The 56,585-nt window shown below is 63.9% G+C and carries 55 protein-coding genes, 1 tRNA gene and 2 pseudogenes; 28 read left to right on the top strand and 30 right to left on the bottom strand.

The window, feature by feature from the left end; all coding sequences use genetic code 11:
* The first annotated feature begins 6 nt into the window (after positions 1–6).
* Entirely contained in the window at positions 7–651 is a 645-nt protein-coding gene (gene nth, locus HDG32_RS08925) for an endonuclease III (RefSeq protein ID WP_184021540.1), read from the top strand.
* A 145-nt stretch (positions 652–796) separates the two neighbouring features.
* The gene (locus tag HDG32_RS08920) at positions 797–1,231 is read left to right on the top strand and encodes a DUF1841 family protein (protein WP_184065643.1); all 435 of its coding nucleotides are present in this window, start codon (positions 797–799) and stop codon (positions 1,229–1,231) included.
* A 126-nt stretch (positions 1,232–1,357) separates the two neighbouring features.
* On the opposite strand, the gene HDG32_RS08915 is transcribed toward HDG32_RS08920, so the two are convergent.
* Positions 1,358–1,738 (bottom strand): c-type cytochrome, encoded by a 381-nt coding sequence (locus HDG32_RS08915; RefSeq protein WP_184065640.1) that lies wholly within the window; start codon positions 1,736–1,738, stop codon positions 1,358–1,360.
* Between the two features lie 46 nt (positions 1,739–1,784).
* Complete coding sequence (locus HDG32_RS08910) at positions 1,785–2,153, bottom strand: c-type cytochrome (protein ID WP_184021535.1); 369 nt, start codon at positions 2,151–2,153, stop codon at positions 1,785–1,787.
* 316 nt (positions 2,154–2,469) lie between these two features.
* Between HDG32_RS08910 and HDG32_RS08905 the strand changes: the two genes are divergently transcribed.
* The 5 genes and pseudogenes from HDG32_RS08905 (at position 2,470) to HDG32_RS08885 (ending at position 6,804) form a co-directional block, all read left to right on the top strand.
* The gene (locus HDG32_RS08905) at positions 2,470–3,312 is read left to right on the top strand and encodes a MoxR family ATPase (protein ID WP_184065638.1); all 843 of its coding nucleotides are present in this window, start codon (positions 2,470–2,472) and stop codon (positions 3,310–3,312) included.
* Positions 3,313–3,340: 28 nt separating this feature from the next.
* Positions 3,341–4,516: a VWA domain-containing protein gene (locus tag HDG32_RS08900; protein ID WP_184065635.1), complete on the top strand. Its 1,176-nt coding sequence runs from the start codon at positions 3,341–3,343 to the stop codon at positions 4,514–4,516.
* Between the two features lie 17 nt (positions 4,517–4,533).
* Positions 4,534–4,962: pseudogene (locus tag HDG32_RS08895) on the top strand (benzoate/H(+) symporter BenE family transporter); the annotation flags it as partial.
* Positions 4,963–5,176: 214 nt separating this feature from the next.
* Entirely contained in the window at positions 5,177–6,130 is a 954-nt protein-coding gene (tal, locus tag HDG32_RS08890; RefSeq protein ID WP_184065632.1) for a transaldolase, read from the top strand.
* A 254-nt stretch (positions 6,131–6,384) separates the two neighbouring features.
* Positions 6,385–6,804 (top strand): VOC family protein, encoded by a 420-nt coding sequence (locus HDG32_RS08885; protein ID WP_090805641.1) that lies wholly within the window; start codon positions 6,385–6,387, stop codon positions 6,802–6,804.
* Between the two features lie 312 nt (positions 6,805–7,116).
* On the opposite strand, the gene HDG32_RS08880 is transcribed toward HDG32_RS08885, so the two are convergent.
* From HDG32_RS08880 to HDG32_RS08865, 4 genes are all read right to left on the bottom strand, one after another.
* The gene (locus HDG32_RS08880; RefSeq protein WP_184065629.1) at positions 7,117–8,241 is read right to left on the bottom strand and encodes an FUSC family protein; all 1,125 of its coding nucleotides are present in this window, start codon (positions 8,239–8,241) and stop codon (positions 7,117–7,119) included.
* A 128-nt stretch (positions 8,242–8,369) separates the two neighbouring features.
* Positions 8,370–9,920: a monocarboxylate uptake permease MctP gene (mctP, locus tag HDG32_RS08875; RefSeq protein WP_184065626.1), complete on the bottom strand. Its 1,551-nt coding sequence runs from the start codon at positions 9,918–9,920 to the stop codon at positions 8,370–8,372.
* Positions 9,917–10,159 carry a DUF3311 domain-containing protein gene (locus HDG32_RS08870; RefSeq protein WP_184059463.1) on the bottom strand — a complete coding sequence of 81 codons (243 nt, stop codon included), beginning with the start codon at positions 10,157–10,159 and terminating at the stop codon, positions 9,917–9,919. Before HDG32_RS08870 ends, mctP begins: the two co-directional genes overlap by 4 nt.
* Before the next feature lie 298 nt (positions 10,160–10,457).
* Positions 10,458–11,393, bottom strand: coding sequence for a spermidine synthase (locus tag HDG32_RS08865; RefSeq protein WP_184065623.1), 936 nt, complete (start codon positions 11,391–11,393; stop codon positions 10,458–10,460).
* A gap of 235 nt (positions 11,394–11,628) precedes the next feature.
* Between HDG32_RS08865 and HDG32_RS08860 the strand changes: the two are divergent.
* Positions 11,629–11,924 (top strand): annotated as a pseudogene (locus HDG32_RS08860) (flagellar motor protein MotB); the annotation flags it as partial.
* 90 nt (positions 11,925–12,014) lie between these two features.
* Here HDG32_RS08860 and HDG32_RS08855 read toward each other — a convergent pair.
* Positions 12,015–14,255 carry an NADP-dependent isocitrate dehydrogenase gene (locus HDG32_RS08855; RefSeq protein WP_184065620.1) on the bottom strand — a complete coding sequence of 747 codons (2,241 nt, stop codon included), beginning with the start codon at positions 14,253–14,255 and terminating at the stop codon, positions 12,015–12,017.
* 255 nt (positions 14,256–14,510) lie between these two features.
* Between HDG32_RS08855 and HDG32_RS08850 the strand changes: the two genes are divergently transcribed.
* A complete protein-coding gene (locus HDG32_RS08850) occupies positions 14,511–15,329 on the top strand; it encodes a Sir2 family NAD-dependent protein deacetylase (RefSeq protein ID WP_184065617.1) in 819 nt (272 codons plus the stop codon).
* Positions 15,330–15,435: 106 nt separating this feature from the next.
* Here the strand turns inward: HDG32_RS08850 and HDG32_RS08845 are convergent, their stop codons facing one another.
* On the bottom strand, positions 15,436–15,705 hold the full coding sequence (locus HDG32_RS08845; protein WP_260336412.1) for a contact-dependent growth inhibition system immunity protein: 270 nt from the start codon (positions 15,703–15,705) through the stop codon (positions 15,436–15,438).
* Between the two features lie 273 nt (positions 15,706–15,978).
* Between HDG32_RS08845 and HDG32_RS08840 the strand changes: the two genes are divergently transcribed.
* The 5 genes from HDG32_RS08840 (at position 15,979) to HDG32_RS08820 (ending at position 19,426) form a co-directional block, all read left to right on the top strand.
* Complete coding sequence (locus HDG32_RS08840; RefSeq protein ID WP_184065614.1) at positions 15,979–16,806, top strand: RNase A-like domain-containing protein; 828 nt, start codon at positions 15,979–15,981, stop codon at positions 16,804–16,806.
* 11 nt (positions 16,807–16,817) lie between these two features.
* On the top strand, positions 16,818–17,111 hold the full coding sequence (locus HDG32_RS08835) for a contact-dependent growth inhibition system immunity protein (protein WP_184065611.1): 294 nt from the start codon (positions 16,818–16,820) through the stop codon (positions 17,109–17,111).
* A 519-nt stretch (positions 17,112–17,630) separates the two neighbouring features.
* Positions 17,631–18,458, top strand: coding sequence for an AraC family transcriptional regulator (locus HDG32_RS08830; protein ID WP_184065766.1), 828 nt, complete (start codon positions 17,631–17,633; stop codon positions 18,456–18,458).
* Positions 18,459–18,539: 81 nt separating this feature from the next.
* Positions 18,540–18,941, top strand: coding sequence for a cupin domain-containing protein (locus tag HDG32_RS08825; protein WP_184065608.1), 402 nt, complete (start codon positions 18,540–18,542; stop codon positions 18,939–18,941).
* On the top strand, positions 18,932–19,426 hold the full coding sequence (locus HDG32_RS08820) for a GNAT family N-acetyltransferase (RefSeq protein WP_260336411.1): 495 nt from the start codon (positions 18,932–18,934) through the stop codon (positions 19,424–19,426). Before HDG32_RS08825 ends, HDG32_RS08820 begins: the two co-directional genes overlap by 10 nt.
* Before the next feature lie 25 nt (positions 19,427–19,451).
* Here the strand turns inward: HDG32_RS08820 and HDG32_RS08815 are convergent, their stop codons facing one another.
* The 4 genes from HDG32_RS08815 to HDG32_RS08800 form a co-directional block, all read right to left on the bottom strand.
* A complete protein-coding gene (locus HDG32_RS08815; RefSeq protein ID WP_184065605.1) occupies positions 19,452–19,943 on the bottom strand; it encodes a DNA-deoxyinosine glycosylase in 492 nt (163 codons plus the stop codon).
* The gene (locus HDG32_RS08810) at positions 19,943–20,659 is read right to left on the bottom strand and encodes a chorismate lyase (protein ID WP_184065602.1); all 717 of its coding nucleotides are present in this window, start codon (positions 20,657–20,659) and stop codon (positions 19,943–19,945) included. Before HDG32_RS08810 ends, HDG32_RS08815 begins: the two co-directional genes overlap by 1 nt.
* Before the next feature lie 187 nt (positions 20,660–20,846).
* Positions 20,847–22,745, bottom strand: a complete 1,899-nt coding sequence (gene htpG, locus HDG32_RS08805) for a molecular chaperone HtpG (RefSeq protein ID WP_184065599.1) — start codon at positions 22,743–22,745, stop codon at positions 20,847–20,849.
* Positions 22,746–22,879: 134 nt separating this feature from the next.
* Positions 22,880–24,337 (bottom strand): PLP-dependent aminotransferase family protein, encoded by a 1,458-nt coding sequence (locus HDG32_RS08800; protein WP_184065596.1) that lies wholly within the window; start codon positions 24,335–24,337, stop codon positions 22,880–22,882.
* 231 nt (positions 24,338–24,568) lie between these two features.
* Here HDG32_RS08800 and HDG32_RS08795 point away from each other — a divergent pair, with 231 nt between their 5' ends.
* From HDG32_RS08795 to HDG32_RS08770, 6 genes are all read left to right on the top strand, one after another.
* Positions 24,569–25,261, top strand: a complete 693-nt coding sequence (locus HDG32_RS08795) for a VOC family protein (RefSeq protein WP_184065760.1) — start codon at positions 24,569–24,571, stop codon at positions 25,259–25,261.
* A 119-nt stretch (positions 25,262–25,380) separates the two neighbouring features.
* Positions 25,381–26,577: a PLP-dependent aminotransferase family protein gene (locus HDG32_RS08790; protein WP_184065593.1), complete on the top strand. Its 1,197-nt coding sequence runs from the start codon at positions 25,381–25,383 to the stop codon at positions 26,575–26,577.
* A 103-nt stretch (positions 26,578–26,680) separates the two neighbouring features.
* Complete coding sequence (locus tag HDG32_RS08785; RefSeq protein WP_184065590.1) at positions 26,681–27,145, top strand: RidA family protein; 465 nt, start codon at positions 26,681–26,683, stop codon at positions 27,143–27,145.
* 195 nt (positions 27,146–27,340) lie between these two features.
* Positions 27,341–28,240, top strand: a complete 900-nt coding sequence (locus tag HDG32_RS08780; RefSeq protein WP_184065587.1) for a PhzF family phenazine biosynthesis protein — start codon at positions 27,341–27,343, stop codon at positions 28,238–28,240.
* A 472-nt stretch (positions 28,241–28,712) separates the two neighbouring features.
* Positions 28,713–31,073, top strand: coding sequence for an EAL domain-containing protein (locus tag HDG32_RS08775; protein WP_184065585.1), 2,361 nt, complete (start codon positions 28,713–28,715; stop codon positions 31,071–31,073).
* A 38-nt stretch (positions 31,074–31,111) separates the two neighbouring features.
* Positions 31,112–32,320: a chromate transporter gene (locus HDG32_RS08770; RefSeq protein ID WP_184065582.1), complete on the top strand. Its 1,209-nt coding sequence runs from the start codon at positions 31,112–31,114 to the stop codon at positions 32,318–32,320.
* 56 nt (positions 32,321–32,376) lie between these two features.
* On the opposite strand, the gene HDG32_RS08765 is transcribed toward HDG32_RS08770, so the two are convergent.
* The 5 genes from HDG32_RS08765 to HDG32_RS37000 form a co-directional block, all read right to left on the bottom strand.
* Positions 32,377–32,835, bottom strand: coding sequence for a CopD family protein (locus HDG32_RS08765; protein WP_184045759.1), 459 nt, complete (start codon positions 32,833–32,835; stop codon positions 32,377–32,379).
* 289 nt (positions 32,836–33,124) lie between these two features.
* Entirely contained in the window at positions 33,125–35,446 is a 2,322-nt protein-coding gene (gene parC, locus HDG32_RS08760; RefSeq protein ID WP_184065579.1) for a DNA topoisomerase IV subunit A, read from the bottom strand.
* Positions 35,447–35,506: 60 nt separating this feature from the next.
* Positions 35,507–37,492, bottom strand: coding sequence for a DNA topoisomerase IV subunit B (locus tag HDG32_RS08755; protein ID WP_184065576.1), 1,986 nt, complete (start codon positions 37,490–37,492; stop codon positions 35,507–35,509).
* 433 nt (positions 37,493–37,925) lie between these two features.
* A complete protein-coding gene (locus tag HDG32_RS08750; RefSeq protein ID WP_184065757.1) occupies positions 37,926–39,860 on the bottom strand; it encodes an ATP-binding cassette domain-containing protein in 1,935 nt (644 codons plus the stop codon).
* Between the two features lie 171 nt (positions 39,861–40,031).
* On the bottom strand, positions 40,032–40,379 hold the full coding sequence (locus tag HDG32_RS37000; protein ID WP_311539624.1) for a DUF4399 domain-containing protein: 348 nt from the start codon (positions 40,377–40,379) through the stop codon (positions 40,032–40,034).
* Positions 40,380–40,593: 214 nt separating this feature from the next.
* Here HDG32_RS37000 and HDG32_RS08740 point away from each other — a divergent pair, with 214 nt between their 5' ends.
* On the top strand, positions 40,594–40,785 hold the full coding sequence (locus HDG32_RS08740; RefSeq protein WP_184009557.1) for a rubredoxin: 192 nt from the start codon (positions 40,594–40,596) through the stop codon (positions 40,783–40,785).
* A 236-nt stretch (positions 40,786–41,021) separates the two neighbouring features.
* A tRNA-Arg gene (locus tag HDG32_RS08735) sits at positions 41,022–41,096 on the top strand.
* A gap of 337 nt (positions 41,097–41,433) precedes the next feature.
* On the opposite strand, the gene HDG32_RS08730 is transcribed toward HDG32_RS08735, so the two are convergent.
* From HDG32_RS08730 to HDG32_RS08720, 3 genes are read right to left on the bottom strand one after another with little or no spacing between them, the layout of a single operon-like run.
* Positions 41,434–41,634: a hypothetical protein gene (locus tag HDG32_RS08730; RefSeq protein ID WP_184065573.1), complete on the bottom strand. Its 201-nt coding sequence runs from the start codon at positions 41,632–41,634 to the stop codon at positions 41,434–41,436.
* A complete protein-coding gene (locus HDG32_RS08725; protein WP_184065570.1) occupies positions 41,631–42,113 on the bottom strand; it encodes a hypothetical protein in 483 nt (160 codons plus the stop codon). The genes HDG32_RS08730 and HDG32_RS08725 overlap by 4 nt, the downstream gene beginning before the upstream one ends.
* Positions 42,106–42,873 (bottom strand): hypothetical protein, encoded by a 768-nt coding sequence (locus HDG32_RS08720; protein ID WP_184065567.1) that lies wholly within the window; start codon positions 42,871–42,873, stop codon positions 42,106–42,108. Before HDG32_RS08720 ends, HDG32_RS08725 begins: the two co-directional genes overlap by 8 nt.
* Before the next feature lie 421 nt (positions 42,874–43,294).
* Between HDG32_RS08720 and HDG32_RS08715 the strand changes: the two genes are divergently transcribed.
* Entirely contained in the window at positions 43,295–44,233 is a 939-nt protein-coding gene (locus HDG32_RS08715; RefSeq protein ID WP_184065564.1) for a class I SAM-dependent methyltransferase, read from the top strand.
* Between the two features lie 24 nt (positions 44,234–44,257).
* Here HDG32_RS08715 and HDG32_RS08710 read toward each other — a convergent pair whose 3' ends face one another.
* The 5 genes from HDG32_RS08710 to HDG32_RS08690 form a co-directional block, all read right to left on the bottom strand.
* Positions 44,258–45,097, bottom strand: coding sequence for a hypothetical protein (locus HDG32_RS08710; RefSeq protein WP_184065561.1), 840 nt, complete (start codon positions 45,095–45,097; stop codon positions 44,258–44,260).
* Positions 45,098–45,177: 80 nt separating this feature from the next.
* A complete protein-coding gene (locus tag HDG32_RS08705) occupies positions 45,178–45,582 on the bottom strand; it encodes an acyltransferase family protein (protein WP_260336410.1) in 405 nt (134 codons plus the stop codon).
* 7 nt (positions 45,583–45,589) lie between these two features.
* On the bottom strand, positions 45,590–46,297 hold the full coding sequence (locus HDG32_RS08700; protein WP_184065556.1) for a glutathione binding-like protein: 708 nt from the start codon (positions 46,295–46,297) through the stop codon (positions 45,590–45,592).
* Between the two features lie 129 nt (positions 46,298–46,426).
* Complete coding sequence (locus HDG32_RS08695) at positions 46,427–46,648, bottom strand: hypothetical protein (protein ID WP_184021431.1); 222 nt, start codon at positions 46,646–46,648, stop codon at positions 46,427–46,429.
* A gap of 229 nt (positions 46,649–46,877) precedes the next feature.
* Positions 46,878–47,069, bottom strand: coding sequence for a CsbD family protein (locus tag HDG32_RS08690; RefSeq protein ID WP_184065553.1), 192 nt, complete (start codon positions 47,067–47,069; stop codon positions 46,878–46,880).
* Between the two features lie 203 nt (positions 47,070–47,272).
* Here HDG32_RS08690 and HDG32_RS08685 point away from each other — a divergent pair, with 203 nt between their 5' ends.
* From HDG32_RS08685 to HDG32_RS08665, 5 genes are all read left to right on the top strand, one after another.
* On the top strand, positions 47,273–47,599 hold the full coding sequence (locus HDG32_RS08685; protein ID WP_184065550.1) for a hypothetical protein: 327 nt from the start codon (positions 47,273–47,275) through the stop codon (positions 47,597–47,599).
* Between the two features lie 301 nt (positions 47,600–47,900).
* Entirely contained in the window at positions 47,901–49,193 is a 1,293-nt protein-coding gene (gene dcm, locus HDG32_RS08680) for a DNA (cytosine-5-)-methyltransferase (protein ID WP_184065547.1), read from the top strand.
* 30 nt (positions 49,194–49,223) lie between these two features.
* Positions 49,224–49,670, top strand: coding sequence for a very short patch repair endonuclease (locus tag HDG32_RS08675; protein WP_184065544.1), 447 nt, complete (start codon positions 49,224–49,226; stop codon positions 49,668–49,670).
* Between the two features lie 240 nt (positions 49,671–49,910).
* Entirely contained in the window at positions 49,911–50,414 is a 504-nt protein-coding gene (locus HDG32_RS08670; protein ID WP_018419796.1) for a YbhB/YbcL family Raf kinase inhibitor-like protein, read from the top strand.
* 117 nt (positions 50,415–50,531) lie between these two features.
* Complete coding sequence (locus HDG32_RS08665) at positions 50,532–51,950, top strand: MFS transporter (RefSeq protein WP_184065541.1); 1,419 nt, start codon at positions 50,532–50,534, stop codon at positions 51,948–51,950.
* 153 nt (positions 51,951–52,103) lie between these two features.
* Here the strand turns inward: HDG32_RS08665 and otsA are convergent, their stop codons facing one another.
* The 5 genes from otsA to HDG32_RS08640 all read right to left on the bottom strand — a co-directional run bounded on the left by otsA (position 52,104) and on the right by HDG32_RS08640 (position 56,490).
* Positions 52,104–53,531, bottom strand: coding sequence for an alpha,alpha-trehalose-phosphate synthase (UDP-forming) (gene otsA, locus HDG32_RS08660; protein WP_184065538.1), 1,428 nt, complete (start codon positions 53,529–53,531; stop codon positions 52,104–52,106).
* Positions 53,532–53,764: 233 nt separating this feature from the next.
* Positions 53,765–53,977 carry a hypothetical protein gene (locus HDG32_RS08655; protein WP_026225665.1) on the bottom strand — a complete coding sequence of 71 codons (213 nt, stop codon included), beginning with the start codon at positions 53,975–53,977 and terminating at the stop codon, positions 53,765–53,767.
* Positions 53,978–54,177: 200 nt separating this feature from the next.
* Positions 54,178–54,447, bottom strand: coding sequence for a hypothetical protein (locus HDG32_RS08650; RefSeq protein WP_184065536.1), 270 nt, complete (start codon positions 54,445–54,447; stop codon positions 54,178–54,180).
* A gap of 121 nt (positions 54,448–54,568) precedes the next feature.
* Positions 54,569–55,969, bottom strand: coding sequence for a sigma-54 dependent transcriptional regulator (locus tag HDG32_RS08645; protein WP_184065533.1), 1,401 nt, complete (start codon positions 55,967–55,969; stop codon positions 54,569–54,571).
* A 269-nt stretch (positions 55,970–56,238) separates the two neighbouring features.
* Entirely contained in the window at positions 56,239–56,490 is a 252-nt protein-coding gene (locus HDG32_RS08640; RefSeq protein ID WP_184021408.1) for a hypothetical protein, read from the bottom strand.
* Between the last annotated feature and the right edge of the window lie 95 nt (positions 56,491–56,585).

Genomic DNA, 56,585 nt, shown 5'->3' with positions numbered 1-56,585 from the left:
CTCCGCATGAACGCGAACAAACGCCGCGCGATCTACGAAACGCTTCAGAGCCTCAATCCGCATCCCACCACCGAGCTCGAGTACACGACGCCGTTCGAATTGCTGATCGCGGTGCTGTTGTCGGCGCAGGCGACCGACGTGTCGGTCAACAAGGCGATGCGCAGGATGTTTCCGGTCGCGAACACGCCGCAGAAGGTGTTCGACCTCGGCGAGGAAGGTGTCGCGAGCTATATCAGGACGATCGGTCTATATCGCACGAAGGCGAAGAACGTGATCGCGACCTGCCGCATTCTGCTCGACCGGTATGGCGGCGAGGTGCCCGAGGATCGCGAGGCACTCGAGGGGCTGCCCGGTGTCGGCCGCAAAACGGCCAACGTGATCCTGAACACCGCATTCGGCCATCCGACCATCGCGGTCGACACGCACATTTTCCGCGTCGCCAACCGCACCGGCCTCGCGCCCGGCAAGGACGTGCGCGCGGTCGAAGCGGCACTCGAAAAATTCACGCCCGCCGAATTCAGGCAGGATGCGCACCACTGGCTGATCCTGCATGGACGCTACGTGTGCAAGGCGCGCCGCCCCGAATGCTGGCATTGCGCGATCGAGCCGCTGTGCGAGTTCCGGCCGAAGACCCCGCCACCCGATCTATAAGGCCGGCCCAGTTCGAGACCCGAGGCCGTGCAGCGCGCCTGCAGCCCACGCGGCGGCCGCGTAAAATAGTGTCTTACGGTGCAGCGCGCACTGCGGACCCGCACCGTCGCGCTCCGCGCCTCCACTCCCACGCACCGGTTCCACGATGTTCAATCCCAGCCGCGACGAAGTTCGCCTCTTTTTCACCGACACCTGGCGCAAACAGCGCCAGGGCGAGATTTTGACGCCGCTCGAGGCGATCGCCGCCGACTGGATCGTCGAGCATCCCGAATATCACGCCGATCTCGCCGACGGTCTCGCCGCCCAGGCGCAGGACTATTCGCCGGAGCGCGGCCAGACCAATCCGTTCCTGCACCTGTCGATGCACCTGGCGATCTCCGAGCAGTTGTCGATCGATCAGCCGCCCGGCATTCGAGCCGCGCATGAGCGGCTCGCCGCGCGCCTCGGCTCGACGCACGAGGCGCAGCACGCGATCATGGACTGCCTCGGCGAAACCATCTGGGAAGCGCAGCGCACCGGCACGCCGCCGGACACGGACGCGTATCTGCAGCGCATCGAACGGCGCGCGACGCGCGACTGAGGCGACTGGAAACTCCGGCGCGGCACGACGCCAGCACGCCGAGGTACGACGCCCTCAAAGCAAAACACCCCGCCAAGGCGGGGTGTTTTGCTTTTGAAGCTTCGGCGCGAAACCGGCGCCCGACGCTTACTTCTTCTGCACGAGGTCGCCTGGCAGCGATTCGATGTAAGCGGCGATGTCCTTCATGTCGCCTAGCGACAGGCTCTGCACCTGTGCCTGCATGATCGCGTTGTTGCGGCCGAGGTTTGGATTGCCAGTACCCATCTGGTACTGACGCAGCGCCCAGTAGACATAGTCGGCGTACTGACCGGCCAGCTTCGGATACTCCGGGCTCACCGGCTTGTTCAGGTTGGGGCCGTGGCAGGCCGCGCAGTTGTGGCTGTCGGCGAGCACCTTACCCTTGCCGGCGTCGGCCGCGTGGGCTGCGTTCGCCGCGGCCAGACCGATGACCGCCGCCGCGCCGACCGCCTTGAATACCGTGTGGAGTGCCTGTTGGGGCTTGATCATGAAATCTCCTATCCCGCGAATTGGATGTGCTGGTGACCGACGCCGATCACTTGTCGGGATTGTTTTTCGAAGCGGCAGTTTGCGCTGCGTAGTACGCGGCGACATCGGCAATGTCCTGATCCGACAGCGTCACCGCGATCGCGTGCATCGTGGCGAAATGGCGGTCGCCCTTCTTGTAGGCGCGCAGCGCGTTTTCGAGGTACGCCTGATTCTGGCCACCGAGCTTCGGCACGCGGAAAACCTCTGGATAAGCCGTGCGGTACTCAGGGATGCCGTGGCAGCCGATACACATCGCGACCTTGTCCTGGCCCGCCTTGGCGTTGCCTACGACATCCGCTGCCTGCGCATTGGCCGCATACCCCGCGAGCACCGACAGCGCTACGATCACGACGTGTTTGCCGACGAATTTATTCATAGATGTAACCTGGCTTGAGGGGAAACGGGTGCCTACAAAGGCAGCGGTCCGCGCCGTTCTTCTTGTAGGGTAGCCGCGCAGGCCAAAAAAATCGGGCTCATTGTACCGCGACGCCGCGCCGAACGTCCACCAGACACGGGGGCCGCGCAACGCCCGCCGGGACGGGCCCCACGCCATGCCCACGGCGGCTTCGCAACGACGCCACAGCGGCACCGCCGCCGCGTCACTGCGCGGCTGACACCATACGTCAGCCGGTTTCAGGCCAACAGGCCTTCTGACTTATACTGGGTTTTTTCCCGCACAAGAGCATCTCGTCATGCGTTTCGAAGGCTCATCGCAGTACGTCGCCACCGACGACCTCAAGCTCGCGGTCAACGCCGCGATGACGCTCAAGCGTCCGCTGCTGATCAAGGGCGAACCCGGCACCGGCAAGACCATGCTCGCCGAGGAAGTCGCCGCCGCGCTCGGCATGCCGCTCTTGCAATGGCACATCAAGTCGACCACCAAGGCACAGCAGGGGCTGTACGAATACGACGCGGTGTCGCGTCTGCGCGATTCGCAGCTCGGCGACGAGCGCGTGAAGGACATCCGCAACTACATCGTCAAGGGCGTGCTGTGGCAGGCGTTCGAATCGGACGAGCAGAGCGTGCTGCTGATCGACGAGATCGACAAAGCCGACATCGAATTCCCGAACGACCTGCTGCGCGAACTCGACCGCATGGAGTTCTACGTGTACGAGACGCGCGAGCTGGTGCGCGCCAGACATCGCCCGCTCGTGATCATCACGTCGAACAACGAGAAGGAGTTGCCCGACGCGTTCCTGCGCCGCTGCTTCTTCCACTACATCAGGTTTCCGGATGCGACGACAATGCAGCAGATCGTCGACGTGCATTACCCCGGCATCAGGAAGGATCTGCTCGCCGCGGCGCTGCAGAGCTTCTTCGAGCTGCGCAACGTCGCGGGGCTGAAGAAGAAGCCGTCCACCTCCGAACTGCTCGACTGGCTCAAGCTGCTGCTCGCCGAAGACATTCCGCCCGAAGCACTGCGCTCGGCCGATCAGAAGCAGATCGTGCCGCCCCTGCACGGCGCGCTGCTGAAGAACGAACAGGACGTGAGCCTGTTCGAGCGGCTGCTGTTCATGAACCGCAACAACCGTTGAGCGGGCGCCGCGCCGCAGGACATCCAGCATGCTGATCGACTTTTTCTACTCGCTGCGCGCCGCCCGCCTGCCGGTCTCGGTGAAGGAATACCTGACACTGCTCGAAGCGCTGAAGGCCAACGTGATCGCGCCGTCGCTCGACGAGTTCTACTACCTCTCGCGCATCACGCTCGTGAAGGACGAGCAGTACTTCGACAAGTTCGACCAGGCGTTCGGCGCCTTTTTCAACGGTGTCGCGGCGACCTCCGAGCTCGCGTTCGACATTCCGCCCGACTGGCTGAAGAAGAAGCTGCAACGCGATCTGTCGCCCGAGGAAAAGGCGCAGATCGAGGCCATGGGCGGCATCGACAAGTTGATGGAGCGCCTGAAGGAACTGTTCGACGAGCAGAAGGAGCGCCACGAGGGCGGCAACAAGTGGATCGGGACGGGCGGCACGTCGCCGTTCGGTCACGGCGGCTATAACCCCGAAGGCGTGCGCATCGGCGGCGACGCGGCCGGCAATCGCACGGCCGTCAAGGTATGGGAAGCGCGCGCGTATCGCGACTACGACGACCAGGTCGAAATCGGCACGCGCAACATCAAGGTCGCGCTGCGACGGTTGCGCCGGTTCGCCCGCGAAGGCGCGGCGGAAGAACTCGACCTGCCCGACACGATCCGCAGCACCGCCGCGAACGCCGGCTGGCTCGATCTGAAGATGGTGCCCGAGCGGCACAACAACGTGAAGGTGCTGATGCTGCTCGACGTCGGCGGCTCGATGGACGATCACGTGAAGCGCACCGAGGAGCTGTTCTCCGCCGCGAAGGCCGAGTTCAAGCACCTCGAGTTCTACTACTTCCACAACTGCGTGTACGACTTCCTGTGGAAGCACAACCGCCGCCGCCACGCCGAGCGCACACCGACGTGGGACGTGCTGCACAAGTTCACGCCCGACTACAAGCTGATCTTCGTCGGCGACGCGACGATGAGCCCGTACGAAGTGTTGCAGCCCGGCGGCTCGGTCGAGTACAACAACGCCGAGGCCGGCGCGGTGTGGTTGCGCCGGCTCGCCGATCACTTCCCGCACTTCGCGTGGCTGAACCCGGAGCCGGAAGCGCTGTGGCCGTACCGGCAGTCGGTCAGCGCGATCCGCGAAGTGCTGGGCCACCGCATGTATCCGCTGACGCTCGCGGGCCTCGAGACGGCCATGCGGGTGCTGAGCAAGTAACGCCCGCCGTTCCAGAATCCACCGCGACGACCGGCGTCGCGTCGCTGCTACTCGCGCCGTTTGGCTCGCACGGCATCAATCTTGCCGCGATCACGGCGGCGATCTGCACCGGCCCCGAAGCGCACGAAAACCCCGCCAGGCGCTACACAGCGGCCGTATGGGGCGGCATTTTCTATCTGCTCGCGGGCGTGTTTGGCGCGACGATCGCCGCGCTGTTCGCGGCGTTCCCGAAGGAGTTGGTCGTGTCGGTCGCGGCGCTCGCGCTGTTCGGCTCGATCATGAGCGGGCTCGCCAACGCGATGCAGGACACGAGGCAGCGCGAGGCGGCGCTCGTCACGTTCATGGTGACCGCCTCGGGACTCACGCTGCTGTCGATCGGCTCGGCGTTCTGGGGGCTCGTCGCCGGCGTGGTGACGCAAGTCGTGCTGAACGCGCGGCGCGCGTGAACGGATATCCCCGCCCGGCTGTCCATACGCGGTGTTCATACCGTCCTCGGCGATCCGCCATAGAATAGATGTATCCGGCAGCGTTTCCCAAGCCATCGTGGGACGCGCTGCGGCTTGACCCGCGGCCGCCGGCGCCGGCTGATTCCTCCTGCCGGCGCGGCGGCGTCCTCATTTCTCCTGAACCATGGCGCACACGCGCCCTGAAGGCCCGAACATGACAACCGCACTCGACCAACTCAAGCAATACACCACCGTGGTGGCCGACACCGGCGACTTCCAGCAGCTTGCGCAGTACAAGCCGCGCGATGCGACCACCAATCCGTCGCTGATTCTGAAGGCCGTGCAGAAAGACGACTACCGGCCGCTGCTCGAAAAGACCGTGAAGGCGCATGCGTCGAAGCCGCCCGGCGCGATCATCGACCAGTTGCTGATCGCCTTCGGCACCGAAATCCTGAAGATCATCCCGGGGCGGGTGTCGACCGAAGTCGACGCGCGCCTGTCGTTCGACGTCGAAGGCTCGATCGCGAAAGGCCGCGAGCTGATCGCGCTGTACAAGGAACACGGCATCGAGCGCGACCGCGTGCTGATCAAGCTCGCGTCGACGTGGGAAGGCGTGCGCGCGGCCGAGGCGCTGCAGAAGGAAGGCATCCACTGCAACATGACGCTGCTGTTTTCGCTCGTGCAGGCCGCCGCCGCCGCGGAAGCCGGCGCGCAGCTGGTCTCGCCGTTCGTCGGCCGCATCTACGACTGGTACAAGAAGAACGCCGGCAGCGCGTGGGACGAAGCGAAAGACGGCGGCGCCAACGATCCGGGCGTCAAGTCGGTACGCCGCATCTACGCGTACTACAAGAAGTTCGGCTACAAGACCGAGGTGATGGGCGCGAGCTTCCGCACCACCTCGCAGATTCTGGAACTGGCCGGCTGCGATCTGTTGACGATCAGCCCCGACCTGCTGCAGAAACTGCACGAGAGCACCGACAAGGTCGAACGCAAGCTGTCGCCGGAGACATCGCACGACGCGGACATCGAGCGCGTGCCGGTCGACGAGAAGTCGTTCCGCTTCCTCCTCAACGACGAAGCGATGGCGACCGAGAAGCTCTCCGAAGGCATCCGCACGTTCGCCGCGGACGCGGTGAAGCTGGAAAAGCTGATCGACACGCTGCGCTGAGGCGCCGGAGGCGGCGGGCCTGGCTGGCTGAGTGACGCTCACGCTCGCCGCGCGGCTCCGCGCGAATGCAATCGTTGACAGGCGGCGCTGGACCTCACGGTTCAGCGCCGCTTTTCGTTTACGCTGCGTCGCCACCGGCGACATAGCGTCACAATCGACGCGCCGCCACCGACTACAATCGACTCCACGCCTCTGCCCACCGCCGCTGGCGAGGAACGACGGCGCCCGCCCAACGCCTGACCATGGAGACGATCATGTACGTTCAGCCCTATGTGTTCTTCAACGGCCGCTGCCAGGAAGCGCTCGATTACTACACCGACAAGCTCGGCGCCCAGGTGACCTTCAAGATGCTGTTCAAGGAAGCGCCGCCGGACGCGCACAATCCGCCACGCCCCGAACTCGCCGACAAGATCATGCACGCGAGCGTGCAGCTGGGCTCCAGCACGTGGATGGCTTCCGACGGCAACTGCGATCCGGCGGCCGGCCCGTTCAACGGCTTCAGTCTGTCGCTGACCGTCGATGACGGCGCGTCGGCGGAAAAATGCTTCAACGCGCTCGCCGATGGCGGCCAGGTCGTGATGCCGTTCCAGCAAACGTTCTGGAGCAAGGGCTTCGGAATGGTAGTGGACCGCTTCGGCATGATGTGGATGGTCACGCTGCCGCCGCAGGTTTGAGGCTTAGGGCAGGCCAGCGCTAGGGTCTGTTTACATATGGAACGCACGTGCGAATGCCCGCTATCGGCCGCAGGGCAAGGAGTAAGGAGCGCTGCGTGGCCGCGCCACGTGAGCGACGCGCGACGCCGCCATGCGGCCGATAGCGGGCATTCCCCTGGAATGAAATCCAGGCAATGGGGTTGCCGCGAGAAGGGCCGCTCGCTGCGTCATGCTCCTTGCGAATACGTCGAGTATTCGCGGCGTCGCAGTCCTTGCGAGCGGCCCTTCTCGCGGCAACGCACGTGCGTTCCATATGTAAACAGACCCTAGCACCTACCTACCACGCGTCGCCCGCTCGTGCCGCTCGATGTTCCAGTTCGGCTCGGTCTCCAGCAATAGCGCGCGCAACCGGTCTACCTGCTCCGCGAGCCGCTGACCGAGCCAGTACGGCCCTTGCCAGTCGGGCGGCAACGCGGTGGCCACGTCGCCGTGCCCCTTCGCGGGCGGCGCCGCAGCCGGAATGCCAAAGCGCGACGGACGGCCAAAACGCAGCCCGCGCGCGGTGGACAACAGGATCGCCCGCACGGCGCGCACCTCGGCGCCGCAATGCGCTGCATAGGCGGTGCGCGCGGCGGCATCGGCGTTCATCAGCGGCCCCGTGGCAAGCAGTTCCAGCGAGCTGAGCACCGAGCGATGCAGCCGCTGGATCTCCTCGAGCCTCGACTGCGGCACGTCGATTTCCTTCGCGACCGACGGCATCAGCGAGCGCAGTTGCACGAGCCGCTTGTTGATCCGCAGGAAGCGCTTGATCTGCTCCTCCTCGGTGATCGTTTCGCCGTCGAGCAGCCGCGCGTAGATGCCCGCGCATTCGCGCAGATTGGCGGCGAGGCCGTAGCGCCACGAATACGTAGCGTGCAGCGGAAACGCGAACGAAAACGCCAGCGCGATGACGATACCGATCAGCACGTTCAGCGTGCGCCACAGGCCGACGTCGATCAGATTGTCGCCGTGGCCCGCGACGATGCACATCGTGATGGCGGTCAACAGCCCGATATAGCCGGACGAGCCAATCGCGAACCACGCGCAGATCGACGCGACGATCGCCATCAGCACATAGGTGAGCGGCAGCGAGCCGATGAAGTTTTGCTGCACGATCAGCACGAGCCCGATCGATGCGCCGAGCAGCGTGCCGGCCGCGCGTTCGGCCGCTTTCTTGCGGATATTGCCGTGATGCTGCAAGCCGCCGATCACGATCAGCAACGTCACCGACGACCAGATGCCGTGCGGAATATCGATGCCGGTCGTCGCGAGAATCGACACCAGCATCGCGAGGCCGACGCGCAGGCTATGCAGTACCTTCGCGTGCCGGTAGCGGTAATACGGCGACGTGACCGCGCGCACCATCCGGCTGAGTGCCGCGCGGCGGGAGATCACGGTGGGAGTATCTGCAGCAGCCATGGCGGCGCGCGGCGAACGCGTGAAAGGACGGTTCCGCTATCCTGCCCTGGAGTGCCCCGCAAACACAAACGCCCGCCAACTTCCTTCGGCGGGCGTTGCGTGTTTCAGAACGTGATTTGCAGCTGGAATCAGCCTTCGACGATGTCCAGGTAGTCCTCCGGACGCGTACGGTCCTCGGCGCGCTGCATGCCCACCGCGCGCACGACCAGGCTCACGACGACCGACACCACGAGGTTCACGACCAGCGACCACACGGCCGCATAGCCCGGAATCGCCATGCCGAACAGATGGATCGTGAAGATCGAGCTCGCGAGGTTCAACGAAATCGCCATCCACGTGCCGGTCGCGATACCTGCCGCCCAGCCGAGCAACAGACCCCGGTAGTCGAGCACGCGCGTGTAGAGACCCAGCACGATCGCCGGCAGCGTCTGGATGATCCAGATCCCGCCGAGCAGTTGCAACTGGATCGCGTACGTGAGCGGCAGACCGAGAATGAACGCCACCGCGCCGACCTTGACGATCAGCGACACCAGCTTCGCAACGTTGGTCTCCTGCTCGTGCGTCATGTTGCGGTTGACGAACTCCTTGTGCACGTTGCGCGTGTACAGATTCGCCGCCGCGATCGACATGATCGCCGCCGGCACCAGCGCGCCGATACCGATCGCCGCGAACGCGACGCCGACGAACCACGACGGGAAGAAGTGCAGGAACAGCGCCGGCACTGCGAAGTTCGGGCCGAAGGCCTTGAAGTACGGCGCGAACTCCGGCATGTCCTTCACGCCGGCCGCGAGCGCCATGAAGCCGAGCAGCGCGAGCAGGCCGAGCACCAGCGAATACGCCGGCAGCAACGCCATGTTGCGGCGGATCGTGTTGCTCGACTTCGACGACAGCACCGCGGTGATCGAGTGCGGATACAGGAACAGCGCGAGCGCCGAACCCACCGCGAGCGTCGCGTACGCGCTATAGCCGTTCAGGCTCGACACGTCCGGCGACTTCAGCAGCAGCTTGGCCGGCGGGACCGCGCCGAAGATATGGCCGAAGCCGCCCAGCTGCGGCGGAATCACGATGATCGCGGCGAAGATCGTCACGTAGATCAGGATGTCCTTGACGACCGCGATCATGGCCGGCGCGCGCAGGCCCGACGTGTACGTGTAGGCCGCGAGGATCGCGAATGCGATGATCAGCGGCAGATCGCCGACGAAGCCGGTCGTGTCGAAACCGAGCGCACCGATCACCACTTCGATACCGACCAGTTGCAGCGCGATGTACGGCATCGTCGCGACGATGCCGGTCACCGCGACGGCGAGCGCGAGCATGCGGCTGCCGTAGCGGGCCGACACGAAGTCCGCCGAGGTCACGTAGCCGTGCCGCTTCGCGACGCTCCACAGCTTCGGGAACACGACGAACGCGAACGGATAGATCAGGATCGTGTACGGCAGCGCGAAGAAGCCCGTTGCGCCCGCACCGAACACGAGCGCCGGCACCGCGATGAACGTGTAGGCGGTGTACAGGTCGCCGCCGAGCAGGAACCACGTGACGATCGTGCCGAAGCGCCGGCCGCCGAGACCCCACTCTTCGATATGCGCGAGATCGCCGCGCCGCCAGTGGGCCGCGACGAAGCCGAGAATCGTGACGCCGATGAAAAACAGAACGAAGACGAAAGTTGCAATGGGGTTCATCGTTGCGCGCCCCCGTTCGTGCGACCCGTATAGCGGGACCTGGTCTTCGAATAGACGAACGCGGTGATGACCGCGCTGATCAGCACCCACAGCAGCTGATACCAGTAGAAGAACGGGAAATCGAACAGCTGCGGCTCGATCCGGTTGTAGGACGGCACCCAGATCATCGCGATCCACGGTAGCAGCAATAGCCAGAGCCAGTGCTTGCTGGCTTTCTTCACGTCGGCGTCGTGAGCCATGACGTCTCCTGTTTCCTATTTAGAATTTATCTGCCCGCGGTCGACGGGAGGTGGAACTCAGCGGGTGGTCGTCCCGCGGTCAGCCACGGGCTCCCCGAAAGCTTCGAAAGAGTATAGGAGTGGCGAACTCCCGGTCAAGCAGGGACGACCCGAGGCGCGTCGGCGTCCAACAACGCGACGGAAGCGCCAACGATGCAGGCTGGATGACGTTGCGGCGTAGACGTGAAAAAAATACCGGAAGCAAAGCGGCCGTGCCGACCGATACGCCGGTACGGCCGCTTCATTCTCCGTGCGCTGATCAGATCGCAAACGATGCGCCCGTCTGCCCCGTCGATTCGCGCAGGCCCTTGATCCATTTGCGCGCCGGCAAGCCGAGCTCGGCTTCGATCAGCTTCGCGCGCGCCTCTAGCGCGGTGAACGGCACGTCGAGCGCGGGGCCCGAGAAGGCGATCGCGATACGGTTGCCGTCGTGCACTTCGGGCAGCGCGACGACGCGACCGTCGAAGGCTTCGTTCAGACGCTTCATGTTGCGCACGAAGCTAGGATGATCGCCGAACAGATTCACCGTGACGATGCCCGCGTCGGTCAGACACGCACGTGCCGCACGGTAAAAGCCGACGCTGTCGAGTACTGGGCCGCGCGCGGTCGCGTCGTAGACGTCGATCTGCAGCGCGCCGATGGTGCCGTGGTTCGCGCTCTCGTTGACGAAGTCCCACGCGTCGCTTTCATGCACGCTCAGACGCGCGTCGTCGGGCGGCAGTTCGAACATCGTGCGCGCGGCCACGACGACCGCCGGATTCAGTTCGACGGCCTCGACCTTCGCGCTCTTCAGGAAGCGGTGCGCGAACTTGGTCAGCGACGCGGCGCCGAGCCCGAGCTGCACGATGCGCTTCGGCGTTTCGAGGAATAGCAGCCAGGCCATCATCTGCTGCGCGTATTCGAGTTCGATGTGATTGGGCTTGCGCAGACGCATCGCGCCTTGCACCCATTCCGTGCCGAAATGCAGGTAGCGCACGCCGCCCTCTTCGGAGAACGTCACCGGTGCGAAGCGCGGCTTGCGCGGCGCTTCGATTTGCGGCGCGTCGTGTGCGTCGTGCTCGACGGTGCCGTTCGCGTTGCGCGTGGATTTGGGCGCCTTTTTGTGGGCCATTTTCTGTTTACCGCCGATGGCTTGGGCGTCGCGGTTGCGGAAAGCGCGCGCCTCGGCCGAAGCGCGCTTGATCAGATTCGTCATGTAGGGATGTCGCGCGACAGGCGCAATATTTTTGGTCGAACGAGAGCATAGCATTCGCTGCGACTCGCTCATTCAAATCGACCGCTCACAAACTGCTTTCAACGAACTCTCAACACGCCCACGACGAAGCCGAATTTAGTTCGGTATCCTCGAAGAACCATAAATTTTTGCGGCCGCTGGGTCGCGACCAACCTGCGCCATTACGCCACGCGCAAACGATGACAAGAAGGTCGTCGATTCGTTCGATATACTCAATCAGATCGCGCAGGGACTGCCAAAGGATGCGACGGGGAATGTGCTCGTCGAGGGGCATACCGACAGTGTGCCGATTTCGACCGCGAAGTATGCGTCCAACTGGGAGCGGTCGTCGGCTCGCGCAGGGGCCGTGGTCAGGTATCTGGTCGAGCGCGGGATCGAGCCGCATCGGCTGGCCGCGATCGGACGGGCGGACAATTTTCCGCTGGTCGCCGGCAATGACGCGGCGGCAAAAGAGCGGCCAACCGGCGGGTCGCGATCGTCGTGCAGTATTGAACGCGTTCGCCGGTAGCATTGGCCGCCCTTCCCTGCTACGAGCCGCCCGCCGGCGGCTCGTCTTCACATCACCTCACTTCACGCATCACGTCATTCGACGCGTACCGCCCCGAGCGCCTCGTTCAGCGTGCGGCTCGGCCGCATCACCTCTTCGAGCTTGTTGAAGTCCGGCTTGTAATAGCCGCCGATGTCCGCCGGCGCGCCCTGCACCGACGCGAGCTCCGCCACGATCACCTGCTCGTTGGCGGTCAGCTGCGTCGCGAGCGGCGCGAACTGCGCGGCGAGCGCGGCGTCGTCCGTTTGCGCGGCCAGCTCCTGCGCCCAGTACATCGCCAGATAGAACTGGCTGCCGCGATTGTCGAGCTCGCCCGTCTTCGGGCTCGGGCTGCGATTGTTGTCGAGCAGCTTGCCGGTTGCGGTGTCGAGCGTCTTCGCGAGGATCTTCGCCCGGTTGTTGCCGGTCTTGATGCCCAGTTCTTCGAGCGACGCCGCGAGCGCGAGGAACTCGCCGAGCGAGTCCCAACGCAGATGGTTCTCTTCGACGAGCTGCTTCACGTGCTTCGGCGCCGAACCACCCGCGCCGGTCTCGTACATGCCGCCGCCCGCCATCAACGGCACGATCGACAGCATCTTCGCGCTCGTGCCCAGCTCCATGATCGGGAACAGGTCGGTCAGATAATCGCGCAGGATGTTACCGGTGACCGAGATCGTATCGAGCCCGCGCACGACGCGCTCGAGCGTGTAACGCATCGCGCGCACCTGCGACATGATCTGGATGTCGAGGCCCGTGGTGTCGTAATCCTTCAGGTAGGCCTCGACCTTCCTGATCAGCTCCGCTTCGTGCGGGCGATACGGGTCGAGCCAGAACACCGCGGGCATGCCCGAATTGCGCACGCGCGTGACCGCGAGCTTGACCCAATCGCGGATCGCCGCGTCCTTCACCTCGCACATGCGCCAGATGTCGCCCTGCTCGACGTTCTGCGTGAGCAGCACCTCGCCGCTGGCTAGATCGACGATGCGCGCCTCGCCGTCTTCCGGCACTTCGAAGGTCTTGTCGTGCGAGCCGTATTCTTCCGCCTTCTGCGCCATCAGGCCGACGTTCGGCACGGTGCCCATCGTGACCGGATCGAACGCGCCGTTGGTCTTGCAGAAGTTGATAATCTCCTGGTAGATGCGCGCGAACGTGCTCTCCGGGATCACCGCCTTGGTGTCTTTCGGACGACCGTCGGCGCCCCACATCTTACCGCCGAGGCGAATCATCGCCGGCATCGACGCATCGACGATCACGTCGTTCGGCGCATGCAGGTTCGAGATGCCCTTCGCCGAATCGACCATCGCCAGTTCCGGACGATGTTCGTGGCATGCGTGCAGGTCGCGGATCACCTCCTCGCGCTGCGATTCCGGCAGCGTCTCGAGCTTCTCGTACAGATTGACGAGGCCGTTGTTGACGTTCACGCCAAGTTCCTCGAACAGCTTGCCGTGCTTCGCGAACGCGTCCTTGTAGAACACCTTCACCGCGTGGCCGAAGACGATCGGGTGCGAGATCTTCATCATCGTCGCCTTCACGTGCAGCGACAGCATCATGCCGGTCTTGCGCGCATCTTCCATCTGGTCTTCATAGAACGCTAGCAGCGCCTGCCTGCTCATGAACATGCTGTCGATGATCTCGCCGTCCTGCAGCGCGACCTTCGGCTTCAGCACGATCGTCTTGCCGTTCTTCGTGACGAGTTCCATCTTTACGTCGCGCGCGCGATCGAGCGTCATCGATTTTTCGCCGTGATAGAAGTCGCCGTGCCGCATGTGCGCGACGTGCGTGCGCGACGCCATGCTCCATTCGGCCATGCTGTGCGGGTGCTTGCGGGCGTAGTTCTTGACCGCGGCCGGCGCGCGACGGTCCGAGTTGCCCTCGCGCAGCACCGGATTCACCGCGCTGCCGAGACACTTCGAGTAGCGCTGACGGATCGCCTTCTGTTCGTCGGTCTTCGGATCTTCCGGGTAGTCGGGCACCTTGTAGCCCTTCGCCTGCAGTTCCCTGATCGCGCTCGTCAGTTGCGGCACCGATGCGCTGATGTTGGGCAGCTTGATGATGTTGGTATCGGGTAACGAGGTCAGGCGACCGAGTTCCGCGAGGTTGTCGGGCACCCGCTGCGCTTCGGTCAGAAACTCGGGGAACTCACCGAGGATGCGGCCCGCGACCGAGATGTCGCTGGTCTCGACCTCGATGCCGGCCGGCCTGGTGAAGGTCCGGATGATCGGCAGGAACGCGGCCGTCGCAAGCAGCGGGGCCTCGTCGGTAAGGGTGTAGATGATGGTCGGTTGCTGGGTCGTCATTGCTAGGCTCTGGGCGGGCGGTTGAGAGGCATCTCGCACGTGATACGGGCAGGATGCGCAAACGTCGATCAGGAAAACGACAACGCTAGGACACAAACGCTGTGCGTGGCGGATGGCGACGCGGGGCCCTGGAACGCCAAAGCGGAACGATTAAGCGAACACGGCGGACTGCGTCGCGCAGCGGGTCGCACGGTTGGATTCTGCCTCATTTTTGGGCTGCGAGGAGAATTCGGAATGTGAACAACGGGAGCACGCATGGACACGGCAGAGCAAATGACGATCGCGGCTGACTGGATACGCGAAGCCGACGGCATTCTGATCACGGCGGGCGCAGGCATGGGCGTCGATTCCGGGCTACCCGACTTTCGAGGCGATCACGGATTCTGGGCGGCTTATCCGGCGTTGAAGACCGGCGGAATCAATTTCCATGACATTGCCAATGGAACGGCCTTCCTGCGTGATCCGGTCCGCGCATGGGGTTTCTACGGCCATCGGCTCAACCTGTACCGGCGCACCGTCCCGCACGCGGGTTTCGAGATCTTGCGCCGCTGGGCATCAGCGAAAAGAAGCGGCGGGTTCGTGTTCACCAGCAATGTGGATGGCCAGTTCCAGAAGGCCGGCTTCGCCGACGATCGCCTGTTCGAATGTCACGGATCGATCCACTTCCTGCAATGCGGACAGTCCTGCACGCATCAGATGTGGTCGGCTGATGGTTTCCAGCCAGAGGTGGACGTGAATCGCTGTGCACTGCTATCGCCGTTGCCGAAGTGCCCGAACTGCGGCTGCGTCGCACGACCGGCAATTCTGATGTTTGACGACTGGCATTGGGTTGAAACTCGCACGAGGCATCAACGGATGCGGTACGAGGCGTGGCTGTTGAGCGTCGAGCAAGCTGTCGTCATCGAAATCGGCGCGGGCCGCGCGATACCGACCGTTCGTGACCAGAGCGAACGATTTGGACCGCGCGTCGTGCGGATCAATCCACGCGAATGTGCGGTCGATCCACGCATAGGTCTGGGTCTAATGGGTCGCGCGCTCGATGTGCTGCGTTCGCTGAACAAAAGGATGGGCTGAGCGATCTGGGGCACTGATGGCCCGATGTTTCAGTTCGCGCCGCAATCGCAATAAAAGAGCCGTGAGGCGACTCGGTCGGGAGGTGGCTACTCGTTCAGCAGCCGCCTCAACTCGTCAAAAAATGATGCGGTCGTGTGCCCCATGGAACGGGAGAAAACTCGAGCCCGTACACCTGATCGAACGCGACATCCAGATCATGCTGGTGCTTTCTCTCGAACCTCTCTATCTCTGCGAGCATTGATTTATGGTCAGCCACCGGGCTATCTCTTTTGTAGCAGGCGACAATAGCGGAAATGGTCTCACCCCATATGTCGAAATCCTGGTTCAGGTAAACACCAAATAGTTGACTTAGCTCAGGGTATTCAGATTTTCTCATTGCTCGAACTCAGTATAGATACGCCCTCAGAACATAGCATGGCGTCTCGTTGTACGTTTCGTATTTGAGAATGACGGGTACAACGCTCATACGCGTCTCTCCGCAACGGGATGCACAGATTCGCCGCGACCGCAGCCCGCCCCATGTCTGAAGTACGAGCAATATAACAGTACGCCTGAATAAATCAGATCCCAAATTTTCATCCGTCGCCCATTCCTCTCCCTGTTGTCGCCTGCTAGCGTGGCAGTCCCAACAACTACGGAGAAGTTCGGAATGTCGTATCAACAGGATGCGGACGGCGTGCGCGTGGTGCTCAGTGCGCCGCAATTGGCGGCGGTACTGGCAAGGCAGTCAATCACCCAGACCGAAATGCTTTCCAACCGGCTATGGGGCGGGTTGCAAATCGTCGGTGGCGTGCTGGAAATGGTCGGCGCAAGTGCGTTGTGTGTGATCCCGGAACCGACCATGTTAAGCAAGGCAGGGTGTGTTGTGTTTGGCGTACATGGTTCCGATACGGCGGCGGCAGGTTTGCGTCAGGTCTGGACGGGCCAGGATACGGCCACACTGACCCAGCAGGGTACGACGAAGCTGGCCGAGGCGATGAAGGCTAGTCCTGACATGGCGAACAATATCGGCCTGTCACTTGATATGGTCGTGCCGTTCGGCTTTGCCGGGTCAATCAAGGCGGTGCGGGCTGCACGCATCACGATGGGCGAGATCAAGCTGAACATGCATGAAGCGAAGACGCCTCGCGGGATTGGCGGGCACACTCTCCTGAAGCATGTTGGACGGACGGAGGCACAGTTACGGCAGCGTCTGATCGACGAGCCAAGACGGATGACGGTGTCCACCTTCTACAATCTGAACGCCGCCGAATGGGCAATATCCGAAACGATGAGGGAAAACGCGCTGAGGATAAGCGCATGGGCAAAAGCGCCGGTACGAGACTTGGACTTGGCAAAGAACGTCGGGAAAAATGTTGGTTTTGCGATTGCCCGGAGTACGGGCAAAAGAGTTAAGGCCCAGAAGGTTGTAGTCGTCCTCCGATATCAGACATACAACGGGATGCCGTACTATATCGTGACATCGTACTTGGAGTGAGGGCTTATCGTATGGTTGACAATGAGGAATATCGCGATCTGACGGGGTTGATCCGCTCTCGTTTCCACGAAGATTTTGACCTTTTCGGAAACTCAGTAGAAGAACTCGTTTCTTCCTACACCGAGAACATGCCAAGGAGTGACATTGACGCGCTCATATCTGACGTCGATTCATTCAAAGCCCACTATCCAGACACGCTGGAGTCAGAGTTTAAGAAGCGGTTCGGCCGCCAGTTCGATCCTGTTTTGTGGGGCTACACGACGGCTTCCTTCCTTGATGAAGTAAAACGGCTACTGAGTAAGTAGGCAATTGCTCAGGACGGTTAAAAAGAAGGCCCGCCATTGTCGCGGGTTTTTTCGCGTATACGACCGTCAACAGCCGCCCAAGTGCTTCGCCCACCCGTATGGAACCGGGAGGCGGACTTTAACGCCAAAGAGAGGAGGCCGCACCATGTGCCATATCCTCGCTTGTCCCGAGCAAACGCGATCCCCCATCTCACCCGAAACTATTGCCGTTCTAAGCGCCGCCAAATTGGCCGCCCAGAAACGTCTGGCCGATGCGCGCCGCAAGCTGTCCAGCGCGCAATCGGAATTATGGGCGATGGATCATTCGTATGACCGAGGACGGAGCGTGCCGTGGGCGGCCCGGCGCAGACAAGTCAAACCTCGTGGCACGGTTAAAGGACCGGCCGGCAACAACGACCCGCGACGAGACACTGACGTCAGTCGCACTATCACGCATGCCAAGCGTGCGAACATTCGCACCGGTACAATCCTCCGATATCGATGTTCCCGCAGATCTGCCAAACCAAGCCGGAGCGTGTGATGGACGGCGATACCAGCAAAGCCCAATCCGACTGGATTTCCCGTTCGGAATCCACCCACGGAGTCGAACGCATCGAAGCGTTTTTCCACGGCAACGCGTACTCCATGCATCGGCATGACACCTACGCGATCGGCCTGACCCTCGCCGGCGTCCAATGCTTCCATTACCGGCGCGGTTTGCGCACCAGCCTACCCGGACAGACCATGGTCCTGCATCCCGACGAAGTGCACGACGGTCAGGCCGGCACGAACGAGGGATTTCGTTATCAGATGATTTACGTGCAGCCCGCCGCGATCCAGGAAGTCCTAGGCGGCCGCCCCCTGCCCTTCGTCGAAGGCGGCGTCACGACCGATCCGCGCCTGTTCGAAGCCACGCAGACAGCGCTGCGCCAGATGCGTGGCGACGCGGAGCCGCTCGAACGTGACGACGCGCTCGCCGGTCTCGCGCTCGCGCTGGATAACGCCTCGGGCGCGCGGCAGACGCGCAAGTCCGCGGATTTCGCGGCAGCGCAGCGAGCACGCGAATATCTGCACGCATCGTGCACGCACACCGTCACGCTCGATGAACTTGCCGTCGTCAGCGGGCAGGACCGCTGGAACCTGTCGCGCGATTTCCGAACTTTTTACGGCACCAGCCCCTATCACTACCTGGTCATGCGCCGGCTCGAAGCCGCGCGCGCGATGATGCTGCGCAGCGTTTCCCTCGTGGACGCGGCGGCCGCAGCCGGCTTCGCCGACCAGAGCCACATGACCCGACATTTTCGCCACGCATACGGGATCCCGCCCGCACGTTGGCTCGCGATGACGAGCGATCGGCGCGCCGGCTAACGCAAGCTTGCACGATCGTTCAAGACACTCGCCGGCGGCGGGACTATGCTCTGTTCCAGGTATCACCCGAATGGAGCCACCATGCAAAGCGATTCCCAGCCGACACCCGAGCAACGCGGCCAATACAAGACCATCAACCTGCTCGACAAGATCAGTCAGATCGACGACCACTGGCAGCCGCGCGTCGTGGCTGAAATGAATGACTATCAGTTCAAGGTCGTAAAGATAGTCGGCGATTTCGTCTGGCATCGGCATGCCGATACCGACGAGACCTTCATCGTCCTCGCAGGCCGGTTGCGCATCGACTTCCGCGACCGCTCGATCGAACTGTTTCCCGGAGAAATGGCGGTGGTACCAAAGGGAGTCGAGCACAAGCCGTATGCCGGGTCCGAGGTGAAGCTGCTGCTCATCGAACCGCGCGGCGTCGTCAATACCGGCGATACGAGCAACGAAAGAACGGCCGAAAACGACGTATGGATCTGAGAGCCGCCATGCAGACGCCGCGGCCGATCGTCCGCGAAGCCGTTTTCCCCGCCGACACGCACAACCTCGTCGCCGTGATCCACGAGTATGTCCGCTGGCTGGATATGGATCTGTCGTACCGCGGATTCGATGCAGAAATGGACGCGTTCGAACACGTTTATACGCTGCCATCCGGCATGTTCTTCGTCGCCGACGCCGGCGGCGAGCTCGCCGGTTGCGCGGGGCTGCTGCGCCATACGGCAGAGACTGCGGAAATCAAACGGCTCTATGTTCGTGAAGCATTCAGAGGGTTGTCGCTTGGCGAAACGCTGGTCACATCGGTGATCGGGCAAGCGAAGACATTGGGATTCTCGACGCTGGTTCTCGACTCGGTTCCGCAAACCCGTTTTGCACAGCGCATCTACGAGCGGTTAGGGTTCGTCGAAACCGCGCCCTACTACGAGAATCCAGTCGAAGGCACACGGTTTCTTGCGCTCGATCTATGACCGCGAATGGCATCCTGTCGGTCGATCAGACGCAGGTTAGCCGTCGCCATATGTCGAGCTTTTGAGCGTATGAAACCGAGGCATGGGCGGGACTGCTCGATGGCAAACGGACAAGCCGATATTGCACTCCCCGCTCGCCCAACGCTTTCATCCCGATTTTGGCCGCCGTCCCCCCGTTGAAGGCGATGGTAGCCAGTTTCGGCAGCGTATCGATCAGAGCAATCAGATCGTTGCTGGCATGGTCGCGAATCCGGCTATCCAGGCTTCCTGCTCGACGAGCCTCGGCAACGACATCCCACAGGCCGATATGGTGTTCGAGCAACGTCTCGAGACGCGTCGAATAGGCCATACCAACCAGATCCCGTTCTATCGCTTCACCGACCAGTAACCAGAATTTGTTCTGCGGGTGTGCGTAATATTGGCCGTGAGCCAACGACACCTCGCCCGGCAAGCTACCGAGGATCAAGACCCGCGTATCGGCATCGACGACAGGCGCAAAGCAACGCTTGAACGACATCAGCGGCTCCGCTCGTCGGCGCTGCGCGGCACGCTGTGCGCACGCGACGCGGTGTGATCGAGCGGACGACCGTGCTCGCGCACCCGCGCGTGCGCGATATGCGCCGCGCCGGTGCCTGACGCGGCAGCGTGCGCGCGAGCGGCCGCGTCCAACGCACGCAAATGCTCCCACAGTGCCGGCAACATGCATTCGGTCACCATCAAAGGCGCGCCATGCCGCTCGAACACCGAGCGACGCGCCACCAGCGCATGCCGCGCATGCCGATCGCCGCCGTCGATTTCATGCGCGGCCAACCGATACAACGGATGCCGCTGCCCCACCCTGCGGCTCGCCAGTGACGAACGCGCGACACTGCTATCGCTATACAGCAACTCCGCGAGCGGCCGGGTGCGCAGCCGGCGCGTCGCCTGCCAGATGCCGACGCTCGCGGCACGCGGCGTCACGCTATGCGCGGCGACGAACGGCACGCCATCGACCGACAGCACCACTTCGCGCACCCACACCGGCGCGCGCGGCGCGAGTCCGAGCGCGGCGGCTTCGTCGGGCCACGGCAGCGCGATGGCTTCGCGAGTCACGCGCACCGCGACCGCGCCGAGCGCGCGCAGGTGCGCGGTCAGTGAACCGCCGCGGGTCAGCCAGTCTTTCTGGGCGGCGCTGAAAGTGGCCAAAGGCGCGACGCGCCAGTGGGCGTCGGCGGGATCGAAACGGATAGGCATGGTGTCGGATTATAGCGGCGTGCTCCGACGGTAATTTTTCGCGGCAACGACCGCGGCGATCGTGCGCGCTCCTTCAGCCAGGGGAGCCGACGCAAACCAGAAGGCAAAAAAATGCGCTGCCGAAGCAGCGCATTTCTCAACTACCGGGCGTCAATCCAGCAACGACATCAACGCTTTCGGCTCACGCTCAACCCGCGCGCGACAGCAGCAACGCATTGGTCCGCTTCACGAAGCTCGCCGGATCTTCCAGCGCGCCGCCTTCGGCGAGCAGTGCCTGATCGAACAGCAGATGGCACCAGTCGTCGAAATTCGCGCTATCGGCATGCAGACCCTTCACGAGGGCGTGCTCCGGATTCACTTCGAGAATTGGATGGAACTCAGGCGCCTGCTGGCCCGCGGCCTTCAGCATGCGCTGCAGGTAGCCGCTCATTTCGCCGTCGTCGGCAACGAGGCACGACGGCGAGTCGGTCAGGCGGAACGTCAGACGCACGTCCTTCGCCTTGTCCTTCAGCGCTTCCTTCATCTTCTCGACGAGCGGCTTGAACGCTTCGCCGATCTTCTCCTGCGCCTCTTTTTCCTCGTCGTTCAGCGCGCCGAGATCGAGGTCGCCGCGCGCGACGCTTTGCAGCGGCTTGCCGTCGAATTCGTTGAGGAACGACAGCATCCATTCATCGACGCGATCGGTCAGCAACAGCACTTCGACGCCCTTCTTGCGGAATACTTCGAGATGCGGGCTGTTCGACGCGGCCTGCCACGTGTCGGCGGTCACGTAGTAGATCTTCGTCTGCTCGGGCTTCATGCGAGCGACGTAGTCGGCCAGCGACACGGTCTGCTCGGCCGTGCCCGTATGCGTCGTCGCAAAGCGCACGAGCTTCGCGACGCGCTCGCGATTGGCGAAGTCCTCGCCGATGCCTTCCTTCAGCACCTGGCCGAATTCCTTCCAGAAGCCGGCGTACTTTTCCTTATCGGCGTCGTTGTCCGCGTTGGCCAGTTCTTCCAGCATCGACAGCGCGCGCTTCGTCACGCCTTCGCGGATCGCCTTCACGTCGCGGCTTTCCTGCAGGATTTCGCGCGACACGTTGAGCGGCAGATCGGCCGAATCGACCACGCCCTTCACGAAGCGCAGGTACGTGGGCAGCAGTTGCTCGGCGTCGTCCATGATGAACACGCGCTTCACGTACAGCTTCAGGCCGCCGCGCTGCTCGCGGTTCCACAGATCGAACGGCGCGTGCGCCGGCACGTACAGCAGTTGCGTGTACTCGCTGCGGCCTTCGACGCGGTTATGCGTCCACGTCAGCGGATCTTGATGATCGTGCGAGATGTGCTGGTAGAACTGCTTGTATTGGTCGTCGGTGATGTCGTTCTTCGGACGGGTCCACAGCGCGCTCGCCTGGTTGACGGTCTCGTCCTCGTCCTTCGTGACCATCTCGCTCTTTTCCGCGTCCCACTCTTCCTTCTTCATCAGGATCGGCAGCGCGACGTGGTCCGAGTACTTCTGGATGATCGACTTCAGCCGATACGACGACAGCAGTTCGTCCTCATCGGCACGCAGATGCAGCGTGATGGTCGTGCCGCGCGCGGCGCGCTCGATCGTCTCGACCGCGAAATCGCCTTCGCCCGCGCTTTCCCAGCGCACGCCGTCCGAGGCCGGCAAACCGGCGCGGCGCGTCTCGACGGTGATCTTGTCCGCGACGATGAAGCCCGAGTAGAAGCCCACGCCAAACTGGCCGATCAGCGCCGCGTCCTTCTGCTGGTCGCCCGACAGCTTGCCGAAGAATTCCCTGGTGCCCGAACGCGCGATCGTGCCGAGGTGCGCGATCGTCTCGTCGCGGCTCATGCCGATGCCGTTGTCGTCGATCGTGACGGTGCGCGCGGCCTTGTCGAACGACACCCGAATCCGCAGGTTCGGATCGTTCTCGTACAGCGCGCTGTTTTCGATCGCCTCGAAGCGCAGCTTGTCGGCCGCGTCGGACGCGTTCGAAATCAGCTCGCGCAGAAAGATTTCCTTGTTGCTGTACAGCGAATGGATCATCAGTTGCAGAAGTTGCTTCACTTCTGCCTGAAAGCTCATGGTTTCTTGTGCCATGGTCGGACTTCCTCTCGGTTGCGAATGGGGGATGAGCGGCGGCCGAAGCGGATTCCAACCGCGGTTCGGGCCCGCCGTGCCGGAGCGCCGGACCGCCGGATCGTCCGCGCAAATGGGGACGCTCCGGCGCGGTTTCAAGAGGCGCGGCGCGCGACGCCGTCGAGATAACGGCTTAGGAACGCCGGTAATTCAGGATCGCCGCAATTGGCGATGTTGAAGCGCATCCACGTGCTCGGCGACTGCTGCGGCGAAAACAGCCCGCCCGGCGTCAGCAGATAGCCGGCTTCGTGCCCGGCCGCGGCGAGCGCGCCTGCGTCGACGCCGGTGTCGGCCCACAGGAACATCCCGGCCGTCGGCGTCAGAAACAGCGTCATGCCGGTCTTCTCGATCATCCGCACGGCCTTCTCGCGCACGCCGTCGAGCCGTGCGCGAATGCGCTCGACGTGCCGCCGGTAGTGGCCCTCGGTCAGGATCTTGTAGATCACGCGCTCGTTCAACTCCGGGCTCGTCATGCCGACCAGCATCTTCTGATTGGCGACCACCGTCGCGACCTCTGCCGCGCATGCGATGAAACCGACGCGCAGATTCGGCGCAAGCGTCTTCGAGAAACTGCCGAGGTAGATCACGCGCTTTAGCTGATCGAGGCTCGCGAGGCGCGTACCCGCGTAGCTGGGCGGGCACAGGTCGCCGTAGATGTCGTCCTCGACGACGATGAAGTCGTACGCCTCGGCAAGCCGCAGGATGCGGAACGCCTGCGCGGCGCTCAGCGAGGTGCCGGTCGGGTTCTGCAGCACCGAGTTGATCACCAGCATTTTGGGGCGCCATTCCTGGACCAGCGCTTCGAGCGCGTCGAGATCGGGGCCGCCCGGCGTGTACGGCATGCCGACGAGCCGCGCGCCCTGCGACGCGAAGCAGCCGAACATCTGGAACCACGCCGGATCGCCGACGATCACCGCATCGCCCGGCTTCACGTAGATGCGCGAAATGAGGTCGATCGCCTGGGTGATGCCCGACACCATCACGATCTGCTCGGGCGACGCGCCGATCTCCAGCTCCTCGAGCCGCGTCTGCAACTGCTGACGCAGCGGCAGGAAACCCTGCGCGGTGCCGATGCCGAGCATCTGCATGCCGCTTTGCCGGCCGAGCGTGCGCAGCGCGTTGGTGATCAGGTCGCCGTCGAGCCAGCGGGCCGGCAGATAGCCGAGGCCCGGGCTGCGCTCGGGCCGCGCGCCGGTGTGCAGCATGTTGCGCAGCAGCCAGACGACGTCGATATTGGCCGGCGCGGGCAGCGTCTCGGCGCGCGGGTGCAGCTCGGTGACGCTCGCCGCGCCGCCCTGGCGTTCGCGCACATAGAAGCCGGAGCCGCGCCGCGACTCCAGAAAACCCTGCGCGACGAGCCGCTCGTACGCTTCGACCACCGTGAAGCGCGACACGCCCTTGTCGAGCGCGAGCTTGCGGATCGACGGCATGCGCATGCCGGGGCGGAACACGCGCTCCTCGATGCGGCGCCGCGCCCATTGGACCAGCTGTTCGACCAGCGTCAACGACGCGGTGTCGTGCGGGGCAGGAATCTGGGTAAGCGGGACGGACATGACGGACTCCAACTGTACCGAACAGTATCGCGCCGATTGTACCGTTACTGTGCAGGTCACGGCCGTTACATTTGAATCCAGCGAGGCTGGTGACACCATGTAAATCCATCCGCATGGCCCGCCGATCCGGCAAACGGTTATGCTTACGGCCCCGGCAGCGCAGCCTTCAAGCGTGGCGCGCAACTGGCCCTTGCGAAGAACAGCGTTTTCCGTCGATCCGCCATGACCACCCTGACAGCCCAATCGCTCAGTCTCGATCACCTCGTCGTCTCCGCGCGCACCCTGGACGAAGGCGTCCAGTACGTCGCCGATACGCTCGGCGTCGCGCCGGCCGGCGGTGGCGCGCATCCGCTGATGCGGACCCACAATCGCCTGCTCGGCCTGTGGGGCGGGGTCTACCTGGAAGTGATCGCCATCGATCCGCACGCCGCGGCCGACGCAACCGATGGCACCGCGCCGCGCCCGCGCCTGTTCGCGCTCGACGACCCGGCGACGCAGGCGCGACTGGAAAACGGGCCGTATCTGTCGCATTGGGTCGCGCGCGTCGAGCGGCCGAAGCATCTGGCGACGTGGCAAGCGCAGTATCCGCAGCGCATCGCGCCGGTCGTGCCGATGACGCGCGGCGATTTCACGTGGGGCCTGACTGTGCCCGACGACGGGTCGTTCCCCGCGTGGCAAGGCGCCGGCGACGGCGTGCTGCCCTCGCTGATCCAGTGGGACTCGACGCGGCATCCGTCGCAGTCGCTGGCGCCGACCAACCTCGCGCTGAAAGCGTTGAAAGCCGTGCATCCGCGGCCAGAGCTGATTGGCGAGCAACTGCGCTGGCTCGGCGCCGCGCACCTGCTCGACGTACAGCCGACCGACGGCGCGGCGGCGCTCGTCGCCGAATTCGAAACACCCGAGGGTTCTCGAACCCTCGGATAAACAGCGCGTGATTGGGCAAACCCCCGTGGCAACCCCGGTGGCACCCCAGCGGCAATGGTTGGCCAGTCGCGCGATAATTGAAATTTTGACCGGTTCCAGAAATACCAGCAGAGGAGATCATGGACCAAAGCGACCTGAAAGCCCCGACGTGGCAATTGTCCGAACGCGCGCGCAAGCTCACGAGCTCCGCGATCCGCGAGATCCTGAAGGTCACGGAACGGCCCGAAGTCATCTCCTTCGCCGGCGGCCTCCCCTCGCCTGCCACCTTCCCGGCCGAGCGCATGCGCGAGGCGTCCGACCGCATCCTGCGCGACACGCCCGCCGCGGCGCTGCAGTACAGTGCGACCGAAGGTTATCTGCCGCTGCGCGAATGGGTCGCGCAGCGCTACTCGATCAACGGCGCGCAGATCCGTGCGTCGCAGGTGCTGATCACGACCGGCTCGCAACAGGCGCTCGACCTGCTCGGCAAGGTGCTGATCTGCGTCGATAGCCCGGTGCTGGTCGAAACGCCGACCTACCTCGGCGCGCTGCAATCGTTCTCGATGTACGAGCCGCACTACGTGCAGGTGCCAACCGACGAGCAGGGCCTGATCCCCGAGGGCCTGAAGCCGGAACTGACCAATGGCGCGCGTCTGCTGTACGCGCAGCCGAATTTCCAGAATCCGACGGGCCGCCGTCTGCCGGTCGAACGCCGCCGCGCGCTCGCCGGGTTCGCGAAGACCGCGCCGTTCCCGGTGATCGAGGACGATCCCTATGGCGCGCTCGACTACGCGGGCGAACCGCTGCCGACGATGTTGTCGATGGCGCCCGATCACATCGTCTATCTCGGCTCGTTCTCGAAGGTGCTCGCGCCGGGTCTGCGGGTCGGTTTCATCATCGCGCCCGAGGAACTGATCTTCAAACTCGTGCAGGCCAAGCAGGCCACCGACCTGCACACGCCGAGCTTCACGCAGCGCATGGTGCACGAGGTGGTCAAGGACGGCTTTCTCGACACGCACGTGCCGACGATCCGCGAGCTATACCGCAACCAGTGCGACGCGATGCTCACCGCGCTCGAGCGCTATATGCCCGAAGGCGTCAGCTGGAACCGTCCGGAAGGCGGCATGTTCATCTGGGTCAATCTGCCGGCGGGCATCGACACCATGAAGCTGCTCGAGGAAGCGGTCGCGCAGAATGTCGCGTTCGTGCCGGGCGCTCCGTTCTTCGCGAGCGAAGCCCAGCACAACACGCTGCGTCTGTCGTTCGTCACGGTGCCACCGGCTAAAATCGACGAAGGCGTGGCGCGTCTCGCCGCACTCGTGCGCGCGAAAATCTGAACGGCGTTAGCCGCACTGCCATCGGGGTGAAGCTTGCACGCGCGTTGCGTGCGGACTTCGCCCCGCCTGCATTCATGCAATCTCACCGAAACGAGGACACGACATGGCTCAATCGAATGTGTACGACAAGCTCAAGGAACTCGGCATCGAATTGCCGGCGGCGGGTGCGCCGGCGGCGGCCTATGTGATGAGCGCGCAAAGCAGCAACACGGTGTACCTGTCGGGCCACATCGCCAAGAAGGACGGCAAGGTGTGGGTCGGCAAGCTCGGCGCGACGCTCTCCACCGAGGAAGGCAAGGCCGCCGCGCGCTCGATCGCGATCGATCTGCTCGCCACCTTGCATGCGCACGTCGGCGACCTGAACCGCGTCACGCGCGTCGTCAAGCTGATGAGCCTCGTCAACTCGACGCTCGAGTTCACCGAGCAGCATCTGGTCACCAACGGTGCGTCCGAGCTGATCGCCGACGTGTTCGGCGAACGCGGCAAGCACGCGCGCTCGGCGTTCGGCGTCGCGCAGATTCCGCTCGGCGCGTGCGTGGAGATCGAGCTGATCGCCGAGGTCCAATAGCATCGACGCGATGTGACAATGCGTGCGGTGTCGCGCGAGATCGGCACCTGATTCACGCCGCATTGCGATTCAAACGCGCCGACCGGTGTTACGCACCGGCGGCGCGTTTTTGTTTTATGGCGACGGTGGATCGCCGCCGCGCAGGCGGATAGAATCCGCGAACTCCCTCAACGTCCATTGCGCCGGGGCCTGTCGATGTCCGCTCACACCGTTCGTTTCAAACAGGTCGACGTGTTTACGTCGACACCGTTCAAGGGCAATCCGCTTGCCGTCGTGTTCGATGCCGACGCGCTCGATACCGCGCAAATGCAGGCCATTGCGCGCTGGACCAATCTGTCCGAAACCACGTTTCTGCTAAAGCCGACCGACGCGGCCGCCGACTATCGCGTGCGCATCTTCACGCCGGGGGGCGAGTTGCCGTTCGCGGGTCATCCGACCTTGGGCACCGCGCATGCTTTGCGCGAAAGCGGCTACCAGCCGAAGCAGGCCGGCAAGCTGATCCAGCAATGCGGCGTGGGTCTCGTCGAACTCGAAGCGCTCGACGGCGGCGACAACATGCACGGCGCATGGGCGTTCGCCGCGCCGCCCGCGCGCGTGACACCACTCGCCGAGCATCGTTACGAAGCGCTGTCTACGGCTTTACGTAGTCGGGCGATCGACTTCAGCGCGCCGCCATGCGCGGTCGACAACGGTGCGCCGTGGCTCGTCGTGCGGGTCGATTCGGCACGCGCCTGCCTCGCGCTCGAACCCGACGCGGCGGCGCTCGCCGAGCTCGTGCATTCGGTCGACACGCACGGCGTCGCCGTGTATGGACCGCACGACGCCGACGGCCCCGCGACGTTCGAGGTCCGTTGCCTGATGGCGGGCGGCGGCTTCGGTGTCGGCGAAGACCCGGTGACGGGCAGCGCCAATGCCGCGCTCGCGGGTCTGCTGAACCTGCAGCACCGTCGTCCCGCCGCGCGCTACACGGCGCGTCAGGGCACCGCGCTCGGGCGCGCGGGCCACGTGTCGGTCCACTACGACGATGCGCGCGGCAAGATCTGGATCGGCGGGCCTTCGGTGACGATCGTCGACGGCACGTGCCGGCTTGCGTAAGCGAGCTGCGGCTTCGCGCGCACGCCACGGCGACACGCCACATGCCGCCGCTTCAGACCACAAAAAGCCGCAGCGCGATGGCGTCGCCATACCTGGTTCTCCGAATTCATCGCGGCCGGATTGCAAAAGCCCTGCCAGAAACTGCCCAGTGGCAGGCACCGTTGCCGATGAAGTCTTCGACAAACCACGGACCGGCCGCGTCATAAGACCGGCGATGCAGGCAACGTGAACAGCCGCACGTGGGCGCCCGCCGCGCGAGCGTATACCCCATGCCCGGAAGCTTCCTTAATCCAGTGGCATTCAGTAATATCGAACCGTATCCGATGACCTGTGGACGGTCCGGCGCGGCGCCACGCCCTCTCCTCCTGCGCAGCAGCTTTGGCATCTTGGTCCCCATGCAGCCATCCATCTATTTCGCGCAGTCGATGCCCATGCGTTTGCAAGCGGCCCGCACCCAGCCAAGGCCCGCGCGATGACTCAGTCCCGCTTCTCCGAGCCGCGCGAAGCCAGGCCGCGACGCGATCCATTGGCCACGCGCCGGCGCGCATTGCTCGTCATTCCCGCCCTCGGGGTACTCGTACTGATCCTGCTGTGGACCGTGATCTTCGCGCGGCTGTCGGTAGAAAGGGACGCGACGTACCGCGAAGCGATGGCGTCTTCCGCCATACTTTCCGCGGCGCTCGAGCAGCACACCATCAAGGCGATTCACCAGGTCGATCAGATCACGCGCTTCGTCAAGTACGAGTTCGAAAAGACGCCCAATCATTTCGATCTCGCGAGCACGGTCGAAAAAGGTGTCGTGCAAAGCGAAACGCTCGTGCAGGTGTCGATAATCGACGAGCACGGCAGACTGATCGCCAATACGGCCGAACTCAACCCCGCTCACATCGACTTGTCTGACCGCGAGCACTTCAAGGTCCACGAGCACGAAAACGACGACCAGCTGTACATCAGCAAGCCCGTGCTCGGCCGCGTGTCGGGTCACTGGACGCTGCAGATGACGCGGCGTCTCAATCATCCGGACGGCTCGTTCGCGGGCGTCATCGTGGTCTCCGAAGACCCGAGCTACTTTACCTCGGACTTCTACAACAACGCGGCGATCGGCCGCGAAGGCGTGATCGCGGTGATCTCGGACAGCGGCACCGTGCTCGCGCGCCGCACCGGCAACGCCAGCAGGACGAGCAGCACGTTCACCGCGAGCGGCACGTATCCGACCTCGGAGCATGTGTCGGGCACCTACGTCGATTCGATCGACAACGTCACGCGCATCGTGTCGTACCGGCACATCGACGGCTATCCGCTCGGCGTGCTCGTCGGTCTTTCGCAGGGCGAAGAATTCGCCGATTACAACCACACGCGCAACGTCTATCTGTTGATGGCGGGCTTCATCTCGCTCGCGATGCTCAGCTTCTTCGCGGTCGCGACCGGCCTGATAGGCAAACTGCTCGGCCGCGAGCGCGAGATGACGGAACTCGTCGAATACGATCTGTTGACCGGCCTGCGCAATCGCTACGCGACGCTGCAGGCGCTGCGCCATGACGTCGCGCAGCCGTTCAACCTGGGTCGCCTCGCGATTCTTTTTATCGACCTCGACAACTTCAAGACCGTCAACGACACGCTCGGCCACAACGCCGGCGACATCGTGCTGCAGATGACAGCCTCGCGCCTCGCCGCCGCGGTCGGCGACGACGGCGCGCTGAGCCGCATCGGCGGGGACGAGTTCGTCGTCGTGATCAAGGGCGACGATGTCGAAAAGCGCGCGGTTGCGCTCGCCGAGGCCGCCGGCGAAGCGTTCTCGAAGCCGTTCGAGGTGCGCGGCAGCGCGTTCGTGCTGCATGCGAGCATCGGCATCGCGCTGTACTCGGTCGCCAACGAAAGCGAGATCGACCTGCTGAAGAAAGCCGACCTCGCGATGTACAGCGCGAAGGACGCCGGCAAGAACTGCTACCAGTTCTATTCGCCGCATCTGTCGCATCGCGCGGACCATCTGATGAAGTGGGAACAGCAGTTGCACGTCGCGCTGGCCGAGGGGCAACTGTTCCTCGCCTATCAGCCGAAGATCGATCTGAAGCGCCGCTGCATCACCGGCTTCGAAGCGCTCGTGCGCTGGAACCATCCGCAGCACGGACTGATCCCGGCCAACGAGTTCATCCCCGTGGCCGAGTCGACCGGCCTGATCGTGCCGATCGGCGACTTCGTGATCGAGACCGCATGCCGTCAGCTCGCGCAATGGCAGCAGCAGGGCTACGACACGCTATCGCTCGCGGTGAACATTTCGGCGGTGCAGTTCTGGCGCGGCGACCTGCTCGAAACGGTCTCGCGCGCGATCGAGGAAACCGGCATCTCCGCGCGTCGCCTCGAACTCGAAATCACCGAAACGACGATGATGGAATTTCCGGAAGTGGTCTCCGAAAAAATCTTCGCCCTGAAGCGTCTCGGCGTACGCATCGCGCTCGACGATTTCGGCACCGGCTACTCTTCGCTGTCCTATCTCAACCGCTTTGCCGTCGATACGCTGAAGGTGGACCGCTCGTTCGTCCAGGCGATTCCGGGCGACCGCAGCGTCTGCGTAATGGTCACCGCGATCGTCAACCTCGCGCGCTCGCTCGGGCTCACGGTGGTGGTCGAAGGCACGGAGACCGAAGAGCAGATTGCGTGGCTGGCCGCGCTCGGCCATATCGAGGCACAGGGCTTTCTGTTCTCGCGGCCGGTGCCAGTGGAGGCGATCCCGGCACTGCTCGAGCGCTTCGGGGTATGCGGCATGAACAGCGTCGGCGGCCGCCGCGTCGCGCACGAAGCCCACAGCGCAAGCAGCCTATCCAGCAACAATTAAAGGACGGGCGCCCGCACGGCGGGGCCCGCGCAGCGCCGATGCAGACCATCACGAGCGATGAGGCTGCCCGCCGCGGGCAACGGGAACCGCTATGGACGCTGTTCCGGGTCGTGTGCGGCCTGTCGGCGCTGTCGTGGGGCGGTCTCGCGTTGATGGCGCAGCTCGAGCATCATTACGTGGAACGCGAGGGGCGGCTCTCGCGCGTGGCGTTCTCGGACCTGATCGCGCTCGCGTGGATGGTGCCGGGACCCGTCGGCTGCAACGTCGCCGTGCAGCTCGGGCACGCGCTGCGCGGACGCGCGGGCGCATGGGTCGCCGGGGTGGCGAGCGTACTGCCCTTCTTCACGCTGATGACGCTGTTCGCGATCTTCTATCGCACGCCCATCGCGCACACGATCGCGTCGCAAACCCTGCTGCATCACTTCAGCGTCGTGCTCGCGACGCTGATCGCGGTCACCTGGTACAAGCAAACCCGCGCGCTCGTGCGCGGCAAGCTCGAATGGACGGCGGCGCTGCTCGGCAGCATCGCGCTGCTCTATGCGCACAGCGCCGCGGCGTATGTGGTGATGCTCGGCGCGGCCTTCGGCGCCGGCTGGTTCGCGAGTCGGGAGCGCGACTCGCGACTCGCCGTGTCGCTGCAGCGCGGCGACTATCGGCTGCTGGCCGCGCTCGGCGTGCTGCTCGTGCTGTTTGCGCTGCCGCTGCCGCATCGCTATGACCTCGCGCTGCTGTGGCCGCGCCTCGCGGGCGCCGGCATGACGCTGTTCGGCGGCGGCTTCTCGGCGCTGCCGGTGCTGAAGACGCTGTTCGTCACGCCGGTGGTCGGCGTATCCGATAACGACTTCACGCTCGCGTTTACGCTGTCGCCGTTGTCCCCGGGACCCCTGCTGAACGTGGTCCCGTTCTTCGGTTATCTCGTCGATGGCTGGCTCGGCGCGCTGATCGCGACGCTCGCGCTATTCGTGCCGTCAGGCTGCCTCGTCGTGCTCGCGCAGCGGCATCTGCATCAGTTGAAGGTGAACCCACGCTTCGAGCACGGCATGAGGATTCTGCGCGCGGTCACGACCGCGTTTCTCGCGGTCGCGGTACTGCGCATTGCCGTGCACGTACCGCTGGAGCCGATCTATCTGCTGACCGCGACGTTCTCCGCGATGTGCTTCGCGAAGCTGAAGGTGCCGGTGTATGCCGTGTATGGAACGGTGGCGGTGGCGTGCGGTTTGTGGCTCGCGTACGGCGCCACGACGTGATGCGTCGCGGGCCGCACGAAGCCTGCTGCGCCGTTGGCGATCCGGCGATCCGGCGATCAGAACCCGCGCGACAGCACAGCGAAGCCGATCGTCACGACGCCCAGCACGAGATTGATCAGCACGAGACGGCGGACCGTGCCGACCGCCTGCGCGCCATCGGGCCACTTCTGCGCCTGCACCGCGCGGCGAATGCGCGGATACACGGCGAAGCGGATATGCCCGAAGATCAGCATCATCACGATGCCGAGACCGGCCATCGCATGCAGCGGCCAGCTAGCATGAGCGCCGCCGAATTGCATCAGCAGGAAGCCGCCGCTGATCAGGATCACGAGAACCGACACCCCGACCCAGTTGAAGAAGCGGCCAAATACCGACTCCCACAGCGGCAGGCGCAGTTGCGGCGACAGATCGCCGAGCGCAGGACGCAGGCAGAAATGCGCGAACACCATACCGCCGACCCACACCGCCACCCCGAGCAGATGCAGAAAAAGCGCGACTTCGATAGCCTTGTTCATGTAGTTTTCCTCTCCCGACGACGCCACACCGTTTAGGACACGCGATCCCGCTCAGCACCAACTGAGCGCGTTCGACCATACGTGATGCAGGCAGTTCCGGGTATCGACGTCTATTGCGTCGTGTTTTGTCGTTGTGATCGCGGCCCGTTCATCTGGCCGCGACGCGGCCGCGCCCCGTTTGCTTCCACGCCCTTTGCGCGACGGACTTTGCTGCGACAGACCGCGAGCGCCCCGCATGCTAGCAGGCGCTCACGGTTTTACAGCGTCAAACTTCGTTAAATCGACTCCACTAGGCCGGCAGCACTGGACGCATGCCGTCGAGCTTCAGCTTGCTGGCGGGCGCGCGTCCCTTGCGCGCACGCTTGCCGACATGCGCCGCAAGCTCGGCGCCGGCCAGCTTCTCCTCGTCGACGCGGCCGCCACGACGCGTGCCGATCAGCATCACGCCTGCTTGATTGATCGCGAGCGCCTGCACGAGCGTTTCGTTGTCGTCGAGCGCCATCAGCGTGACGCCACGGCCGCCGCCCGACAGCGTCTTCATCTCGTCGAGGCCGAACACGAGCAGACGCCCGCCCGACGACAGACACGCGACCTGCGCCGCGTCCGGCAGCATCGGCATCGGCGCGAGCGGCGCGGCGCCGGCGTCGATCGTCATGAACGACTTGCCGGCCTTCACGCGGCTCACCATATCGCCGACCTTCGCGATGAAGCCGAAGCCGTTGCTCGACGCGAGCAGCAGCGCCTGTTCCGCCGACGCCGCGTAGTAGTGCATCAAATGACTGCCCGATTCGAGCTCGATCAGCGACGTGACCGGCACGCCGTCGCCCCGTCCGCCCGGCAGCTGAGCCACCGCGACCGAATAGACGCGCCCGTTGCTACCCCACGCGATCAGCGTATCGGGCGTGCGGCATTGGAACGCCGCGTAAAGGCCGTCGCCGGCCTTGAAGCTGAAGCCGGCCGTATCGAGCCCGTGGCCCTTCAGCGCGCGCACCCAGCCCTTCTGCGACACCACGACGGTGACCGGCTCATCGACCACGCGCGCTTCGAACGTCGCGCGCTTTTCCTGCTGGATCAGCGTGCGGCGCTCGTCGCCATACTGTTTCGCGTCGGCTTCGATTTCCTTGATCAGCAGGCGCTTCATCGCCGGTTCGCTGCCGAGCAGCTCTTCGAGCTTGGCCTTCTCGTCGCGCAGCTCGGCCAGTTCCTTCTCGATCTTGATCTTCTCGAGGCGCGCCAACTGACGCAGCCGGATTTCGAGGATGTCCTCGGCCTGGCGATCCGTGAGACCGAACGCGGCCATCAGCGCGACCTTCGGCTCGTCCGATTCGCGAATGATGCGGATGACTTCGTCGATATTCAGGAAGACGATCATCCGGCCTTCGAGAATATGGATGCGGTCGTCGACCTTCGACAGACGATGCCGCGTGCGGCGCGTCACCGTCGCGAAACGGAACGCGATCCACTCGTGCAGGATTTCGCTCAAGCCCTTCTGACGCGGCCGGCCATCGCCGCCGACCATCACCATGTTCAGCGGTGCGTTCGATTCGAGGCTCGTATGCGCGAGCAGCGTGTTGACGAAGTCGGTCTGATCGATGCGGCTCGACTTCGGCTCGAACACGAGACGCACCGGCGCGTCCTTGCCCGATTCGTCGCGCACCGCGTCGACGAGCCCGAGCAGCGTCTGCCGCGTCTGCAACTGCTCGGGCGTCAGCGTCTTCTTGCCGAGCTTGATTTTCGGGTTGGTCTGTTCTTCGATTTCCTCGAGCACCTTCTGCGCGGCCGTATTCGGCGGCAGTTCGGTGATCACGAGTTGCCACTGGCCGCGCGCGAGATCCTCGATCTTCCAGCGCGCGCGCACCTTCAGGCTGCCGCGGCCGGTTTCGTACGCGGTGGCGATTTCCGCCTCGCTCGAAATGATCTGGCCGCCGCCGGGGAAGTCCGGACCGGGCACGTGCTGCATCAGCTCCGCATGCGAGAGCTTCGGATTGCGGATCAGCGCAACCGCCGCTCCTGCGACTTCGCGCAGGTTGTGCGACGGAATTTCCGTCGCGAGGCCGACGGCGATGCCCGATGCGCCATTGAGCAGCACGAACGGCAGACGCGCCGGCAGCACCTTCGGCTCTTCGAACGAGCCGTCGTAGTTCGGCATGAAGTCGACCGTGCCCTGATCGATTTCGGCGAGCAGCAGCTTTGCGATCGGCGTCAGGCGCGCTTCGGTGTAACGCATCGCCGCCGCGCCGTCGCCGTCGCGCGAGCCGAAGTTGCCCTGGCCGTCGATTAGCGGATAGCGCATCGAAAAGTCTTGCGCGAGACGCACGAGTGCGTCGTACGCGGACTGGTCGCCGTGCGGGTGATACTTACCGAGCACGTCGCCGACCACGCGCGCCGATTTGACCGGCTTCGCGTTGTCGCCAAGGCCCATCTCGTTCATCGCGAACAGGATGCGGCGCTGCACCGGCTTCTGCCCATCGCAAACATCGGGCAGCGCGCGGCCCTTGACCACGCTGACCGCATACTCGAGGTACGCGCGCTCCGCGTAGTTGCCGAGCGTCAGCACGTCGCTGTCCGACGGTGGCTCGTTGAAAAGGTCGAGAGTGTTATCGTCGTCCATCTAGATTCCGTGTCCGTGTTTGGCTTGCAGTGTCGTATGCCGCATTGAGGCGCAATGCGCTCAGATGTCCGCTTCCACTTCGTTGCCCTTCTCTTCGAGCCAGCTGCGGCGCGACGCCGCTTCGCCCTTGCCCATCAGCATCGTCATGCGCGCGACGGTCGCATCGTAGTCGAGTTCGCCGAGCGCGACCGGCTGCAGGCGGCGCGTGTCGGGATTCATCGTCGTGTCCCACAGCTGCTCGGCGCTCATTTCACCGAGACCCTTGAAGCGGCTGATCGACCACTGGTTGTCGCGCACGCCGTCCTTGCGCAGCTTGTCGAGAATCGCCTCGAGCTCGCCTTCGTCGAGCGCATAGAGCTTCTGCGCGGGCTTCTTGCCGCGCGCGGGCGCATCGACGCGAAACAACGGCGGACGCGCGACGCACACATGACCGCGCTCGATCAGTTGCGGGAAATGCTTGAAGAACAGCGTGAGCAGCAGCACCTGGATATGCGAGCCGTCGACGTCCGCATCCGACAGAATGCAGATCTTGCCGTAGCGCAGATTCGACAGATCGATCTTGTCGTCCGGATTATGCGGATCGACGCCGATCGCCACTGAAATGTCGTGCACCTCGTTGTTCGCGAACAGGCGATCACGTTCGGTTTCCCATGTGTTCAGCACCTTGCCGCGCAGCGGCAGGATCGCCTGGTATTCCTTGTCGCGGCCCATCTTCGCGGAGCCGCCCGCCGAGTCGCCCTCGACGAGGAACAGTTCGTTGCGGCCGATTTCCGTCGATTCGCAATCGGTCAGCTTGCCGGGCAGCACGGCGACGCCCGAGCTCTTGCGCTTCTCGACCTTCTGCCCCGCACGCGTGCGCGCCTGCGCCTGCTTGATCACGAGGTCCGCGAGTTTCTTGCCATGCTCGACGTGCTGGTTCAACCACAGTTCGAGCGCCGGCCGAGCGAACGACGACACGAGCTTGACCGCATCGCGGCTATTCAGGCGCTCCTTGATCTGCCCTTGAAACTGCGGATCGAGCACCTTCGCCGACAGCACGAACGACACCCGCGCGAACACGTCTTCGGCGAGCAGTTTCACGCCCTTCGGCTGCAGGTTGTGCAACTCGACGAAGCTCTTGACCGCCTGATAAAGACCGTCGCGCAAGCCCGACTCATGCGTGCCGCCCGCGGGCGTAGGAATCAGGTTCACGTACGACTCGCGCGTGAGCGGCCCTTCCTCGCTCCACGCGACGACCCACGCCGCGCCCTCGCCTTCGGCGAACGTCTCTTCGCTCGAACGCGAGCTTTCCGCGTAGCGCTCGCCCTCGAACAGCGGAATCAGCAGATCGCTGCCGTTCATGCCTTCGAGCAGATAGCCGCGCAGGCCGTCTTCGTATTTCCAGCTTTGCCGCTCGCCGGTTTTCTCGTTGACGAGCGTGACCTCGACGCCCGGCAGCAGCACCGCTTTTGAGCGCAACAGACGCTGCAATTCGCCGAGCGGCAGGTTCGGTGAATCGAAGTACTTCGGATCGGCCCACGCGGTCACGCGCGTGCCGGATTTCTTGTCGGCCTTGGTGGCGGCACGCACTTCGAGCGGCTTCGCGACGTCGCCGTGCGCGAAGCTCAGTTCGGCGACCTTGCCGTCGCGCCACACGGTGACGTCGAGCCGCGTGGACAGCGCGTTGGTGACCGACACGCCGACGCCGTGCAGACCGCCCGAGAACGTATAGGCGCCGCCGGCGGCCTTGTCGAACTTGCCGCCCGCGTGCAAGCGCGTGAAAACGATTTCGACGACCGGTACGCCTTCGTCGGGGTGCAGGCCGAATGGAATGCCGCGGCCGTCGTCGTCGACCGAGACCGAATGGTCCGCGTGCAGCGTGACCGTGATTTGCCGGCCGTAGCCGCCGAGGGCCTCGTCCGATGCGTTGTCGATGACTTCCTGAATGATGTGCAGCGGATTCTCGGTGCGGGTGTACATGCCGGGTCGTTGCTTGACCGGCTCCAGACCCTTCAACACCTTGATCGACGCTTCGCTATACGCGGCGTTTGGCTTTTTCGTAGACATGATTGACTCGGTGCGTCGGTTCATCGTTGTCCACAGGTCCTGTGGACAGGGCCTGGACAATGCGTTGAGTATTCAAAAAAAGCGAAACGAAACAACGGGGTTAGGTGGAGCGCCCGCGATGCGGGCAAGCTGTTTTGTCGCGCGGCTTCCGTTGGCGCGCTCGAATGCCGGACATGGACGCACAGCCCGCCGGGGAAGCCTGTTCGCGGGGTATTGTACTGATTTCGATCACGGCGGCAATTGACCCCGCGCTGAATTGGCCGACCGGATAAGGCACGGCGGGCGTTGGGGGACATGCAATGGAGGATGGACGGCTCGCAGGACGGCGGCGCGATAGGTATCGGCGGAAAATGCACGGGCGCGCGCCGGCTGAATTTCGGTGCCGTGCGCGGCGGCGCTTTCTGTTGTTTTTGTGCCGGCCGCGCACGCCGCGTTACTTGACGCGGTTTTCCAGCTCGTCCCAACGTTCGAGCGCGAGCATCAACTCCTCGTCGATCTCGGCATAGCGCTCGGTCAGACGCGCGCCTTCGCGTGCATCTTTCGCGAACACCGAGCCGTCTTCGAGCTGCGCGCCGATTGCCTTCTGTTCGGCCTCGAGGTCGGCAATCATTTTCGGTAGCGCCTCCAGTTCGCGCTGCTCCTTGAACGACAGCTTCGCGCTGCGCTGCGCATTGCGGCCCGACGCGCTGTCCTTCGGCGCCGCTTCTTTCGGCGCTTCCTTGCTCGATTCTTTCTGCGCTTCGAGCGCGAGTTGCTCCGAGCGATCGCGCTGCGTCTGCCAGTCCGTGAAGCCGCCGACGTATTCGCGCCACTTGCCGCCGCCTTCCGATGCGATCACCGACGTCACGACGTTATCGAGAAAGGCGCGGTCGTGGCTGACGAGCAGCACCGTGCCGTCGTAGTCGATCAGCAGTTCTTCGAGCAGTTCGAGCGTCGGAATGTCGAGGTCGTTGGTCGGTTCATCGAGCACCAGCACGTTGGCCGGGCGCGCGAACAGGCGCGCGAGCAACAGCCGGTTGCGCTCGCCGCCCGACAGCGACTTGACCGGCGAACGCGCGCGCTCCGGCGCGAACAGGAAGTCGCCGAGATAGCTCATCACATGCTTCTTCTGGCCGTTGATTTCGACCCACTCGCTGCCGGGGCTGATCGTGTCCGCGAGACTCTTTTCCAGATCGAGCGCCGCGCGCATCTGATCGAAATACGCGACCTGCGGATTCGTGCCGACGCGCACGTTGCCCTCGTCCGGCGCGAGTTCACCGAGGATCAGCTTCAGCAGCGTGGTCTTGCCCGCGCCGTTCGGACCGACGAAGCCGATCTTGTCGCCGCGCATCACCGTGGCCGTGAAGCGGTCCACCACTGCGCGCTCGCCATAGCGCTTCGTCACGTCCGTCAGTTCCGCCACGATCTTGCCGGACTTCTCGCCCTGACCGACGTCGAGCTTCACGTTGCCCTGCACGTTGCGGCGCTCGGCGCGCTCGTTGCGCATCTGCACGAGGCGTGCGATGCGGCCGACGCTGCGCGTGCGGCGTGCCTCGACGCCCTTGCGAATCCACACTTCTTCCTGCGCGAGCAGTTTGTCGAACTTCTCGCTCTCGATGCGCTCGACTTCGAGCTGCTGCGCCTTGCGCGTCTGGTACGCGGAGAAATTGCCCGGATACGACAGCAGCCGCCCGCGATCGAGCTCGACGATGCGCGTCGCGACGCGGTCGAGAAACGCGCGATCGTGTGTGATGAACAGCAGCCCGGCGCGCAGCGACACCAGCAGATCTTCGAGCCAGCGGATGCCGTCGAAGTCGAGATGGTTGGTCGGCTCGTCGAGCAGCAGCACGTCGGGCTGCACGACGAGCGCGCGCGCGAGCGCGGCGCGCTTCTGCATGCCGCCCGACAGCGAGCCGACACGGGCTTCGCCGTTCAGGCCGATCTGCTGCAGCGTGGTCGCGACGCGCGTGCTCCAATTCCATGCGTCCGCGGCGTCCAACGCCGATTGCAGCGTGTTCATGCGCGCGAGCAGCGCGTCGTGTTCGGCGCCCTCAGGCGTGTCGGCGAGCTGATGCGCGACCGCGTCGTATTCGTCGAGCAGCGCGCGCGCCTCGGTCAGTCCGGCGGCGACCGCGTCGAACACGGTGTCGTCGGCGTTGAACTCGGGCTCCTGCGGCACGTAGACCGTGCTCAGATGCTGCTGACGCGTGACGAGGCCGTCGTCGGGTTTGGCCAGATCGGCGACGATTTTCAACAGCGACGACTTGCCCGCGCCGTTGCGCCCGATCAGCCCGACGTGCTCGCCCGCTTCGAGCGAGAAATCCGCGCGGTCGAGCAGCGCGACGTGACCGAACGCGAGCTGCGCTCCGGTAATGGTGTAAAGCGACATGGGAATGGGAGAAGACAGCGATGAGTCGGAACTGCTCATTGTACCGGGCGCAGGGCCGGTCGCAGGTATGCCGGGCGGGAACATCCGTGCGATGAAGCGCGCAACGCAGCGTGCAACGCGATCGGCGCGGGCCGGCGACGCGCGCGCCGGCCCGGCCTTTCAAGCAGTTGCTTACTTGACGTGCACCGTGATCGTCTTGCTCATCTCCGGCCCATACGAGCGATGCGCGCCGTCGCCGAATTGCAGCGTCAGCGTATGGTCGCCCGGCGGCAGCGTCAGATCGGTTTCAGTCTGGCCTTTGCCGAAGTGCAGCGACTTGTCGGTCGCGGGGACGACCTCGCCCTTCGGCAGCGGCTTGCCGTCGATCAGCAGGTGATGATGCCCGGTGCCGCTCCGCCTGCGCCACACCTGACCCGGCGAGTAGCCCAGCCGCCGCGGCGCCGACCAACCATGCGATGCGGCGCCGCCAGCGGCCTCGCCCGAGACCGATCGTCGCAATACGTGCGAAGCGCGCGCCACATCTGTCCAATCAGATAGCTTGCAGGTCAAAGCGTACACGGCTTGTGTGACGAGGCCCGTCGCGCGAACCCGGGCTCGCCGCAGAGGCGTTGGGGCGGCGCCGCATCGGTCGTCTGCGGCTGATTTGACAAATTCCGGTAATATTGCGGGTCGCCGCGCCGCCCCATAAAGGGGCAGAGCAAGCCGGCCATTGCATTGAACGAGAGAGCGTGTCGTGAGCGAAGTAATCGAAGTGACGGAATTCAAGAGCTGGGTCTGCCTGATTTGCGGTTGGATCTACAACGAGGAAGACGGTCTGCCCGAAGAAGGCATCGCACCGGGCACGCGTTTCGCCGACATTCCGGAAGACTGGCGCTGCCCGCTGTGCGACGTGGGCAAGGCGGAGTTCGCGGTGGTGGAGTTTTGACAGTGAGATAAGCTTGGGGCGAAAGGCGCGGTTGCGTGCGCTTCGCCAGATGCTCAGGTGGTTTGCGCGGCCCCGGCAGGCGATGTCTGCGGGGCCGTTTGTTTTTGCGGGATTTGTGCGAGGCGCGGGCGGCTGCCGGCTTGGCTCTCCTCTTGCCCGCGCCGGTTTGATATACTCTGCGCTCGCTGGTCAGTCTGGACTCACCAAGTCCTCGCCGATCTGTCCGGCCCGGTCCTCTCCCTGTAGTTCAATGGATAGAACAAGTGCCTCCTAAGCGCTAGATACAGGTTCGATTCCTGTCAGGGGGACCAGATTGGCCGCAGTATCTCCTGAGAATGTCCAGAAAAGCCCCGTATGCCTTGCGCTGTGGGGCTTTTTGCTGCCATCTTGCCCACGATAGCCCAAGACAAACCAGATTTTTTTGGGGTATTGGTGGGGATATCGCCGAATATCCCAAAAATCGATACCGCCACGCCCTGCGCAATCAGATTGCACCGCCTACCGAACTCCAAGGTCGCTAGGCCAAGCTGACTGAACAGCCCTACCGTCTTGCCGATGGCAAAGGGCTCTATCTTCAGGTGATGCCGAACAGTTCGCGCTACCGGAGGATGAAGTGTCGGTTTGACGGAAAGGAAAAACTCGCTTCGTTCAGTCCGTCAAGACTGGCTCGCCATCGCCTGAAAGCAATTCCGAGAGATCTTTGGCGCGTAGGCGCCGCATCGCCGTCTCAATCTTCTTGTCGTAGCGTCGATCATCGGGATCGTGGCCAGCGTGCGCCTTGCGCGCGTACTTCTGCACGAAGCAACCAAGCTCGCCAGTCAAGCGGGCACGCTTTCGATCGGCATTCACGAAAACGACTCGGGTGCAATCTTGCCGCCTTCAATCACGAGGTGTGCGGCATCAACGCCCGGCGCGAAGAAGCGCCAGTCCTCATCATCTTCAACGCCGTCAGGGATCACAACAAGGCTGTATCCTCGGGATAACGACACGTCCACGCCGCCCGCATCGTCTGCCGATACGGCCTCGACCTCGATAGGCCCTTGTCCTACGAGCGTTTCATGCAAGCGCTTGGCTGAGTCGTGCGCCTTTTCATCGACGCCACGCAGATCATCGCGGGTCGCAATAGTTTTGCCCTCGCGCTCTAGCTTCCACGCGCATTGCACGTGAAGCGCCCACGCCCCGTCCTCACGATCCCTGCCTCTAAGCGTGTACCGCCTTTGCGGGCCAAACTGCATGGTGAGCATGTCTCCCGCGTGACTGACCCAGCTCACATCGAGCCCGATGAGTGCGGAAAGACGCGTTGTTATTTCTGTCTTGGTATCAGTCATCACCGCCTCCAAACAAATCCTGCCCACGTTCCAGCATCTCGTGATAGCCGAGGCCCTGCTTACTTATGTCGTCGTGAAGTTGCCTCGCCTGATCCTGATTGAGTCGCAACGCCTTTACGACGGCCTTGAACTGCTTGTTTTGCGCCTGATTATTACGCGGCGTGCCCTCCGCGCCCGCCAACTCCACCGCATCAACGCCTGACATAGCCTCGCTGTATTCGAACGCGTGCGCATCGCCCAACGGCGTTGATACCGGCATGGCAATCGTTCCATCGGGCAACACGTCGCCCGGGCGGGCGAACCAGATCGCGAGCCCATCTTCGGCGGGCAGTCGCGGCAGCACTGGACGCTGGAAAGAACGCCCGGCACTCACGACAGGCAGCGCACGCCTGAATAGCTGCGACGGCGTGACGGTCTCGTAGTACGGTCGGATATTCTGCTCGATAGGCGCAGCACCTCCGCGCGAGGTACGCGGCGTGGACACGACTGCGATCACATCGCCACGCTCGACGGCGGTCTGTAGCGCCCGGGCAATCTGCTCTGGGGCAGCGCCATTCGCATATGCGCCGCTGCGCGTGTTGCGGATGAATTCGACGAGCCCCGCTAACTGGCGCGCATCGCGCGTGAGTTCCCGCGATCCTGCCGAGGTAATGAGCTGACGGCCGGCACGCGCCTCGTTGCTCAACGCACTACCGCGATACTCCTGTCGCGTGTAGAGCGTGCAGCACCGATGCGTTCCGACTTCGAAGTCAATCGCCATCTGTCTGTAGCCCCATCAACATGCGCCCCCTCCAGATCGATTTGAAGGGGTTATACGTAGCACAAAGCCGTGAACGGAGCGACAGATCCGACACAATCGATGACATTCATTCGCGCGGCGGCCTGCCACGCGGCACCACGCACGGCAGTGCATGCGTCAAAGCAACAGAAAGATAGTGAGCGAATTTGTAGTAGGCCAAGGGGACCAAGCGCCCAACCGGCTGCCAGGTCCGCTCTTAAAAGCCCCGCACGCCTTGCGCTGTGGGGCTTTTTGTTGCCGATCCGCCTTCCGCGCGGGATCAGAGCGATCCCTACACTTCACGCGAACCACCCGTTCGACAACCCCGGAAAATCAGGCGCTCCCGGAAATCTCAGATCGCTATAATCTGCGAGCCGACTTCGAAACGTTTCCGAGGACCGACATGGATCAAGCGCTTGAATGCGTTACCGCGTTGAATTTTTGTGAGCAGGCCTATCTCGCCGCAAATCCGGACGTCGCTGAGGCTGTCAGGCTCGGTGCATTACGATCGGGAAGATCGCATTTCGAAGTTTTCGGAAGCGCCGAAAGTCATCGCAGGCAAGATGCACAGGTGGCGGCCCAATCCAGGCAGGAACGAAGAAAAATAATAGCGTCTGTCCTTCGCACTGATATGCCATTTAGTGACGACGGAAAATTTTTCGATTTTTTGTCGCCCGATCTGCGCTCCCAGTTCGACATTTACGACTCGGAACTGGCCGGAAGCAATCTGTACGATCAGGATGCACTGAGTATGATCGAGCGCCATCCGTCGGGGATCATTCTGGATTGTGGGGCCGGCAGCCGTCCCGCGATCTACGAAAACGTGATCAATTTCGACATCACCAACTATCCATCCACCGATGTGCGAGGTGTCGGCGAAGTTCTGCCATTCAAAGATGCATCGTTCGATGGCCTTCTGTCGTTGAATGTCCTCGAACATGTGAAGGACCCATTCACTGCCGCCAAAGAGATTCTTCGCGTGTTGAAGCCAGGAGGCGATCTGGTCGTGGTGGTTCCGCTCACTCAACCTACTCACGGCTACCCGCATCACTACTACAACATGACAGCCGAGGGGATTCTCAACCTGTTCGGATCTGCGATCAATGTCGAACGTGTGTACGTACCGGAATCGACATCGGCCATCTGGTCGATTTACTGGATCATGAGCGAATGGGCCGATGGTCTCGACGAGAATGCGCTGAAGGAATTCAAGGCGCTCACGGTCGAAGAAATTCTGCAAGGACCGCCGACGTTGCTGGATCGATCGTTTGTGAAGCAGCTAAGCGCAAAAAAGAATCTCGACATTGCGAGTTCGACGACGGTGATCGCGAAACGCGTTTGAGACGACGCCAGTCCAGCGGCTCCATTATTTTTGCATCGGCCGACGGACACTTTGCTCGTATATCGAAGGATCGACGACGTTCATCTGATCCTTTGGGCGTTCACCAAAAACTCGCTCGAAGTCCTCGGGACCCAGAATGTCAGCAGCGTCGTGGAGAAAAGACGAATAGGCCTGGTTCAGCTCCGAGGCGGACGGAACATCGCCGCCCTGCGGGGCATGTTGCAAACGCTCGACCCGCACCATAAATGCGCGTCGATGATTCATCAACGACTTGATTTTCGCATCCGCGTCGGGACCCTTCAAAGTCGCCTGAAGATGCTCCTGAAAATCGTCGACATCGGATTCCTGATCTCCTGGCTTCATGACGTCACTCCCGCTTGGTGTCGAACACTGAATCTTCTTGCTCGCCCATGCAGCATGCTGCTTGCCGTATGGTCCGAAGATCGCGATGCTCAACCAGTAGCCCCTGGACATGCGGACGGTAGCTGGAGCCGCTCCACCGCTGCCGGTCGCCCAAAGAATCTGGTTTGACAGCTGATGGCATACACCATCGCGACCATAGCTGAATATCGTTCCACGAGCGGCCGGATCGATGTTCGAGTCCACATCGGGCTTACATAGACAACTAGCATAAAGCAGATTTGCCGCGCCGGAAGCCAAAAAACCATCCGCACTGACCGGCGTCCCACCTCGGGCGTGGAAGCTGCCCCAGCTGTACCAATAGTGCTCGCCCGCGATCAGGACGTCCGCCAGCGCTGGGTAAATCTTCACGCGGCTGTCGTAGGTCGTCACCCATGTATGGTCGACCACGGAATCCTGGAAATACGCCGGAACGGACCACGCGAACAATGTAACGGCGCTCATTGCTTCACCTTTTCGTCCGGTCGCGTCACAGCGCTGTCGCGCGATTCTCGCCCGATAAGCCGGTAAGAACTTTACTCACCTCAAAGGTTATACGCGCTCAGCGGTATTAATTTCAAGGACACGAAAAACCGTCGCAGCACCAGAAACGACGACAGCGCATGCCAGGCGCTCACGCGCGCATGACCGAACGCTTCGGGAACGCCCGGCACGAACGCGACGAGCGCGATAAACAACGCGGTGAGAATCCAGTAGAGCGGCACGACCCGCGCGATGCGGGCGCATATGAACGAGCGCGCCGACTGGATCCCCGGGGGCAAACCCAGAGTCACCAGCGCCATCACGAAGCCGGAGATCACGAAGAAGACGTCGACGCCGATTTCGCCATAGCGCGACACGCGCGGAAAAACATGGACGAGCCAGCCATGCGCGGCAACGATGCCGTCGGTATGAAACGCGACGACGCCCAGCGCGGCGGGCGCGCGCAACAGGCCATCAAGCCGGCCGCTGCGGAATATTCAGGCCGCGCACCACCGCCGGACGCTCGACGAACGCCGCCAGCACGCGCCGCACGTTCGGGAAGTCCTGAATGCCGACCAGTTCTCCCGCCTCATAGAAGCCGACCAGATTGCGCACCCACGGGAAGATCGCGATATCGGCGATCGAATACTGATCGCCCATCACCCATGTGCGTCCTTCCAGGCGCTGCTCCAGCACGCCGAGCAGCCGCTTCGATTCGGCGATGTAGCGATCGCGCGGACGCTTGTCCTCGTACTCCCTGCCGGCGAATTTGTGGAAGAAGCCGACCTGGCCGAACATCGGACCGATGCCGCCCATCTGGAACATCACCCACTGGATCGTCTCGTAGCGCCCGGCGGCGTCCTGCGGGATCAGCCGGCCGCTTTTGTCGGCGAGATAAATCAGGATCGCGCCCGATTCGAACAGCGGCAGCGGTTTGCCGTCGGGACCGTTCGGATCGAGAATCGCCGGAATCTTGTTGTTCGGGTTCAACGACAGAAACGCCGGCGTCATCTGATCGTTGGTATCGAAGCGCACCAGATGTGGCTCGTACGGCAAGCCGGTTTCCTCGAGCATGATCGAGATTTTTACGCCATTGGGCGTCGGCAGCGAATAGAGCTGAATCCGGTCCGAATGCTCGGCCGGCCATTTCTTCGTGATCGCGAAAGCGGATAAATCGGTCATGGGTTCGGGTCGCCCTATGGGACAGAAATTGCAAGACCGCCCAATATAAACCGCCTCGACACAACGCGTGCAAGGCCGCGTGAAGACCCTACAAACGCTGCGGCAACAGCGCCGTTCGCGATCGGCGGTTCACCACAAGTCCTTCGTCGCCGTACCCGCGCGCACATTGAAGCCCTCGCGCCACAGCGCCGCGCCGACCGTCAGCAGCAGCGTCTTTTCGGTGCTGTCGAGCAGTTCCCACGCGGCCGCGAGCCACGTCGCGAAGTTCGCGCAGGTCGCTTCGAGATCGGGGGGCGCCTTGCCTTCCAAATACTGCCGTTCGAACATCGAAAGTATCTTTTCGGGTGTCATCGGCGCGACCTCCTGATGGGATTGCGCCAAGTCTAAAGGGCTCGCAGCGCGTGCGGAATGCCGATCATCGCGATCACGGGTTACTCCCAGGCCGGCCGCCGCGCCAACGTCAGCCGTGACCCAACTGGTGAAATCGGACGCGTCGTGTCCGACCTGCGCCGTACAAAAAACAAAGGCGCCGCGACGATCGCGACGCCTCCGCCGTTACGGCAACCTGCACCAAACGGGTTCAGTGACGACCGCGCTTTGCATCGTCCTTGGCGTTTTCCTTCGCATCGCCATAGGCCTTCTGCACCTTGCCGGCGCCCTGCTGCAGGTCGCCCTTGAGTTCCTTCGCAGGGTCGTTCGTGGCCTTGCCGACGGCCTCGTTGACCTTGCCCTTGACCTGCTGGCCAACGCCCTTCACTTGATCCTTGTTCATGCTCGGCTCCCATATGCGTAGTCGACGGAAATGCCGGCGCGGTATTCCGCCGGTGTGTGGGAAGCAGCAACGGCCGTTCCCGGGAGCTGCTCCGCGCGCCGGGCCGCGGCACCGACGAACGCCGACGCGCGATCGGGCAAATTTTTTATCAAAAGGCCTAAAGTCTCGCCGCGCAGCGCCGTAAATGCGCTCAGGGAGGAGTCATGGACCGCACGGAGACTACGATTTCGGGATCATCGCAAGCTGCGTTGATCGACCACGACATCGCGCACATCGCGCGGGTGATGCACGTATCGCTGCGCGGCGATTTCGGCGGTCCGATCCTGCCAGCCACCTATTGGCGCAAACGACTGACCGCGCTGGTCGACAGCGGCCAGCTTTCTACCGCCCAATTGGACAAAGTCGACAGCCTGCTGCTGCAACTCGATCGGCTGGCCTCGACGCCGCTGCCCGAATGGGAACGCTTCGCGCCCGCGCCGACCTCGCGATTCGAGCGGGCTGCCCCGGTGAAGAAGGTGAAGTCGGCCTGACCGCGTCCGCCCCACCCGCTGCACCCGCACGCGTGGCGCCAAGCCGGCACGCCGCTCGTCTTGCGCGCCGCAAAAAAAAGCGGCCGGGCACGAGGTCGCGGCCGCCAACACACGTCGCAACGCCGGAAACCAGCGTCACGGGACGAGCGTATATCCGCATTCGTCACAGGCATGTTTCGCCGCAGACAAACGCAGCGGCGCGACGTATCGCGAAAAATTCCTGATCAATCGACGCCGACAATAGGGAAATGGGACGACCTTAGGTCATAATGTCCGCAAAAATTCCCAGCAAGGACGCCACGTGACCCTCGCCGCCCCCTTCGACCTGCTCAAGCAGGCGCGCGCCCGTTTCACCCAACGCGAAATCGCAGCCCATGTCGGCAAGGACATCAAGACGGTGCGTCGCTGGGAAAAAGGTGAAACGCCTTGTCCCGCGATGCTGGAAGCCGCGTTGCGCGATCTACTGCGGCAAGGCGCGCGTGAGGCGCAACACGCGGGCGACGCGGCGCGCTTCCGCTTCATCGATCTGTTCGCGGGTATCGGCGGCATTCGCATGGGCTTCGAGGCGCACGGCGGCGAATGCGTGTTCACCAGCGAGTGGAACGAGTTCTCGACGCGGACTTATCGCGAGAACCACGGCGACAACTCCGCGAGCGGCGGCGCGCACGCGCTGATCGGCGACATCGTCACGTTTCCCGCCGAGGACGTGCCGAGCCACGACGTGCTGCTCGGCGGCTTTCCGTGCCAGCCGTTTTCGATCGCCGGCGTCAGCAAGAAAAACGCGCTTGGCCGGCCGCACGGCTTCGAATGCACGACCCAGGGCACGCTGTTTTTCGACGTCGCGCGCATCATCGCCGCGAAGCGCCCCGCCGCGTTCCTGCTCGAAAACGTAAAGAACCTGCTGTCGCACGACAAGGGCCGCACCTTCGACGTGATCCTGCAAACGCTGCGCGACGAGCTCGGCTACGAGGTGCACTACCGCGTGATCGATGGCCAGCATTTCACGCCTCAGCATCGCGAGCGCATCATCGTGGTGGGCTTTCGCGGCAAGACCGGGTTCACATGGGACGACCTGCGCCTGCCCGAACAGGGTCCGCGGCTCGGCGCGATCCTGCATCGCACGGACGGCACGGAACCGGTGCTGCCGTGGGACCACGAGCGCTTCTTCGACCACGCCGCGCGCCGCGTGCAGCCGAAGTACACGCTCACCCCGAAGCTGTGGGCGTATCTGCAAAACTACGCGGCCAAGCATCGTGCGGCGGGCAACGGCTTCGGTTTCGGCATGGCCTATCCGGACAGCGTGACGCGCACGCTGTCGGCGCGCTATCACAAGGACGGCTCCGAAATTCTCGTCTATCAGGGCGAGGCGCTGCGCCCGCGTCGCCTGACGCCGCGCGAATGCGCTCGACTGATGGGCTTTCCCGACACCTTCAGGATTCCGGTCAGCGATACGCAGGCCTACCGGCAGTTCGGCAATAGCGTCGTGATGCCGGTGATGCGCGAAGTGGCGCGTATCATGCTGCCGCATGTGCAAACCCTGCTTGCCCACCCGACCCGCGATGCGTCGAAACACTCCCTGCCGCTCTACGCGTGAGCGGCCGCGCGACCCGTTGGCCCGCTGACGATGGTCGATATCGTCGATAGCGCGACGCGCAGCCGGATGATGTCCGGCATTCGCGGCCGCAACACCAAGCCGGAGATCCTGATCCGCAGCCTGCTGCATCGGCGGGGCCTGCGCTTCCGGCTCGACGCGCGCGATCTGCCCGGCCGCCCCGACATCGTGCTGCCGCGCTATCGCGCGGTGGTGCTCGTGCATGGCTGCTTCTGGCATGGCCACGACTGTCATCTGTTCAAATGGCCCCAGACGAGGCCCGACTTCTGGCGCGACAAGATCGGCCGCAATCGCAGCAACGACGACAAGGTGCGCGCCGCGCTGCTCGCGAGCGGCTGGCGCGTCGCGGTCGTGTGGGAATGCGCTTTGCGAGGCGGGAATCGCGATATCGCGGGCGTGATCGAGCGGCTCGTCGCGTGGATCGGAAGCGACGCGCCGGAGTTGGAGGAACGCGGCTGAAAACCGCGCGCGACCTGCCCGGCTCGCGCGAGTCTCGCGCCGCTGGTGCTACACTCGAAAGGCTCACCCGGCGCGCTTTCGAGATGCCTTCGAGGCACGCTTCGGCGGCGTTTTCCGGGTGCTTCCAGGCGCTTTCGCCGCACGTCCTCACGCGCTTCGGCATGCCGCGAGATGCGCCGCGCCCGCCGCGACATCGCGAACTCCGACGATCCCAGAACCAATCAACAAGGGAGGCACATCATGGCTGACTTCCGTCTCTGGTCCGACGATTTTCCCACCAACGGCTTCATGCCGAGAGCCCACGAGTACAACGACAAGGCGTTCGGCGGCGACGGCGAAAACATCTCGCCGTCGCTGCAATGGGAAGCGCCGCCCGCGGACACGCAAAGCTTCGCGCTCACCGTTCACGATCCCGACGCGCCGACCGGCAGCGGCTTCTGGCATTGGGTCGTCGTGAACATTCCGGCCGACGCGCGCTCGCTGCCGCGCAACGCCGGCAAGGCCGACGGCTCGCTGCTGCCGCAGGGCGCGATGCAGGTGCGCAACGACTACGGGACGGTCGGCTTCGGCGGCGCCGCGCCGCCGCGCGGCGATCGCACGCATCGCTATATCTTCCGGCTGCATGCGCTGAAAGTGCCGCATCTGCCGGTCAGCGCGGAAACCACCAACGCGGTCGCGCGCTTCATGACGCACCTGAACGAAATCGATTCGACGACCCACACGGGCCTCTACGAACTCAAATAACGCACGCGCGGCGCCGGCGCCCGGTAACGCCGGCGCCGCGCCGACCGATACGCCCGCAGCGGCCAGCGCGTGAGCCGCGCACAGGCGCGCCAACATCTCCGACAAATCAAACAATCGATGCACGCACCCTCCCCGCGCACGGACGGCTCGACGCCCTCCACTTCCCGCTTCGAAGGCAAGGAACTGGGCCTACCGGTCCCACAACGCTACTGGGCGATGCTCGTCATCGCGCTCTCGCTGACGCTCGCGGTGCTCGACAGCGCGATCGCCAACGTCGCGCTGCCGACGATCGCGCGCAACCTCAATGCGAGCGCCGCCGCGTCGATCTGGGTCGTCAACGCGTATCAGCTCGCGATCACGATCTCGCTGCTGCCGCTCGCGTCGCTCGGCGACCGCATCGGCTACCGGCGCATTTATCTGTCGGGCCTGATCCTGTTCACGGTCGCGTCGTTCGGTTGCGCGCTGTCGAACTCGCTGGCGACGCTCGCGCTCGCGCGAGTGGTTCAGGGCTTCGGCGCGGCCGGCATCATGAGCGTGAACACCGCGATCGTGCGCATGATCTATCCGCCTAACCAGCTCGGGCGCGGCGTCTCGATCAACGCGATGGTGGTGGCGGTGTCGTCGGCGGTCGGGCCGACGGTCGCCTCGGGCGTGCTCGCGATCGCGAGCTGGCCGTGGCTGTTCGCGATCAACGTGCCGATCGGCATCACGGCGATCGTCGGCGGCTTCAAGGCGCTGCCGATGAACCCCGGCCACGAATCCCCGTATGACTATCTGAGCGCGGTGATGAACGCGTTCGTGTTCGGCCTGCTGATTTTCGCGGTCGATGGCCTCGGCCACGGCGAGCATTTCGGCTACGTGACGCTCGAGGCGCTCGGAGCGCTGGTCATCGGCTACTTCTTCGTGCGTCGCCAGCTGACGCGGCCCGCCCCGCTGCTGCCGATCGACCTGCTGCGTATTCCGGTGTTCGCGCTGTCGGTCGGCACGTCGGTCTGCTCGTTCTGCGCGCAGATGCTCGCGTTCGTGTCGCTGCCGTTCCTGCTGCAGGAAACGCTCGGCATGTCGCAGGTCGAAACGGGTCTTTTGATGACGCCGTGGCCCGCGATCATCATCATCGCGGCGCCCATTGCCGGCGTGCTGTCGGACAGGATATCGGCCGGCTGGCTCGGCGGCGTCGGGCTCGCCGCGATGACGGTCGGCCTGCTGCTGCTCGCGACGCTCGGGCCTCACCCGGACGCGCTGCAGATTTCGTGGCGCATGGCGCTGTGCGGCGCGGGCTTCGGCATCTTCCAGTCGCCGAACAATCGCACGATGCTATCGTCCGCGCCGCGCGAACGCAGCGGCGGCGCGAGCGGCATGCTCGGCACCGCGCGCCTGACCGGGCAAACGCTCGGCGCGGCGCTGGTCGCGCTGATCTTCGGCGTCGCGCCGCAGAGCGGGACGATCATCGCGCTGTACGTGGCCGCGGGGTTCTCGGCGGTCGCGGCGGTCGTCAGCACGATGCGGGTCATGCAGAAGGCGGCGCAGCCGGCCTGAGGGCTGTGGCCGCTACGCGCGCAAGACATGCACGATAAAAGGCGCGCATCGCACGAGGCGATGCACGCCTTTTTGCCTTGATCTTCCCTGTCACTCCATGCACGACGTGAGCGGCACAGGCGCCGCCCGCCTGCACGGGCCGCGCCCGTCGGCTCAGGGCGATGCCGTCACGTCAGCGAGCTTTACCGCTTTGGCCGTCACCGAAGACGCGGTCGCGACGTGGCGCAGATCATCGAGCAACGTATCGCGCCACACCGACAGGTTGCTCTCGCGCATCGGCTCCATCATGTCCGCATGACGCGCCTGACGTTCGGCGAGCGGCATCGCTAATGCGCGCTCGAGCGCTTCGGCCATCTGCGACAGATCGAACGGATTGACGACCAGCGCGCCCGGCAGCTGCTCAGCCGCGCCCGCGAATTGCGACAGCACGAGCACGCCCGGATCGGCCGGATCCTGCGACGCGACGTACTCCTTGGCCACCAGATTCATGCCGTCGCGCAGCGGCGTCACATAGCCGACCTGCGACTGGCGGAAGAGCGCCATCAGCAGATTGCGCTCGTACTTGCGGTTCAGATACTGGATCGGCGTCCAGTCGAGCTGCGCGAACCGGCCGTTGATGCGGCCCGCCTCGCCTTCGAGCGTTTGCCGGATGCGCTGATAGGTCTGCACGTCGGCGCGGGTCGGCGGCGCGATCTGCACGAGCGACACGCGGCCGTGCCAGCCGGGCGCGTTCTGCAACAGCCGCTCGAATGCCTGGAAGCGCTCGACCAGCCCCTTCGAATAATCGAGCCGGTCGACGCTCATGATCAGCTTGCGCCCGCGCATGCCGTCGCGCAGGCTGCGCACCGCCTTGCGGTCGGTGAACTGCTCGGCGGCCTTCGCGATCGCGTCGGGGTAGATGCCGATCGGGTACGCGCCGACCTTCAGGAAGCGGTTGTACGCGTGCACCATGCCGTCTTCGCTCGACGTGCCATGGTGACCGCGCTCGATATAGTCGACGAACGACTGGCGATCCGCCTCGGTCTGAAAGCCGATCACGTCGTAGCTGCACATCGCCTTGACGAGTTCTTCATGCGGCGGAATCGTGCGCAACACTTCGGGCACCGGAAACGGAATGTGCAGGAAGAAGCCGATCGGGTTCTTCACGCCGAGCTCGCGCAGGCAGCGCGCGAACGGCAGCAGATGGTAGTCGTGCACCCAGATGATGTCGCTGGGCTTGAGCAGTTCCTTGAGCTGCTTGGCGAGCGTCGCGTTGACGCGCTGGTAGCCCGCGTAGTCCTCGCGGTCGTAGCGGGACAGGTCGTTGCGATAGTGGAAGGTCGGCCACAACGTGGTGTTCGAAAAACCGCGGTAGTACTCGTCGTAATCGCGCTTGGTGAGGCCCACGGTCGCGTAGGTGACGTTGCCCTGCTTCTCGATCACGGGCGCGGATGGCTCGCTGACCGTTTCGCCGCTCCAGCCGAACCAGACGCCGCCGGTCTCCTTCAGTGCGTCCAGCACGCCGATCGCGAGCCCGCCCGCTGCCGGACGCGCTTCCTGAATCGGTGCGACACGATTCGATACCACGATCAATCTGCTCATTAGTGCTCCATTGTTTCGTTGTATGCGGAATTGCGCCAAAACGGTGCATGCAATCATCGTGCCGATATATGAGATATCGGAAATAAAGTTGTATGAAAATGTGACAAACGAGCAAATCCCCGCAATCATCACAGATGGCGAAGAAAATTTTTCTGTTAAATCCGACGAATGCGGAGGTCTTTCTTACCGGTATCCCGGTCGCCGGGATACCCCCGCCCGGGTGCTACGCTGCCTCAGGCATCCTGCTCCGAGCCCAGATCGCGCTGGTATTCGAGGCCTTCCTGACGCACCCCGCCCTGGTTGTGCTCGCCGTCCGGCGGCGTATGCGGGGCGATCCGATTCTGCGCGGCCGGGTCCGGCGACACCACCGGCTCAGTCTCGACCTCGGCCGGCCGTGGCCCGCGCTTGGAGTGCCGCGCGGAACGTCGCAATGCGGGGTGTCTCATGATCGTGCCTCCGGGGGAAGCCTGCCGCTTGTCGCGGCATCCCTACAGTCTAGGGGGCGAAACCGTAAATTGCCGGTAAAACATGCGCCGGCTTTGTAACAAATACAGCAATGCTCTGCACCGACCCAAGGCATGACGCCTTGCAGTGCGGGATGTGGTTCCATCGAGTGCGCGACAGGGCGCCGACATCGACGGTCGTATCAACATTGCCGCGGTCGCGACGGACGGTCGGCGGCCTGAGGCGTTTGCGTTGGCTGCGGCGGCGGATCGCCGATCGGCGGCGTGACCGGTTCGACGGGTTCGATCGGATCGGGTGTCGGGCCGGGGATCGTGTCGGGTTCGGCCGGGTCCGGCGGCGCGATGGGAGGTGCAGTGGGCGGCTCGACCGGTTCGGGCCGATGAGCGTGCAACCGCCTGGACGGCGCGGAAATGGCGGCGTAATACGACAGTTGCGGCGGCAGGTGCGGCATGTCGGTGACCTCGTTTTGCGTTCCACCGGAGCGCAGCAAGGCTTGTGCCGTTCGGGTGCCCGCCCGGAAGCCCGGGCGGCCGGATACGGGGGACGCGGACGACGTGCGAACGCGGCGCGGATCAGGCGTCCGCGCCGCCGAGTGCGCGTGATTCGTCGGTGGGATCGCCGTCGTCGCGCGCATCGTTGCCGTACTCGACGAGCCGGTTGTACAGCGTCTTCAGGCTGATGCCGAGAATTTCCGCGGCGCGCGTCTTCACGCCGCCGCATTGCTCGAGCGTCGCAAGAATCAGCTGACGGTCGGCTTCCGCGAGCGAGGTGCCGAACGGGATCGTGATCGCGGTACCGGCCGCGGGCTTCGACAGCGTGATTTGCAACGGCACCGTCGCCGTGCTATCCGAATCCGCGCTCGACATGATGTGCGCGCGCTGCACGTAGTTCTTCAGCTCGCGCACATTGCCCGGCCACGGATACGACAGCAGCATGTCCTTCACCGCGACAGGGAAATGCTTCTTCGTGCCGTGACGCTCGTTGAGCTCATCGAGGAACGATTGCGCGAGCAGCTCGACGTCCTTGCCGCGCTCGCGCAGCGGCGGCAGGCTGATCGGAAACACGTTCAGCCGGTGGTACAGATCGAGCCGCAGCTTGCCTTCGAGCACCGCCTGTTCGGGATCGCGATTGGTGGCCGCGATCAGACGGACGTCGGTTTCGATTTCCTTGGTCGTGCCGACGCGCATGAACATGCCCGTCTCGAGCACGCGCAGCAGCTTTACCTGCAGCTCGATCGGCATCTCGGTGATTTCGTCGAGGAACAGCGTGCCGCCGTTCGCGCGCTCGAAATAGCCCTTGTGCTGCCGGTCCGCGCCGGTGAACGAACCGCGCTCGTGGCCGAACATTTCCGATTCGATCAGATTCGGCGAAATCGCGCCGCAGTTGACCGCGAGGAACGCGTGCTTGCGGCGCAGGCTCAGCTCGTGCAGCGTCTGCGCGGCAACTTCCTTGCCGGTGCCCGATTCGCCGACGAGCATCACCGAGGCCGCCGTCGGCGCGACGCGGCTGATCTGGTCGTAGACCTCCTGCATCGCCGGTGAATTGCCGAGCATCAGACCGAAGCGGCCCATGCGGCGCAACTCGCCGCGCAGCGTGCCGATTTCCGCCTTCAGGTCGCCGGCGCGCGGCAGGCGCGACAGGATCGACTTCACGCGCTGCATGTTGATCGGCTTCACGAGGTAGTCGGCCGCGCCCATTTTCAGTGCGCTGACCGCCGACTCGACCGTCGCGTGGCCGGTGATCACGATCACTTCGACGCCGGAGCGCGGATCGAGATCTTCGAACAGATCGACCCCGCTGCCGTCGGGCAGCTTCAGGTCGGTGAAAACGACGTCCGGCATCTGCCGGATCAGTTGAATACGCGCTTCGCGCAGATCGCCCGCGGTGGCGGTGGTCAGCCCGTCTTCCCCGATGACGGCGGAAAGTGCCTCGCGGGTACCTGCGTCGTCATCGACAATGAGTACATGTGGCATCGCGTTTCGAAAGCCTGCAAGCGTGGGTCAGAAAATATGCGGAACATGCCAATGGGCATGCGGCTGGGTCCGGTCGGCTGCATGACGCGGAATCGACTGGGTTCCGTTCCGCCGACCATTTGATGAAAAATTGCAACAATGACGACCAAATTCGCGCCAACTTCCGCGTCATTGTTGCCTATTTACCTATTATACGGCTTTATAAGATTCATTTAACAATCCCGTTCCAAGCGCCGGCAGCAGGCCCCGTTGCATTCGAGCGAACCGCGTCAGCCGCGCGGAAACGGCCATGCGCGGTGTTCGCCGTTGACCTGCCCTGAGCCGTTGCCGCTGTGCGAGGCGGGCGCCAGCTCGGTCGACAAAGTCGCCGGCGCCGCCACCGCGCCGCCCTCGTTTTCCCAGCGGCTCAGCTCGCGCGCCGGTGAGACCTGGCCCGTGCGCTTGTGTTGCACGTAGCGAACCGCCAGGAAGCCGCCGATTGCCATCAATGCGCCAAAAAAACCAATTGTGGGTCGTGTCATCATGAACTCCTTGGATCGTGATGCGGATGAATGCAGCCGCGCCAAGCGTGCGCCACGCCTTCCGGCGGGCCGATGCGAGCGCCGCTCTCTGCGCC

This window comes from Paraburkholderia sp. CI2 (genome assembly GCF_014201055.1).
Lineage (GTDB): Bacteria > Pseudomonadota > Gammaproteobacteria > Burkholderiales > Burkholderiaceae > Paraburkholderia > Paraburkholderia tuberum.
Note: the sequence above shows the minus strand (reverse complement) of the source record. Positions and strands in the feature narration are given on the sequence as shown.

Bases quoted from the DNA above. Each gene is read 5' to 3' on its own strand.
- HDG32_RS08775 (WP_184065585.1), top strand. From the start codon at position 28,713: ATGACTCAGTCCCGCTTCTCCGAGCCGCGCGAAGCCAGGCCGCGACGC.
- HDG32_RS08650 (WP_184065536.1), bottom strand. From the start codon at position 54,447: ATGCCGCACCTGCCGCCGCAACTGTCGTATTACGCCGCCATTTCCGCG.
- HDG32_RS08830 (WP_184065766.1), top strand. From the start codon at position 17,631: ATGGACGGCGATACCAGCAAAGCCCAATCCGACTGGATTTCCCGTTCG.
- HDG32_RS08665 (WP_184065541.1), top strand. From the start codon at position 50,532: ATGCACGCACCCTCCCCGCGCACGGACGGCTCGACGCCCTCCACTTCC.
- HDG32_RS08695 (WP_184021431.1), bottom strand. From the start codon at position 46,648: ATGACACCCGAAAAGATACTTTCGATGTTCGAACGGCAGTATTTGGAA.
- HDG32_RS08770 (WP_184065582.1), top strand. From the start codon at position 31,112: ATGCAGACCATCACGAGCGATGAGGCTGCCCGCCGCGGGCAACGGGAA.
- HDG32_RS08715 (WP_184065564.1), top strand. From the start codon at position 43,295: ATGGATCAAGCGCTTGAATGCGTTACCGCGTTGAATTTTTGTGAGCAG.
- HDG32_RS08755 (WP_184065576.1), bottom strand. From the start codon at position 37,492: ATGTCTACGAAAAAGCCAAACGCCGCGTATAGCGAAGCGTCGATCAAG.
- HDG32_RS08885 (WP_090805641.1), top strand. From the start codon at position 6,385: ATGTACGTTCAGCCCTATGTGTTCTTCAACGGCCGCTGCCAGGAAGCG.
- HDG32_RS08700 (WP_184065556.1), bottom strand. From the start codon at position 46,297: ATGACCGATTTATCCGCTTTCGCGATCACGAAGAAATGGCCGGCCGAG.
- HDG32_RS08670 (WP_018419796.1), top strand. From the start codon at position 49,911: ATGGCTGACTTCCGTCTCTGGTCCGACGATTTTCCCACCAACGGCTTC.
- HDG32_RS08855 (WP_184065620.1), bottom strand. From the start codon at position 14,255: ATGACGACCCAGCAACCGACCATCATCTACACCCTTACCGACGAGGCC.
- HDG32_RS08905 (WP_184065638.1), top strand. From the start codon at position 2,470: ATGCGTTTCGAAGGCTCATCGCAGTACGTCGCCACCGACGACCTCAAG.
- HDG32_RS08710 (WP_184065561.1), bottom strand. From the start codon at position 45,097: ATGAGCGCCGTTACATTGTTCGCGTGGTCCGTTCCGGCGTATTTCCAG.
- otsA (WP_184065538.1), bottom strand. From the start codon at position 53,531: ATGAGCAGATTGATCGTGGTATCGAATCGTGTCGCACCGATTCAGGAA.
- HDG32_RS08690 (WP_184065553.1), bottom strand. From the start codon at position 47,069: ATGAACAAGGATCAAGTGAAGGGCGTTGGCCAGCAGGTCAAGGGCAAG.
- HDG32_RS08865 (WP_184065623.1), bottom strand. From the start codon at position 11,393: ATGACGAATCTGATCAAGCGCGCTTCGGCCGAGGCGCGCGCTTTCCGC.
- htpG (WP_184065599.1), bottom strand. From the start codon at position 22,745: ATGGCACAAGAAACCATGAGCTTTCAGGCAGAAGTGAAGCAACTTCTG.
- HDG32_RS08675 (WP_184065544.1), top strand. From the start codon at position 49,224: ATGGTCGATATCGTCGATAGCGCGACGCGCAGCCGGATGATGTCCGGC.
- HDG32_RS08845 (WP_260336412.1), bottom strand. From the start codon at position 15,705: ATGAGAAAATCTGAATACCCTGAGCTAAGTCAACTATTTGGTGTTTAC.
- HDG32_RS08765 (WP_184045759.1), bottom strand. From the start codon at position 32,835: ATGAACAAGGCTATCGAAGTCGCGCTTTTTCTGCATCTGCTCGGGGTG.
- HDG32_RS08835 (WP_184065611.1), top strand. From the start codon at position 16,818: ATGGTTGACAATGAGGAATATCGCGATCTGACGGGGTTGATCCGCTCT.
- HDG32_RS08915 (WP_184065640.1), bottom strand. From the start codon at position 1,738: ATGATCAAGCCCCAACAGGCACTCCACACGGTATTCAAGGCGGTCGGC.
- HDG32_RS08840 (WP_184065614.1), top strand. From the start codon at position 15,979: ATGTCGTATCAACAGGATGCGGACGGCGTGCGCGTGGTGCTCAGTGCG.
- HDG32_RS08815 (WP_184065605.1), bottom strand. From the start codon at position 19,943: ATGTCGTTCAAGCGTTGCTTTGCGCCTGTCGTCGATGCCGATACGCGG.
- HDG32_RS08790 (WP_184065593.1), top strand. From the start codon at position 25,381: ATGGACCAAAGCGACCTGAAAGCCCCGACGTGGCAATTGTCCGAACGC.
- mctP (WP_184065626.1), bottom strand. From the start codon at position 9,920: ATGAACCCCATTGCAACTTTCGTCTTCGTTCTGTTTTTCATCGGCGTC.
- HDG32_RS08820 (WP_260336411.1), top strand. From the start codon at position 18,932: ATGGATCTGAGAGCCGCCATGCAGACGCCGCGGCCGATCGTCCGCGAA.
- HDG32_RS08780 (WP_184065587.1), top strand. From the start codon at position 27,341: ATGTCCGCTCACACCGTTCGTTTCAAACAGGTCGACGTGTTTACGTCG.
- nth (WP_184021540.1), top strand. From the start codon at position 7: ATGAACGCGAACAAACGCCGCGCGATCTACGAAACGCTTCAGAGCCTC.
- HDG32_RS08825 (WP_184065608.1), top strand. From the start codon at position 18,540: ATGCAAAGCGATTCCCAGCCGACACCCGAGCAACGCGGCCAATACAAG.
- HDG32_RS08785 (WP_184065590.1), top strand. From the start codon at position 26,681: ATGGCTCAATCGAATGTGTACGACAAGCTCAAGGAACTCGGCATCGAA.
- HDG32_RS08645 (WP_184065533.1), bottom strand. From the start codon at position 55,969: ATGCCACATGTACTCATTGTCGATGACGACGCAGGTACCCGCGAGGCA.
- HDG32_RS08800 (WP_184065596.1), bottom strand. From the start codon at position 24,337: ATGTCCGTCCCGCTTACCCAGATTCCTGCCCCGCACGACACCGCGTCG.
- HDG32_RS08655 (WP_026225665.1), bottom strand. From the start codon at position 53,977: ATGAGACACCCCGCATTGCGACGTTCCGCGCGGCACTCCAAGCGCGGG.
- HDG32_RS08720 (WP_184065567.1), bottom strand. From the start codon at position 42,873: ATGGCGATTGACTTCGAAGTCGGAACGCATCGGTGCTGCACGCTCTAC.
- HDG32_RS08640 (WP_184021408.1), bottom strand. From the start codon at position 56,490: ATGACACGACCCACAATTGGTTTTTTTGGCGCATTGATGGCAATCGGC.
- parC (WP_184065579.1), bottom strand. From the start codon at position 35,446: ATGGACGACGATAACACTCTCGACCTTTTCAACGAGCCACCGTCGGAC.
- HDG32_RS08870 (WP_184059463.1), bottom strand. From the start codon at position 10,159: ATGGCTCACGACGCCGACGTGAAGAAAGCCAGCAAGCACTGGCTCTGG.
- HDG32_RS08880 (WP_184065629.1), bottom strand. From the start codon at position 8,241: ATGGCTGCTGCAGATACTCCCACCGTGATCTCCCGCCGCGCGGCACTC.
- HDG32_RS08900 (WP_184065635.1), top strand. From the start codon at position 3,341: ATGCTGATCGACTTTTTCTACTCGCTGCGCGCCGCCCGCCTGCCGGTC.
- HDG32_RS08685 (WP_184065550.1), top strand. From the start codon at position 47,273: ATGGACCGCACGGAGACTACGATTTCGGGATCATCGCAAGCTGCGTTG.
- HDG32_RS08725 (WP_184065570.1), bottom strand. From the start codon at position 42,113: ATGACTGATACCAAGACAGAAATAACAACGCGTCTTTCCGCACTCATC.
- HDG32_RS08810 (WP_184065602.1), bottom strand. From the start codon at position 20,659: ATGCCTATCCGTTTCGATCCCGCCGACGCCCACTGGCGCGTCGCGCCT.
- HDG32_RS08750 (WP_184065757.1), bottom strand. From the start codon at position 39,860: ATGTCGCTTTACACCATTACCGGAGCGCAGCTCGCGTTCGGTCACGTC.
- HDG32_RS08910 (WP_184021535.1), bottom strand. From the start codon at position 2,153: ATGAATAAATTCGTCGGCAAACACGTCGTGATCGTAGCGCTGTCGGTG.
- HDG32_RS08920 (WP_184065643.1), top strand. From the start codon at position 797: ATGTTCAATCCCAGCCGCGACGAAGTTCGCCTCTTTTTCACCGACACC.
- HDG32_RS08850 (WP_184065617.1), top strand. From the start codon at position 14,511: ATGGACACGGCAGAGCAAATGACGATCGCGGCTGACTGGATACGCGAA.
- tal (WP_184065632.1), top strand. From the start codon at position 5,177: ATGACAACCGCACTCGACCAACTCAAGCAATACACCACCGTGGTGGCC.